This window comes from Aeromonas sp. R2-4, assembly GCF_040908365.1.
GTDB classification, from domain to species: Bacteria; Pseudomonadota; Gammaproteobacteria; order Enterobacterales; family Aeromonadaceae; genus Aeromonas; species Aeromonas veronii.
On the sequence record NZ_JBFODO010000013.1, the window covers coordinates 341,965 to 398,993 of the forward strand.

Below are 57,029 nucleotides of genomic sequence, written 5' to 3' on the forward strand. Positions count from 1 at the left end.
GCTGCTGCGGCGTTGAGGGTTTCTCTATGCGACCAAGCACCTGCAAGCCATAAGCGGTACTCATACGCAATACGGCTTCTACCACATCCCCCTCAAGCGCGCTGGAGAGGATAATGCCGCCCTGAAAACCACCCAGCGACAGGCGGCGCAACAGCGCCATGCCATCCATTCCGGGCATTCGCAGATCACAAAACAGGATATCGACGTTGTGTTGCTGGCTAAGCGCCAACGCCTCGACACCATCAACCGCTTCCAGCAGATTCTGGTAACCCAGGCTGCGGATCTGGTGCAGCAGCGCCTTGCGCTGAAATCCATGGTCTTCCACGACCATGATGACCAACTCATGTTGTGCTTTTTTCATCGAGCCATAATCCAATGTCGTGGGTAATCGCCGTCATCAGCCTCTGCACTGTGCTGACCAGATCGTCGAGTTCGTCGAGCCGCTTCAATCGCGCTGCCGATTCCAGCATGGCGGCCTGACTGGCAAGCTCCTCCAACCCGACCATTCGGGCAGCCCCCTTGATCCGGTGGGCGGTCTCTACCAAGGCGCTGGCATCATGACAAATCAGTGCTGCCATCATGGCCTCGCCATCCTGCCGGTTGGAATCGAGATACTCCACCGCCATGGCTCGCGCGGTCAGCTCGTCACCAAACAGCGCTAACCAGCGTTCAGCCTGCATGCCTGTAGCCCCATCAACGGGCGCACCCGCGCTTCTGGTTGGCGTCCTCTCTGCCAGCCAATGGGCCAGCATCTGGCGCAAGATATCCAGCGGGTAGGGCTTCAGTAGCATGTCACTCATGCCGGCCTCTACCATACGAGCACTCGCCTCTTCCGACGTATCTGCCGTTACCCCTATGATGGGGGCCGTCACTCCCGCAGCCCGCAGCGCCTTGGTCAGGGCATAACCATCCATCACCGGCATATGGCAATCAGTCAACAGCAGAGAGAATTGCTGTCCCTGCCAGGCCCGCAGAGCCTTCTCGCCATCTTCCACGACCTGAGCCTCGATACCAAGAATGGCCAACTGCCGTGCCAGCAAGGCACGATTGACCGGATGATCATCGGCCACCAATACTTTGCCACCCAGCTTCTCTGCAAGCGCAGGGAGGATTGGTGTGACCCGCTCCTGTAGCAATTCGTGGCAGCTCTCCAGCAGAAGATCCGGATAGAGAGGAGATAGACCCAGGCGCCACCATTTCTGTTCACCAATCCGACCCCGTAACGCCTCATCGGGTGACGCTATGATCCCCTTCAGCGCAGAGTGTTGCAGCCAGCTTTGCCATTCCCCCCCAAGCGCTTGCTCAAGCCACCGTTGATCGGCCAACAGCAACCCGTCCAGTGAGCGACTGAGCTCATTGGCCCCCAAGTACCTGAGCTTGGCCCCCTGCCGTACCATGGCCGCTTCGAGGTTGGTGTCATCGCTGAAAAACCACCATTCTGTGTCAGCCAGAGCAGGGGGATCCCACTGCGGATTGGTAAGCGGTACGGTAAAGCGGAAGCTGGAGCCCTCTCCTGCCTTGCTGGTCAGTGTCAGTGCCCCCCCCATTTTGCACACCAGCTGCTCACAGATTGCCAACCCCAGTCCGGTGCCACCAAAACGACGGTTGATATCTGACTCCACCTGCTCAAAAGGCGTGAACAGCAGCGCCTGCTTCTCTGCGGCGATCCCGATACCGGTGTCACTGACACTGATGGTCAGTTGCTCGCTCAGGTAGCTGACCCGAATCGTAATCCCCCCTTGTTCGGTAAACTTCACCGCATTGTTGAGCAGGTTGGAGATGACCTGACCGATACGCACCCCGTCGATGTCGGCCCAATCCGGCACATGATGCTCCCACTCCAGCACCACGTTGAGCCCCTTGTTATGAGCCAGTGCCGCGTGGCCACGAATGGCATCGCAGATCACCGTTTGCAACCGGCTGCTCTGGTAATTCAACTGCAACTGACCCGCTTCTATCTTGGAGAAATCGAGGATGTCATTGACCAGATAGAGCAGGTTATTGGTCGAGGTGACCACATTGCGCACCATAAAACGCTGGTCGTCGTTGAGCTCGCTCATTTGCAGCAATTCGAGCATGCCATGCATGCCTGAGATGGGAGTGCGCAGCTCATGGCTCATCGTTGCCAAAAAGCGGCTGCGAGCCTGCATCGCCTGCTCGGCATAGGCGCGAGCTTCGCGCAGCTCATATTCCTGTTGCTTGAGGGCAGTGATGTCCTGAATCACCCCGTTGAGGATCAGTGCCTGCTGCTCCTGTCTGACAAAGTTGCCACGCACTTGCAGATAGCGATCTCCATCAGGCCGCTCCACCCTGACCTCCAGATCGAGGGGGGCCAGGGTCTCGGCATGGTTGGCCACCTTGCTGACAAACTCCTGCAGGGCCTGTTCGGTAAAGCCAAATACCTCACCACCCGATTCAGCGTTAAATAAATCCTGGTGAGATACCCCCAGAATCTCGTTGGCCCCCTGAGAGGCATAAAGAAAGCGCCCCTTGCCCGGCCCTTGCCACAAATACTGATAGACCACCCCAGGCATGCTGTCGGTAATCTGGGTAAGGCGATTTTCAGCCTGACGGGCGCGCTCCTCCGCCTCCTTGATCCGGCTGACATCGGTCAGTACTGTCAACACCCCTAGCATATTGCCATCGGGATCGCGATAAGGGCGTTTGGCATAGATAACATGGCAGGGCGTACCATCAGCTCGCAGGTTACTGCCTGCCCCCTCCAGATCCTGTCCTGTCTGCCACACCAAACGCTCTTCTTCCAACACACTGTTTCTGAGTGTCTCGGGCATGTTTTGCAGCTCCTCACTGCTACTGCCAGCACCAAGGAAAGCATCGCGATAGGCCTGATTGCACAAGGTGATCCGCTGCTCGCTATCACGTAGCGCCACCATGGTTGGCAGTGAGTTGAGTAAGGTCTGCACAAACAGCAACTGTTCATTCAGCTTGTCCTCTGCGATTTTCCGCTGCGCAATCTGGCGACGCAAACTGCGAGCCCAGAACATCACCAGCAAACCGCTGACGAGCAAGGCGCCCCCCCCTATGGCCAACCATTTGTAAATCAGGGTGTAATCGGATTCGATATTGACCGACACATTGAGCCAGCGTCGCTCAAGCCGTTGCCACTCCTCATCCGTGATGGTCAGCAGCAACTTGTCCATGATTCGGAGCAACTCGGGCTGAGCATTGTTGACAGCCATACTGATAGGTACGGAAAATTCGGGGGAGCTCAGCACTACCTGATACTTATCATTGAAACCCTTCATCGCCTGCTGTCCCAGATTGGTCATGGTCAACAGCACATATTCGGCTCGCCCAGTATCAAGCAAGGTCAGTAAATCGGCATCTTTGCCTACTTCGATAATATTGGCGCCCAGCGCGTGAATGAGAGAGGCTTCGTAAGAACCCGTCACACCACCAATCAGACGCCCTTTCAGCTCGACCAGCGACTTCAGCGGGCGAGCACCGTGTCTGGCTACGACATAGCTGTCGAACTTCAGATAGGAGGAGGTAAAAGAGGCAAAGGACTGACGATCCTTGAGCGGTGTCATCAAGGGAATAAGGTCCACTTTGTGCTCTTTCAGCAGTTTAAGTGACTCCTGCCAGGTATTTGTCGACGCCAGCTCAAAGCGGATCCCGGAGCGCAGACTCAATAACTTCATCAGGTCTGCCGTATAGCCATGCAATTCACCTTCGTCATCGATTTCGCTGATGCCGGCAAATCCGGGGGCAACGGCGAACTTGATGACCCTGTTTCTCTGCTTCAGCCAACTAGCCTCATCTGGTTCCAGCAACAGACCAGCGTTGGCGCGCTCATCTTCCTGATGCAACCGTAGTCGTGAGTCTGCAACGGGTATCCGTTGATATGCCTGCCAAAGCTTCTCGCTCAGCTCTGGCTGGCGGGAGCTGGTCGCCATCGTCAGCGTGCTGCCAGAAAGCCACCCAGGAGCGACAACCCCCATTGATGCAGGCATTCTCTCCATCTTAAGGGAAACAATGGGTTCCAAATCAAGATATGCATCGACAGCGCCCAGCTTGACCATATAGGTCGCCTCAGTGCGGCTCTCCAGCTCAGTTACACCAGAGATCCCCAAACGATCCAACTCAGTGCAACTGCCAAACCCGCGAATACAGACCCAGCGTAACTTGCGCGCCTGCTCCAGGGTCAATCGCTGATCCGGGGTATGCATTAAAATGGAGCGAGCATAAGAACCGATACTGCCAATAGGGTTTATCCCCTTCAATTCAAGAGCATTACGTTCGACCCCGATTAATGCATCGATCTGGCCGCCTTGGAGAGCAATCTGGGCATCCACGTAGGAGTTATAGGGGATATAACGCAATGACACGCCCATTTCGGCTGCAATACGCGAGGCCAGCTCCTTGAGCGGACCGGCATAACGCTGGTTGGGGAGTTGATAGATGAAAGGGGGATAACCACCACGGGGAACCCCGACCAGCAGCTCCTTTTGTGCAGAAATTTCGTTACTTGTGCTCTCATCTTGCGGTTGGGGAGCCGCAACAGCCAACATGCCTGAAAACAACAGCAAAATGGGAAGAAAAAGCTGACGAAGGAGTGGCATAAGGTCTTGTCCTGATGAGTAAAACAGATAGGGCTGCCACCTCTAATCTTGCAGACCCTGACGACGCAAGGCGAGAAAACAATCGCAGCTGTTACAAAGAGGGCGGAGAGGATAATACTGAGTCACCAACATGTGAACCTGGAATCACCCATAAGATGGAAAAATGGCAGGCATGCAGCCTGCCATTTCAATAGCGAGGGGGATCTTATTCTCCCCCTCGCGATCAGGTTATTCGATTCCCGAGGCGGAAGCCGGTTTGATACTCCCGCTCGCGAACGAGGGCGATTTGACCCTGATATCCTTCCAGCCCGATATCCCTGAGCAGGGCGGGTGACAAATTGACCTGCACGAGACGACGCTCGACCCGGGCAATCCTTCTCTGGACCAGGGATTCAACACTGCGCAGTAAAACCAGTTCGATAGACATGACATTCTCCAGTTGAACATGCGGTTCTCCCGGAGAAAGTGGATATCACCCTGCGGGACGAACCGCGGGTGATAAAAAGACAGGGGTTACCTGTTTACGCCACGCGGTAAAAGAGCACGAGATTTCACGCCGCACGCAGTGCCGCGAGAGAATGCAATATTGAGCATCAGATGTTGCATTTTCGTCTCCTTACCGGATAAAAGTTGAACAGGTTGCAGAAGTCTAAAAAATATCCGAATTTAAAACAAGCCTCTTGCGACTCCTTTTTAAACGTTTTTACGGCATTTTATGCTGCCCGAAGGGGAGCTTGGGGCATCAGATCCCCGAGAGTAGCCGGTACTCCTCCAGCACGTAGGTATCCGTCATGCCGCTGACGTAATCGAGCAGCAGCCGCACCCGGTAATACCACTCCTGCTCGTTCTGGCAGGCAAAGCGCGGATCCGGAGTGGCGATCGCCAATCGATAGGCCTTGAGATGGCGGGCCGAGAGGCGGTGATAGAGGCGGCGCGCAAAGAAAAGCGTCTGACTCCCCTCCCCGGCCAGCAGACGGGCAAACTGTGGCGCTGGCAGCGACAACAGGCAGGCATAACTGGTCAGCACCCCGCGCAGCGCCGCATACCCCTCCAGCTCAAGCGCTTCCACCTCGGGGCGCATAAAGACCAGCTCGCGGGCCACCCGTTTGAGGATATCGAGCACCCGCGCCGCCGGCGCCTGACCGTGCAGCAGCGCTTGCGGATAGGATCCCTGCAAAATGGCCTGATGTTCGCTGACATAGCTTTGTGCCGCCAGCGCAACCAGATCCCGGGTCAGTTGCTGGCGAAAATGGGGGAAAAAGCCCCGACCACTGGCAAGCGCGTCATCCAGCAAGGTGCCCATGTAGTCACTCTGGTCAGCAGCTCGCAGCGCCGCCAGCAGTTCACCCTGAGTCAGGATCCTCCGATCTACCGCATCTTCCAGATCGGCGATGCAGTAGGAGATGTCATCGGCCGCCTCCATGATGTAAACCAGCGGATGACGGCAGCCGGGGGCCAATCCCAGGCTCTGACCGAGGGCCCGGTAGAGCGGCTGCTCGCTAAAGAAGATACCCCGCTTGCTGCTCCAGCCATGATGTTGGCCATAGCTCACCCCGGGTTGCGGCTGCTGCGGGTATTTGCAGAGCGCCGCCAGTTGCCCGAGCGTCAGATTGAGCTCGTGCAGACTGTGCACCAGCCGCAAGCTCTGGGCGTTGCCATCAAACAGTTGCAGATCCTGACGCAGCTCAGCCCACTGGGTCGAGGGGGGCTGCGCCAGCGCCTGCTGATAGAGGGGATCAAGCATCTCGCCGAGCCACTGGCTCATCACCTGCTCGCCAAAGTGGCCAAACGGCGGGTTGCCCACGTCATGAAGCAGGCAGGACATCTCTACCAGATTGATAAAAGCCCCTTCACAGACCATCCCGGCAGGCAAGGCAGCCAGAATGCGGCGGCTGATCTGGCGGCCGGTCTCCTGCACCTCCAGCGAGTGGGTGAGGCGACTGCGTACCGAGGCCTTCACATCGAGCGGAAAGACCTGGGTCTTCTGCTGCAACCGGCGCACCGGCGCGGCCTGCACGATACGGGAGCGATCCTGCTCGGTCGCCTCCAGCAGCTCCTCATCCCCCCAGGGGTGGATGCGCGCGGGGGTAATCAAACGGCTATACATCTCGCAGCTCCTTGCCAGCAACTTCCATCAGACTCAAGACAACCTCCAGCATCAAGACAGCAACCAGCGCCGCAGACGGGCGATATCGCCGGGATATTCGCGGCGCAGCGTCTCAATCCAGTCTTCCACGTTTTCCCACCAGGCGGGGTGATCCGGGCTCTGGATCAGCTGAGCCGTCTGCTGCAAACGGCGCAGGCCAATGGAGCCTGCCGCCCCTTTTATCTTGTGCGCCTCTTCCACCACCCCAGCTTGATCCTTGGCAATCATGTTGGAGTCGAGCACTGCCATGTAGTCCGGCATCATCTTCTCGAACAGATCGACGCTGGAGAGCAGCACCGGCTTGCCCACGGTATCGGCGTAATCGGTGAGGAAGGGGATATCCAGCAGGGCATCCTGATTGCCCGCATCCGCCTGCTCGTCCGCTTCATCCTCGGCCAGATCGGCAAACAGGTGACCAATCACCTCCCGCACCGCTTTGGAGCCAAGCGGCTTGTTGATCACATCCTGCATGCCGTGATCCCGGTAGTACTGGCGATCGCCGGTGGAGTTGGCGGTGAGCGCCACCATGGGTGGCAGGCTGTCGCCATAACGCTCCAGCAGGGTTTTCGCCACATCGAAGCCGGTCATGTCCGGCAGCTGGATATCGAGCAAAATGAGGTCGAAATCATCCGGGTTGGCCATCGCCAACGCCTGGGTGCCGTCCCGTGCCACCTGCACCTGATGACCCAGCTTGCCCAGCAGGGCGCAGGCCACCGTCACGTTAAGCTCCACATCCTCCACCAGCAGGATATCGAGGGGGGGCATCTCCTCCTCCTGCTCTGGCAACACAGGCTCGGCGCAAGCTACCTCCAGCTCGGCGGTAAAGCAGGAACCTTCGCCCGGATCGCTGTCCACATAGAGCTGCCCGCCCATCGCCTGCACCAGCTGACGGGAGACCGCGAGGCCAATGCCGGTGCCGGTGGCGTGTTTCTTGCCCTGCACCTGATAGTACATGGCGAAGATCTTCTCCTGCTGGGCGCGAGGGATACCGATACCGGTATCCTCCACCTCGAAGTGCAGGGCCAGCTTGCCCGGCACGTCGGCGGGATGGGAGAGGCAACGCACGGTGACGCCCCCCTCATCGGTAAACTTGACCGCATTGCCTACCAGATTCCACAGCACCTGGCGCAGGCGGGTGCCATCAGCCATCACGAATTGCGGCATGTCGCCATCGCGATCGAAATGGAGATAGAGCCCCTTCTGCTCCGCCTGAATGCGCGACAGGGTCTCCAGCTCATCGAGGAAGGCGGGCAGATCGATGCGGGTAGGCGCAATTTCGAGGCGACGGCGATCCAGTTTGTCCAAGTCGATGATGTCGTTGAAGATATTGCCAAGGGTTACCGCACTCAGGTGAATGGTCTTGAGCTGCTGATGCTGCTTGGGATCGAGGGGGGTATCCATCAGCATCCGGCTTAAGCCCACGATGCCATTGAGCGGGGTGCGCAACTCGTGGCTGATGGTGGAGATGAAGGTGGTCTTGTCGCGGCTCGCCTTCTCCAGCTTGTCCTGATACTGCTTGCGCTCGGTGATGTCACGGCCAAAGCCGAGCAGACCGAGTCGTTTGCCGAAGCGGTCGAAGAAGGGCACCTTGCGCAGCTCGAAGTAGGCCTTGCGGCCATCGGGATACTCCAGCCACTGCTCGTAGGTGAGCGGCTCGTTGCTGGCAAAGACCTGCTTGTCGGTCTCCACCACCTTGTTGGCGATCTCCTGCTTGTAGACATCGAACGGGGTCAGACCGATCAGCTCGGCCTCCACCTTGCCGGTCAGCTCTTCCATGGCGCGGTTGCAGCCGGAGAACTGCTCATCCTCGTTGCGGTAGTAGACCAGATCGGGGGAGCAGTCGATAAAGGAGCGCAGCAGGGCGGTACGCTCCCCCAGATGAAGCTGGGCTTTCTCTCGCTGGAACACCTCGTTCTCGAGATCCTCAATGGCCTGAAGGCGCAAGCTCTCGGCCCGGTTGGTCTCGGCAATCTGGGCGTTGAGGCGGCTGATGTTCTCCTGCAGCTGGGTATTGAGCTCCAGATCCCGCTCGCGCATATCTTGCAGCTTGCGCACCATCCGGCTCAGTCGCTGACGGGAATCCTCCAGCTGATCCACCACGATGGAGAGAAAATAGACCGCCCAGGGGGTCACCAGCAGGCCAAAAAACACCGAGCGAACGAAGTCGATCACATCGATATTGCCGCGCAGGAACAGGGTCACCCCCATCTGGATGGCGACCGCCAGCACGATAATGCCCGCCGCCAGGAACATGCTGAAGCGCACCAGTCCCAGCTTGGTCATCAGATCGACATAATATTGCGCCCAGGATTTAATCTGTTTCATCTTATTGTTTTCCCCCGATATTCGCGGTACAGAATACCAGCACAACCGAGTGAACTCTTCTTAATCTCGCACAATTAATTAACGATTCGCCGAATGAAATGAGTGGGTTAGGATAATTGGCAATATTGAGTCAGTTGCCATTAAGGTTTTTTCTTTATACTCACCGGCCGAAAAAATTCACCACCATTTAATTTAGGAGTTATCCGATGCGCAATACCACCTTGCTGGGCCTGGGCCTGCTGGTCGCAAATAGTGCTTATGCTGATTTGGGTGAAATTCCCAAGGAGTCTGGCTGGTCCGGTTTCCTGCTTGGCGGGGTCAGTGTCATCAATTACGAATCGAATTTTTATAGCGGTGATGATGAAAACCGCCGCCTGAGCGGACTGGGCAGTGCCGAGAGCAGCTCCGCCGTTGCCCCGCTGCTCAACGCCGATATCCGCTACACCTTTGCCGATACCCGCACCCAGGTCTTCCTCGGTAACCTGATCCAGGATGCCATCCGTTTCGACTTCACCCAGCAGCTCGGTATCCGTCAGGAAATGAGCGACAAGGGCATCGTAGCTGGCTCCGTGGTCTTTAATGCCATGCCGACCGAGCAATGGAGCGATCCCTTCGCGGTGGGTGTCGACCGTCAGTCGACCGATATCAAGTCAAAAGGGGTTCGCTTCGCCTGGGACAGCATCTGGGGTAGCAACTTCAATGGCAGCCTAACCACCCGCAACATCGAGGTAGATGAGGAGCGCAGCGGCCAGCAATACGATAAGGATAACCAGACAAACTATGCAGCCAAGCTGGATCGCAACGGCAAGATCCACGCCCTCGACCTCTCCTACAAATGGCAGCTGGCACCCGGTCAGATGCTGGAGCCAGCCTTTATCTACCGCCAAGCCGATCTGGATGGCAGCGCCCAAAGCTACAAGAGCAACGGCCTGCAGTTGACCTACGGCATGCGCGCTTCCCAGTGGTCTTTCGTCAGCAACGCCTATCTGGGCCAGACCAAATATGATGAGGCCAACCCGATCTTTGGCCAAAACGCCGACTCCGACGAGTTTGCCCTGACCGGTACCTTCTTCTGGCACCGCCTGTTCGGTATTGCTCCGCTCTCCGCAACCTTTACCGCTGGCTATGCCAAGTCCGATTCCGACATCAACTTCTACGATTCTGAATCAGTGATGTTCAACACCGGCCTGCTCTACAACTTCTAACAACGGTTGTGCGCACCGATACAACAAGGCCACCCGAAGGTGGCCTTGTTGCTATCCGGCATTTGCCTCAGATACCCAAAGAGTCGAGCAGATCGTCGTGATCGTTGGCAACCGGAGCTGCCGCCTGAGCCGGCTTGGCGGCATCCTGCTTGGCCTGGGCGATCAGCGCATCGGGATCCAGCTCCTCGTGCTCCATCCCCTCATTGTGGATGCGGATGAACTCGGTTTTGTCCATCGCCAGCTCCAGATAGAAGATGTTGTTGCGGGCGGTGAAGAAGGTGACGCGGCGGGACTCCGGGCTGTCGAGATTGGTATCGACGCTCAGCATCACCTGCTTGTTAAGGGCCAGCATCTTCGGCTGGTTCTGGGTGATGTGGGTCTGCAGATCCCGGCCCACCTTGACGGTAAAGCTGCCGACGATCTGGTTCATCAGCTCGCCCATCACGTTGCTCACCTCGTCAGAGGTGTGGGAGATGGCGAGATCCTCTTTGGAGAGCCCCATGCTCAGCATGTAGCTCTCGTACAGCTCCATGGCGGCGGCGGCGGAGAAGTTGATCACCACCAGACCGGAAAAACCGCCATCGAACAGCACGAAGCAACCGATATCCGGCTTGAGGCAGGTCTTGCTGATCCGCTGCACCATGCCGGAAAACCGCACCTGACTCATGGTTGCGGCACTCAAAACGTCCGTCACCGAGTTGCACAGGCTGAGCAGCACATCCTCTGTGGTCAATACGGCATCGTCATCGGATCTTGTCACTATCATGGGACCTTCCTGAACATCGAAAATGGGCTTATCTATACCATAACTCTAACAGATGGCGCGGCCCGGAGACTGAAATAGCGACACGCCTCTCAGTTGACTCCGTTATCAGCAGCCACAGGGATGAAACCGCTCAGCTTGGCGAGCCGGGCACGCCATATATCGGCCTGCTGCGCCAAAACTTGTGGCTCGTAAGGCACGACCGGATGAGCGCCCCAGATGGGGCCTGGCCAAGCACGATCCGCCGCAAAGCGGGCTACATGGTGAAGATGGAGTTGCGGCACCAGATTGCCGAGCGCGCCGATGTTGATCTTATCCGGGCTGAGGGCCTGTTCCATCAGGTTGGCGACGGCGCAGGACTCCTGCATCAGCTGTTGCTGCTGCTCCGGCGCCAGATGGTGAATTTCCCGCAGGTTGGCTACTCGCGGTACCAGGATCAGCCAGGGATACTGGCTGTCTTTGGCCAGCAAGACACGGCAGAGGGGCAGATCCCCGAGCCACCGGGTATCTGCCTGCAGGCGTGAATGCAATTCAAACATGAAAACCTCGTTGAGTACGATGAACAGAGCGCCTGAAAAAGGAGTGTCCACGTTACTGCAACGGGCAGAAAACTTAAAGCTGTGGCACGGCCCAACCGATAAAGCGCTTGCGCAGAGCCGGATCTGCCTGGAGGAACAGCTGCTGCAACTGCCCTTCCAGCTCGCTGGCTGCCACAACGGGTTGCCCCCCACCGGATAGCGTAGCCGTTGGCTGCGTAGCAACGGCGCCAGCCGCCAGCGCCGCCTTGCCGCCGCTGCGGTTGTATTCAGCCAGTTTGCCGTTCCAATCCACCCCAAGCAGCATGCCGCTGGTCACCAGCGCGTCCTGCTGGATGGCAAGCCCGCGGCCATTCTCCTGCAACGCCACCACAGGAGCCTTGGCATACGCCTGCATCCCCCGCTCGTCTCCCGGTACGCTGGCCGTCAGCTGCAAATGCTGATTGCTGCCCTGATAGCGCACCACCTGCGGCTCGGAGCGTACCTGCCGATCATTCTCGCTGCTGCTGCGACTGGGGATCACCCCCTCGAAGCGCACCAACAGTTGCTGTTCGCCATCCGCCAGGGTGGCATGCTGCTCATCTTGCAAGGTGCCGTTGCTCACCGCGAGGATGCGGAAATTCTCCGGCACCTTCACTTCCACCATGGCCTGTACACTGCCGGCCCCCAAGACTGCACAGAGCAGTACAAAACCGGTCAACCCTCTATTGCTCTTCATTCCCGCTGATCTTCCTGATGCCGATGATGGGCGCAGGGTAGCAGCCGAAGATGACAGAATAATAACGCCACTCAGAGCAGGTAGTGGGGTCGCTCGGCAAACCACTGGGCCAGCACCTGCTTGAACAGCCGGATCTTGCGCGGCACCCGCCGCTGCTGGGCATGCAGTACATGAAGCTGATGCAGACCACTCTGCCACTCGTCGAGCACGGTCACCAGCTCCCCTGCCGTCAGCAGCGACTCCACCAGCATCAGCGGGCACTTGGCATAGCCCATACCGGCACGCGCCAATTGCAACACGGTACTGTAATGGTTGGCCCGCACCTTGCCCTGCACCAGAATGTGGGCCTCCTCCCCCTCACGGATAAAGTGCCACTGCTCCCAAGCCGGATTGTGCCCCTGCAACAGGCAGCTGCGCCCGCTCAGCTCATAGGGGGTGGCAGGACGCCCCTCTCGCGCCACCAGCGCGGGGCTGGCCACCACCACATCCTTGAGCCGCCCCAGCGGCAGGGCCACCAGATTGTCCGGCACCTCGCTCATGGCGCGCAGGGCGATGTCGTTTTCTCCCTGACTCATGTCGACCATCTGGTTGGTGAAATTGAGTTCCACCTCCACTCCCGGGCAAAGCGCGGCAAAGCTGGTCAGCAGTTCGCTCACCATGCGGTCGCCGGTGCTGACCGGGCAGGTAAAGCGCAGTCGTCCGCTATCCTCTTCGGTCAGCGCCTGAATATCCTGCTCCGCCTGCCGTGCCAGCGCGAAGATCTCCCCCGCCTGCTGATAGAGGGTCTTGCCCGCCTCGGTCAGGCTGAGGCGGCGGGTGGTGCGCTGCAACAGTTGTGCATTGAGGGAGGACTCCAGCGCGCTGACGTGGCGGCTCAGCATCCCCTTGCTCACTCCCAGCGTATCGGCCGCAGCCGAGAAACTGCCGCGCAGCACCACTTCGTAAAAGCTGGCCAGATGGGCGATATCCATCATTAGCTCCAATATGGAAACAATGGGTTTATTTTACGCGCTTTTTCGCATTTTCTGTTGCGCTAGAATCGATACATCCCAACCAGGAGTGATGCAGATGAAAATTGTGATTGTGGGTGCCTCCGGCACCGTCGGCTCCGCTGTCAGTGAACTGCTTGCCAAAGATCATCAGGTGATCCGGATCGGCCACAGCCGTGGTGATGCCACGGTCGACATGCGCGATCACGCCTCCATCAAGGCGCTGTTTGCCCAAGTAGGCCAGTTTGATGCGCTGGTGGTGGCCAGCGGCAGTGTAGCCTTCAACGGCCTGACCGAGATGACCGACGAACAGTGGCAGGTGGGACTGGAGAGCAAGCTGATGGGCCAGATCAACCTGACCCGCGCCGCCATCCCCTATCTGACTGACAAGGGTTCCATCACTTTGATCAGCGGTATTCTGAGCGAGGAGCCGATCAACTGGGGGGTGAGCGCCAGCACAGTCAACGGCGCCATCGATCACTTTGTGAAAGCGGCCGCCTGCGAGCTGCCCCGCGGCCTGCGCATCAACGTGGTAAGCCCGACCGTGCTGGCTGAGTCGATGGACAAATACGCCGACTTCTTCCCGGGCTTCGTGCCGGTGCCCGCCGCCAAGGTGGCGCAGGCTTACAAGAAGTCGGTGCTGGGCATCCAGACAGGTCAGGTGTTCAGGGTCAACGGCTGATCGCCGCTCGCTTGCCGCCAGACCAGCAATAAAAACGGGCCCCATAGCGGGGCCCGTCTGTTTCTCTGCCTCTCTCCATCGCCACTGGCAAACGTTTGTTTCTAGGCGACAAAAAAGAGCGCAACCCTTAGTCGATCAGACCGTACTGATCGCGCAGCACCTCGATGATCTCCTGCTTGGGATTGGCAGAACGCGCCAGCTTGTGGCCGATGATCTTCTCGGCGATCCCGACATAGGTGTTGGAGATATCCATCATCACTTCGGTCGGCAGCTTGTTGTCGCGGGCCAGGGCAAAACGTTCCGGCATGCGATTCTTGTTGAGCAGGATGTCCGGATCCGGGAAGTGGTTGAGCAGCCACTGACGGAAACCCTCTTTGGACTTCTCGACGATCTGGCCGTCGCGCAGGGCCGCGCCATCCCAGATACGGGAGCTGTCGGGGGTGCCCACTTCGTCCATGTAGATCAGCTTCTCGTTGCCGGCGGCATCGTGGACGTAACCAAACTCGAACTTGGTATCGACGAAGATCTGATCCAGCCCGGCCAGCGCGTCGCTGATGACGTTGAAGCCCTCTTTGAGCAGCACTTCGTAGCGGTCGATGTCGGCCGGTTTGCTGAAGTTGAAGCCCTTATAATGGCGCTCGATATCGGCACGGGAGACGTTGACGTCATCGGCTTCCGGCACGCCATCCAGCCCTTTCAGCACGCCCTTGGTGGACGGGGTGATGAGGATCTCCGGCAGTTTCTGATCCTTTTTGAGCCCTTCCGGCAGGGTGATGCCGCAGAACTCGCGCTCGCCATCCTTGTAGGCACGCCACATGGAGCCGGTGATGTACTGGCGGGCAATCGCCTCGATCATCACCGGACGGGCTTTTTGCACGATCCAGACGAAGGGGTGCGGAATATCCAGAATGTGGCTGTCAGCCAGTCCCTTCTCCTTGAACAGCTTGAACCAGTGGCTGGAGATGGCGTTGAGCGCAGCCCCTTTGCCCGGTACGCCGTTCAGGCCATCCACACCTTGCCAGATGCAATCGAAGGCCGAGATGCGATCGCTGATCACCATGAGGGCGAGGGGCGCATCGGCCGGCACATCATAGCCTTTCTCTTTTATGAGCCGGGCACTGTCTTCGGGGGTCAACCAGTAGACACTGCGCACTTTGCCGGAATGGACAGGTTTATCGGTACGGATCGGCAAATCGTCATTCACCGCCAATACTTGATCTGCAAGACTCATGGCTAATAACACTTCCTGTTTGTGGGGGGTAAACATCGCGAGTCCCTCACCTGCGCGCTCTGTTTGCAACGGGCTGGCAAGGGGGCTCGTATCATCGAAAACCGCTCGGAATCCCCGCGTTTTCAGGGGGATTTTGATAACAAAACAGGGGCACAAGGCCCCTGTATTTATTCTGCTTTTGCTGCTGCCTGATCGGCCAGCCCCTTGGCGAACGCCTCGGACAGGCTGATATACATCTGGGAGATAACCCCGGACGATACCGGCTTCTTGTCCTTGTCGAACAGGGTGATGGAGGTCTTGCCTCCCGCCATTTCGCCAAGCTGGAAGCGGTATTTCTCCTCCTCCAGTTTGAACGGCTCGCTCCCTTTCGCCTTCCAGAACTCGGCACCCGGCTCTTCGTACTCGACGTCGATCCAGCCCAGTGACTGCTGGGTATCCTTGATGGTGAAACCGTAAGCGGGCAGTACCTGGTTGAGGCGACGCCACACCTGATCAAAGGAGCCTTCGGCAATCCAGGCGCTCAGTTCGTTGTTGTCCAGACCCAGTTGCAGACCCATGCCATCGTTGGACTTGTGCTGCTCGCGGGCTTTCAGCTGGCTGTCGTAATAGAGAGAGAACTGGTTCAGCACCCGCGCGGCATAGCGCTGGGCATCGGCAGGGGTCAGCTTGTTGCTGGTCTCGCCGTCGATGGTCTCTTCGTGATCCAGCACCCGGACCGACATGTTGACGGCGTGGCGCTGGGCATCGTTGCGCACGGTGAACTGGTAACGCTGACGGATTTTGAAGTCTTCGTCATCTTCACCCCAGCCATCGAGGGCGACTGTGTTGTCAAACCAGCCGGTCTGCAATACGCCATCCTGCTGATCCAGCTTCTCGGTGGTGACCTTGTATTTGGCCAGGAAGTTCATCAGGAACGACCAGGTATCGCGCTCCACGCTCTGGCTGGTGCTCAGGGCATAGAAGGCAACGGTCGGTTCGGTTGCGCTCTGCACCACCTGGCTGCCCGGTACCACGGTCAGCAGCTGGGCTGGCGGGCGCACATCGACCTGGGCGCCGAGGGCACCTTCACGGCTGCTCTCGGGAAGCGGCGGGATATCGTACTGGCTGTTGAAGGTGGGGGCACTCAATCCTGCGGGGATCAAGAACGCGCGGCCCTCGAGGCGGGCATCTTCATAACCGAAGTCGCGGTTGGCCATTTTGCGATCCTGGGGGGTGCTGCAACCGGCCAAGACGGCCACAGTCGCAACGCTCAGCACCAGACGGGCTCTATTTCCCTTTCCATTAGATTTAAACACTCGCCATCAACTCCGCTGTGGTCAGTGCTCGCGCCATCAGCTGCTCGCCCTCGGGGGTGAGGTCAACCAGCGGCAGGCGCAAGGTGGCTGTTGCAATCAACCCCAGTTGGGCACAGGCCCATTTCACCGGGGTGGGGCTCGGTTCGCAGAACAGAGTCTTGTGCAACGGCATCAAGAGATTGTTGATGTCATGCGCCTGCCCGGCATCACCGGCCAGCGCAGCACGACACATGTCGGCCATCTGGGCCGCTGCAATATTGGTGGTGACCGAAATCACGCCATCGCCACCTTGCAGCATAAAATCACAACCAGTGGCATCGTCGCCACTGTAGAGAGCAAACTCCGGCCCGCACAGCTCGCGCAGCAGCGGGGTGCGGCTCAAATCGCCGGTTGCCTCTTTCAAACCGATAATGCCGGGAACCTTGGCCAGACGGGCCACGGTCTCCGGTTTGAGATCGCAACAGGTGCGACCGGGCACATTATAAAGAATTTGGGGCAGACCACTAGCCTCGGCGATCGCACAATAGTGGCGATAGAGACCTTCCTGAGTGGGCTTGTTGTAGTAAGGAGTCACCGAGAGGCCCGCCACCACGCCGGTTTTGGCCAGTCGCTTTGCCAATTCAATGGCATGGGCGGTATTGTTGGAGCCGCAACCGGCGATGACGGGAATACGTCCGGCGGCATACTCAACGGTCTTTTCAACGACGGCGATATGCTCCTGCTCGCTCAGGGTCACCGATTCCCCCGTGGTACCCACCGCAACAATGGCGCTGGTCCCGGCGCTGACATGATAGTCGACCAGCTTGGCCAGACTGGCCCAATCGACTTCACCTGAAGCCAGCATGGGGGTAACGAGCGCAACAATACTACCGCGTAACATGGACTTTTCTCCCGATTTTCAGGGGCGTAATGGTAAAGCTGACCCCTTTGAAAAACAAGGGAGAGAGGGGGCAAGCCGTGATACCATCCGGAACAAAAAGCAATGGACGAAAGTCGGCAGCGTCCCTCAGGGAGTGGTCATCAGGGCCGGAGGGTTGGCTTGCCAGCGCGGCTTTCGCAACGAAATAACGGACGAGAGAAGATTTATGACTCACTACCTGGTCGTAACGGCCATCGGCACGGACAGGCCTGGCATCGTCAATGAAGTGACCCGCCACGTCAGTGGCTGTGGTTGCAACATTGTGGACAGCCGCCTTGGCATCTTCGGCAATGAATTTACCTTTATCATGCTGCTCTCGGGCGACTGGAACAGCATGATGCAACTCGAAATCAGCCTGCCCCTGCGTAGCCAGGAGTGGGATCTCATCACCATGATGAAACGCACCGAACGCCACCAGTCCCTGCAGTATGACGTCCGCGCCAGTGCCGACCTGTTGATCCGCGACGAGCCCGGCATCGTAAGCCAGTGCACCCAGTTCTTCAGCGAACATGGCTGGAACATTCAGGCGATGCAATCCATGACCCTGGAGCAGCAGCCGTTCAACCTGCTGAAGATCAGTTTTCAGCTCAATCTGGCCAGAGAGGGTGAAGTGGAAGGTTCGCAAACCGCCTTCGCCGAATTCTGTCGTCAACTGGGTGCCGAATCGTTCGAGTTTATCGTCAATCGCAAACACGCCTGAGGGCGTTTTACCCGAGGAGACCCCATGCAACCACTACAAGCTGGCAGCCCCGCCCCCGATTTCTCCCTGCCCGACCAGAATGGCAATCAGGTCAGCCTCGCTGGCCTGCGCGGCAAGAAGGTGCTGGTCTATTTCTACCCCAAGGCGATGACCCCCGGCTGCACCACCCAGGCCTGCAGCCTGCGCGATGTGAACGCCGAGTTGGCCGCCCTCAATGTGGTGGTGCTTGGCATCAGCCCTGATCCGGCCAAACGGCTGAAAAAGTTCGAAGAGCGGGACCAGCTCAACTTCACCCTGCTGGCCGATGAGGACCACGCCGTCGCCGATGCCTTTGGCGTCTGGGGCCCGAAGAAGTTCATGGGCAAAGAGTATGACGGCATTCACCGTCAGAGCTTCCTGATCGACGAAGAGGGCAAGATTGCCCACCACTTCGACAAGTTCAAAACCAGCGATCATCATCAGGTGGTACTGGATTTCCTCAAGGGGTAACCCTCCCCTGCGTCATTGAAAGGCCTGCCATGCAGGCCTTTTTTGTCTGGTCAACCGCCCCTTGCCAACGGATTTTTCTCACCAACTCCCCCGCCCAGATCAAAAAATTCATTTTATATATGGGTTAACGTGACCCCAGAATCATCTTCCAGCGAGATATCCCATGAACATGAGCAACACTGAGCGTTTGATCCTGAGCAACCAGTACGAAATTCTGGCGAAACTCAATCCGGAGAAAGCGGACGTCTACCAGCGCGCCAGCACCATCATCGAGCGCGGCTACTGCCTGCAGATCCTCGAGCTGGAGAAGAGCTTCGGCCATCTGGATCTGGCGACCTGCCAGGAGGTGATCGATACCCTGGAGCTGCACCACGCACTGGCCATCTCATGGGGCAATCTGGATGGGGCCGATCAGAGCGAGATCAATGCCAGCCGGCTGGAGTTCAATGGCTACAGCCGCAGTCAGGAGCGGGAGCTGGCTGACTATGTCTGCTTCCTGCTGGAGGTGGACAAGCGCTTCCCCGAGCTCAAGTGCCCGTGCGACGAGCTCTCCAGCGACATCGCCATGCGCGACAAATACCAGCGGATGCTGACTGTATGGCGTCAGTGCCCTCGTCAGTACAAGCTCTCCATCCAGGAGATCCGCAAGGTACTGGCAGCGTGATCCGCACACCGACCGCAACAAAAAAGGCGCCACTGGCGCCTTTTTGCATCTGAAACGGGTTATTCGTAGAGAAAGGATTTATCGAGCTGCTGGAAGGCGGCCTTGAGGGTATCGGCCAGCTCTTCATAGCGCGGCTGAGACACCAGCTGACGACGGCCACCCTGCTCGTTCATCTTGCCGTTGATCTCCCGATACCAGCTCGCCAGCGACGGGGGTAAACGGGTGTCGGCACGCTGGCCGAGCCAGTAGTAGCCCTGCAGCGGCAAGCTGAGCAGAAACAGCACCGAGGTGATAACGGAGGGCCAGTAATGCAGCTCGCCAAACTGGAACTGCAGCATCACGCTCAGCACCGCCAGCGCGGGGATCACCTTGAGGGCGAACTCGGTGGCCTTGATCACCCGATTTTCAGGAAACATCGAATTGAGCTCGGGACGGCGCGGCCAAAGCGTCATATAATGGCGGCCTTGCTGTAACTTAGTTCCAAAAATGTTCATGCTCATACTACCTCCGAGCGCTTTTTGAACGTACTAACGGCAAAACCTCGACAAAATTTGATGCAAAGTAACAAAGGTTGAGGATGACTTTGTTATTTTTCAACAATCGGGTTATCCTTTGTACGCCCATTTTTGCGTCAAAAGCTTCTTGCTATTGACCTGTCAGGGACGTCTGGATTTCGGGTCTTGTATCACTATACAAGGGGCAAGCAACAGATTGCCAACCCTCATAAGGATAAGTTGAAAGTTTTTGGCCGCACCGCGTCCAACGCATCCGCCTACACAACCCAATCTGCGATAGGATTTATTCATGAGTAAGCTGGTTCTTGTTCTTAACTGTGGCAGCTCTTCCCTGAAGTTTGCCGTCATTGACGCAACCACCGGTGATGACCTGCTGTCCGGCCTGGCCGAGTGCTTCAACCTCGACGACGCCCGCATCAAGTGGAAACTGAATGGCGAGAAAGGCAGTGCCGATCTGGGCGCGGGTGCCGCTCACCAGGAAGCGCTGGACTTCATCGTCAACAAGATCCTGCCGCTCAATCCGGAACTGTCCAAGAACCTGATCGCCATCGGTCACCGTGTTGTTCACGGTGGCGAGCGCTTCACCTCTTCCGTTGTCATCTGCGAAGACGTGATCGCCGGCATCGAAGCTGCTGTTCCGTACGCACCGCTGCACAACCCGGCTCACCTGATCGGTATCCGTGAAGCTCGCCGCGTATTCCCGGCGCTGGCTGACAAGAACGTGGCCGTATTCGATACCGCGTTCCACCAGACCATGCCGGAAGAAGCCTTCCTGTACGCCCTGCCGTACAAACTCTACAAAGAGAACGGCATCCGTCGCTACGGCGCTCACGGCACCAGCCACTACTACATCAGCCTGGAAGCTGCCAAGCAGCTGAACAAGCCGGTTGAAGAGCTGAACATCATCAACTGCCACCTGGGCAACGGCGGTTCCGTCTGCGCCATCAAGAACGGCAAATCCGTTGATACCTCCATGGGTCTGACCCCGCTGGAAGGTCTGGTGATGGGTACCCGCTCCGGCGATCTGGACCCGGCCATCATCTTCTTCCTGCACGACAAGCTGGGCATGAGCGTTGCCGATATCAACACCATGCTGACCAAAGAGTCCGGCCTGCAGGGTCTGACCGAAGTGACCTCCGACTGCCGTTTCGTTGAAGACAACTACGACAGCAAAGAAGAAGCCAAGCGTGCTATGGACGTTTACTGCTATCGCCTGGCCAAGTACATCGGCGCCTACGCTGCCGCCATGGACGGTCGTCTGGACGCCGTTGTTTTCACCGGTGGTATCGGTGAAAACTCCGCCCCGATCCGTGAAATCACCCTGAACAAGCTGGGTCTGCTGGGCTTTGACGTCGATCACGACGCCAACCTGAAGGCTCGTTTCGGCAAGGGTGGCGAGATCACCAAGGCTGGTTCTACCAAGGCCCTGGTTATCCCGACCAACGAAGAGTGGGTTATCGCCCACGACGCGCTGGAACTGGTCGGCGCTTAATTGACGCAGTAACTCGAGGCCGCCCACAGGGCGGCCTTTTCCTGATCCCAAAAAATGAACAAGGGGTATAAAGTGGCACGCACTATTATGCTTATCCCGGTCGGCACTGGTGTCGGCGTAACTTCCGTGAGTCTGGGCGTTGTTCGCGCCATGGAGCGTCACGGTGTCAATGTCAGCTTCTTCAAACCGGTTGCCCAGCCGCGTCCGGGTGAAACCGGTGCCGAGCGCTCAACCGCCGTTATCCGCGCTGCTGCCAACATCAATCCGCCCGAGCCCTTCACCCTCTCCTACGCCGAGAACATGATCAGCTCCAGCAACACCGATATCCTGCTGGAAGAGATCGTTGCCCGCTTCGAAGAGCACGTGAAATCCAGTGGTGCCGAAGTGCTGGTTGTCGAAGGTATGGTGCCGACCGACAAGCAGCCCTTTGCCAACAAGCTGAACTACGACGTGGCCAAGGCGCTGGATGCTGATATGGTATTCGTGACCCACCCGGGCCATGACTCCAGCCAGAAGCTGAAAGAGCGCATCGAACTGGCCTGCTCCAACTTCGGTGGTGTCAACAACCCCCGTATCGTTGGCTGCGTGATCAACAAGGTTGGCGCGCCGGTTGACGAGCATGGCGTAACCCGCCCTGACCTGACCGAGATGTTCGAAGCCCATCACCACGCTTCTGACGCGGCTCACAACCTGGAAGTACTGCAAGTGTTCGGCAAGAGCCCGCTGCGCATCCTGGGTTGTATCCCCTGGAACACCCAGCTGATCGCCCCGCGCGCCAAGGATCTCGCCAAGCATCTGGCCGCCAAGATCCTGCACAAGGGTGAGCTGGACAGCCGTCGCCTGCAGACCGTGACCTTCTGTGCCCGCTCCATCCACAACATGGTCGAGCACTTCCGTCCGGGCAGCCTGCTGGTCACCTCCGGCGACCGCTCTGACGTCATCGTCTCCGCCTGCCTCTCTGCCATGAACGGCGTCAAGCTGGGCGCCCTGCTGCTGACCGGTAACTATCATCCGGAGCCGCAGGTCATGGCGCTGTGCCAACAGGCTATGGCCACCGGCCTGCCGATCATGATGACCGGTACCAACACCTGGCAGACCGCCGTCAGCCTGCAGAACTTCAACGTCGATATTCCGGAAGATGACCGCGAGCGTATCGAGCTGGTGCAGGACTACGTCGCTGGCCACATCGACAAGCACTGGATCGAGTCGCTGACCGTCAGCTCTACCCGTTCCCGTCGTCTCAGCCCGCCGGCATTCCGTTATCAGCTGACCGAGCTGGCCCGTCAGGCCAACAAGCGTGTCGTGCTGCCAGAAGGCGACGAGCCGCGCACCATCAAGGCTGCCGCCATCTGTGCCGAGCGTGGCATTGCCCGTCCGGTACTGCTGGGTAACCCGGAAGAGATCCGTCGTGTTGCCGAGCAGCAGGGTGTAGTTCTGACCGATCGCGTCGAAATCATCGATCCGGCCGTTGTGCGCGAGCGCTATGTGCCGCGTCTGGTCGAGCTGCGCAAGAACAAGGGCATGACCGAAGTGGTTGCCCGCGAGCAGCTGGAAGACAACGTGGTACTGGGTACCATGATGCTGGAACGCAACGAAGTTGACGGCCTGGTATCCGGCGCGGTGCACACCACGGCCAACACCATCCGTCCGCCGATGCAGATCATCAAGACCGCACCGGGCTCTTCCCTGATCTCCTCCATCTTCTTCATGCTGCTGCCTGACCAGGTTCTGGTCTACGGTGACTGCGCGATCAACCCGGATCCCACCGCCGAGCAGCTGGCCGAGATCGCCATCCAGTCCGCCGACTCCGCCGCCGCTTTCGGCATCGAGCCGCGCGTAGCCATGATCTCCTACTCTACCGGCACCTCTGGCGCCGGTGCCGATGTAGAGAAAGTGCGTGAAGCGACCGAGCTGGCCAAGGCCAAGCGCCCCGACCTCATCATCGACGGCCCGCTGCAGTACGACGCGGCCATCATGGAGAACGTGGCCAAGTCCAAGGCACCGAACTCACCGGTTGCCGGTAAAGCTACCGTGTTCGTCTTCCCTGACCTGAATACCGGTAACACCACTTACAAAGCGGTGCAGCGTTCCGCTGACCTGGTCTCCATCGGCCCCATGCTGCAAGGCATGCGCAAGCCGGTCAACGACCTCTCCCGTGGCGCCCTGGTTGACGACATCGTCTACACCATCGCCCTGACCGGTATCCAGGCTGCCCAGGCTGACGAACAAGCCTAATCAGTGCCTGTCTGAAAAAACCGATCACAAAGGCTGCTCACCACAGGTGAGCAGCCTTTTTTATTGGTTCTCTTTTGAAGACCAGTGAAACATGCCATCAGCGCAGTGTTGCACAGAACAATGCCATGTGATGTGCCAGAAATTTCTCGAGCGTAGCGCCGTGGGAAAGCGTGCCCGCCACCTTAAAGATGTATCTAAAATAGATTCAAGATCATACGGTTGGATTTATGAGGGCATTCATAGTGAAGCGCTTATAGCAAATATTTCGCCATCGGCATGAGGATTTGACCTGTTAGAAATAACAGTGAAAAAGACCCGTTCGATACGCTATTCATCAATGTGCCACTCGGCAATATCCACATCATGGAGGAATGGAAATGCTGATGAAGAAGCTCTCTGCAATCATGCTGCTGGCCTGCTTGCCACTGTTCAGCCAACCCGTGCTGGCCGCAGATAAGGCAGCATCCAAGCAAACAACCACAGCCGAGGTCACCAAGGAGACCGGCAAGCTGAACATCAATACGGCCACCCTTGCCGAACTCACCAGCCTGAAAGGGATTGGCGACAAGAAGGCACAAGCCATCGTCGACTATCGGGAAAAACAGGGAAAGTTCACCTCGGTCGATCAGCTGGCGGATGTCAATGGCATTGGCCCGGCCACGCTGGAAGCCAACAGAGACATGATAATAGTCAAATAAAGTCGAATGGATCAGTTGCAAATGGGGCAGCCTGTGGCTGCCCCATTTTTCTTGGGGTATGATTGCCGCACTTTAATCCCGCTGGATAGTTTTCCATGAAAAAGACTCCTCTTGTTGTTCGTAAGGCCGTGCTCCCGGTAGCCGGTCTGGGTACCCGTATGCTGCCAGCCACTAAGGCCATCCCGAAAGAGATGTTGCCGGTGGTCGACAAACCGCTGATCCAGTACGTAGTGCGCGAAGCTATCGCCGCCGGGATCAAGGAGATCATTCTGGTCACCCACTCGAGCAAGAACTCCATCGAAAACCACTTCGACAAGAGTTTCGAACTGGAAGCGACCCTCGAGAAGCGAGTCAAGCGTCAGTTGCTGGAAGAGGTACAACAGATCTGCCCGAAAGACGTCACCATCATGCACGTCCGTCAGGGTGAGGCCAAAGGTCTGGGCCACGCTGTGTTGTGCGCCCGCCCGCTGATCGGTGACAACCCGTTTGCCGTGCTGCTGCCGGATGTGCTGATCGACGACGTTGCCAGCAACCCCAAGCAGGACAACCTGGCCGAGATGGTGCACATGTACGAAGAGAACCAGATCAGCCAGATCATGGTGGAAGCGGTTCCCGAGAGCGAAGTGGACAAGTACGGCATCGCCGACATCAAGGGCGAGGCCCTGAGCGAGGGGATGTCCCTGCCGATGCAGGCCATTGTCGAGAAGCCGCCCCGTGACGAAGCCCCCTCCAATCTGGCGGTGGTGGGTCGTTACGTCCTCTCCTCCAATATCTGGCCGCTGCTGGAGAAGACACCGGCCGGTGCCGGTGACGAGATCCAGCTGACTGACGCCATCGCCATGCTGATGGAGCAGGAGCAGGTCAACGCCTACTTCATGAAGGGCAAGAGCCACGATTGCGGCAGCAAGCTCGGTTACATGAAAGCCAATGTGGAATATGCCGTGCGCCATCACGAGCTGAATGGTGAATTTATCGGTTGGCTGAAGCAGTTCGTCAAGCAGTTGTAATCGCTGATAAATCTGTTTTTTATAGACGTATTTAAGGGGCATCAAATGATGCTCCTTTTTCATTTTTGCAACAAAAAATCAATCAAGAGTAAATAAACTCTCAGCAAATCATAATGTTGTAATTTATTCACACATGCTCTATAAGGATTGAGGCGTGTTTCTCGCCCTTGCATAAAAAACTCAAAAAAATATAAGACACAGGTGGAAGTTCCAATGAATAACCCGTCAAAAGGGACCTTTTTAGGTCACCCTAAAGGGCTTTTTTTGCTCTTTAGTACCGAACTGTGGGAGAGATTCTCCTATTACGGCATGCGTGCCGTACTGGTGCTCTATCTGACCGACCTGACTGCCAACGGCGGTCTGGGCTGGAGTCAGGCAGATGCCCTCAAACTCTACGGTATCTATACCGGCCTGGTTTATATCACTCCGCTGATCGGCGGCTGGCTGGCAGACACCTTCCTGGGTCAACGTCGCGCCATCCTGATCGGTGCCGTGCTGATGGCCGCAGGTCAGTTCACTCTGGCACTGCCCCACGCCATGTTCCCGGATATGGTCAACACCATGTTCTACGCGGGCCTCGCGCTGCTGATCGTGGGTAACGGCCTGTTCAAACCGAACATCTCCACCATGGTGGGTGACCTCTATGAAGAGGGCGATCACCGCCGTGATGGTGCTTTCACCATCTTCTACATGGGTATCAACCTGGGTTCCCTGCTGGCAGGCGTGATCTGTGGTGCTGCCGCTACGGCCTACGGCTGGCAAGCAGCCTTCGTCGGCGCCGGTATCGGTATGCTGCTCTCTCTGGTGATCCAGGCCACCATGGCCCAGCGTTTCCTGGGTGACATCGGTCGTGTGACTGCCGCCCAACGCGCAGCCGCCCTGCGTACTACCGAGCAGAAAGCACCGCTAACCAAGCAGGAAGTGGATCGCATCAAGGTTATTCTGGTTCTGGGTCTGTTCACCATCATCTTCTGGGCTGGTTTCGAACAGGCCGGTGGTCTGATGAACCTCTACACCCAGGAGTATACCGACCGCATGATCGGCAGCTTCGAAGTGCCGACCGCCTGGTTCCAGTCCCTGAACCCCTTCTTCATTATCACCCTAGCACCGGTCGTTGCGGCCATCTGGATCAAGCTCGGCAAGAAAGAGCCGAACTCTCCGGTGAAATTCGCCATGGGTCTGCTGTTCCTGGCTATCGGCTTCCTGTTCATGGTCGGTGCCGTGCTGCAGCAGGGTGGTGACAACACCGTCAAGACCTCCATGTTCTGGCTGGTAGGTGCTTACCTGTTCCACACCCTGGGCGAGCTCTGCCTCTCCCCGATCGGCCTCTCCATGGTGACCAAACTGGCTCCGCTGCGTCTGGCTTCCCTGATGATGGGTGCCTGGTTTGGCTTCGTTGCCCTGGCCAACTACGCTGCGGGCTTTATCGGCTCCTTCGTGGGTGAAGCCGGCCCGATCGCCATCTTCGGTGGCATCGCCCTGGCGGCGGTACTGAGCGCACTGATCCTGTTGACCATGGCCAACCGCCTGGTTTACTGGATGCACGGTGCCGAAGGCCCGGCCAAAGAGCCGCAGGCTCAAGAGAAAAAAATGCACTCCGCCACCGTCTAAACGGTCTGGATTGTAAACAACAAACAGGGCGCCCATCGGCGCCCTGTTTGTTTTGGCCTGTTTATCAGGCGGCATCAGTGATGACGAACCTGCACATCCAGCGAGCCGCCGCTGTCGCTGCGAAACTGCAGGGCGAACGGTTCATGCCAGCTGCGTTTGTGCAGGGCGTAGTGGCTACTGCGCATCAGGCCAAGGGGCAAGCCGCCGGAGCGCATCAGCCAGTGGGGAGAGGTGAGCCCTGCGTTGGCAAACACCAGCCCATCATGCTGATCAAACAGCAGCGCCGCCATGGCAAAAGAGTGGCGAAGCCCGGACGCCATCAACTGATGGTTAAGGTAGTCGAGCAACCGGTGCGGCTGGCTCAGCAACCGGCTCTCGTTCTGCTGAAACTGGCGGTAGGGGACGTTCATCAAGGATCGCACCAGCGCACCACAAAATGCCGCATCCGTCCCCATGATCGGCAGCTCCATCACCAGCACCAGCAGCTTGTCTTCCACCTTGAAGGTATCGGGAATAAACAACTGACCCAGCCCCTTGAACGTGACCTGCCAGGGGCCCCACTCCTGCAAGCCCGGCGGCTTGAGCCCCGCCAGCAGGCGGCTGGCCGCCTTGTCGTGGGCACTGAAATAGTCGATGTGATCCATCAGCTCAAGCTGCTGCGCCCGATTGGCGCTGCCGTTGAGACACTGTTCGATACTGCGCTCGACCAGCGCATAATCCTCGAGGGGTTTGAGCAGATAATCCCGCGCACCGGCACGCAAGGCGCTGGCGACTGCCTCCATGGTGCTCTGGGCCGAAATGACGATAACCGGAATATGGGGATAGCGCGCAGAGAGGCAGGCGATCACCTCGTGGCCATCCATATTGGGCATATTGAGATCGCACAACACCACATCGGGATAGTAGAGGGCCGCCGCCGATAGCCCCTCAATACCATCTTCGGCCTGAAAGACCGTTGCCCCGTCCCGTGCGAGGTAACTCACTAACGAGTGGCGAAAAACGGCCTCGTCCTCCACCACCAGGATCCGTAGCCCGGCTTTTGACATCTTGATAAAGCTCTTATTAGTCAATTGGTTATTTAGGTATTAAGACTAGCTCAAAAGTGCGGTCAGCGCGGAAACCCTGCGTCAAAAGTAGACCTCGATCATACGAAGGCATCAGGAGAACCCCATCCGTCCGCGCAGCTCTATTCACTCGGGAGGCCCCACGACTACGACCGCCATCCGAATTGTGCAAGTGGGCGCCATAAGGGATAATGCCCCCCACTCCAGCTCGTGAAGAAGACCATGACCCCAGCCGAATACAGCGCCCTTGCCCACCCAAGATTGTCCCATCCGGCTCGCAGTCTCTATACCCTGCAGCTGCGCCGACTGGTGCTGGAAAATCAGGCTGCCCGGCTCAACTATCCCGAGCTGGGTCGGGCGCTGGCAGTGGTCGATCCGGGAGATCCCTGCGGCTTTTCGTTTCAGGTCAATGCCCGCCAGCTCACCGAGCTGTTCGATGAACTGATGGAGGCGGGCCTGCTGCAGGTCGAGGCTCAGCCCGAGAGTGAGCACTACCATCAGTGCCCGTTCCAGTTGCCACTGCTGACCCAGAAATTGCGCAGCCCGCTGCCGGAGCGCCCCTTCCAGATGCATCTGCAATGGCGTCCGGACGAAGAGCTGCCCGCCCTCGCCCGTCTGTGCGGGGTGATCGATGCCAGCTATAGCGAAGAGGATCTGGGGGAGTTTATCGCCTACTGGCTGGGGCGCCCCGAGGTGTTCGACTCCCAGCATCAATGGATGCTCAAGTTCATTCGCGCCCTCAAGACCCGCCGCTATACCCGTCGCAAACCGATGGAGGTGCAGGGCTACCAGCAGGTGACGCCGGCCCCGGCAGAGTCGGGCCCCAGCAAACGGGCCCAACAGATGATTGAAGAGGCCAAGCGACTGGCCCAACAGCAGACGCAAGAACCCGCAGCGCAGCAGGAGCCGGATAATGATTGATAGCGGCCCCCGCCTGCAGGCAGAATCAACCCCTTGTCTACCCATCCCTGATCGAGCAGAAGGAGCATTCCATGACTGACCCGCAAGATCCCCTGCGCCAGGAGCTGGAAGAGATCGAAGCCAAGCGCCAGAAGATCGCCAAGGCCAAGCAGGATCACCGTATTCACGACCCGGAATTGAGCCGCCATGTGGGTGGCCTGCTGGAGCGCATTCGTCGCCTGCAACAAGAGACCGGTGGCGGCCAGTATAACTACGAGACTCTGCGCAAGGAGTATGACGCCAAGGCCAACGCCGAGGTGCGCGAGCTGCAGAAGGCGGCCCGTCAGGAGCGGATCCAGAAGCTGATCGCCCAGGCCGACCTCAACCCCGACTGGGTGTTTGACAAGATGGATGCCGGTGACCCGGCGCTGCAATACCCTATCGAAACAGCCCGTTACTTTATCAGCGGCTTCGAGCACTGGGAGAAGAGCGGTGGCGGCTGCATGCTGATCTACGGCGACTACGGCACCGGCAAGTCGACCCTGGCGGGAGCGGTGGCGCATGAGCTGATCGCCCGTCACCAGAAATCGGTGATCTTCCAGCAGTGGGCCTCCATCGTCGATCGGCTGTTCTTCAACGTGATCCCCGACCAGGATGAGCGCAACCAGTACCGCCGCGCACTGGAAGAGGTGGATCTGCTGATCATCGACGAGGTATCGGCCAACCGCGCCAAAATGGCGGAGAGCCAGTCCAGCTTCCTCGGCCACCTGCTGCGCCGCCGTCGCAACCTGTCAAAGAGCGTCATCATCATCACCAACCACACACCACAGACCCTGCATCAGGCGATCGGTGATTTCAGCTATGAGGCGATCAAGGCGTTCAATCCGGTGGATATCCACCTGAGCGGCCCCAGCCGTCGCCCCAGCATCGGCAACTACAACGGCTGATCCCCTCTCAAAGAGTGCGAGTCGCTGGCGGCTCGCACTCTCTCCTCCCTGCCAGCTCACAAATAGAAACAACTCTCATTTACAGCAAGCGAACAAGCCACTAGGCTAGCCCCTTTTGCCAAGGGAGCTCATCTATGCCAACCACACTGATTTTCGGAGCCAGCCGCGGGCTGGGCCGCGCCTTTACTCACCACGCCCTGAGCCAAGGGCACCGGGTCGTTGCGCTGGTGCGCAGCCCCGAGATGGCTACGGAACTGGAGACGCTGGGAGCTGAGGTGATCGAGGGGGATGCGCTTGATCCGGCTGCGGTGCAGCAGGCATGTGCCCGTGCGGGGCAAGATGCCCAGGTTGTCTCCACCCTCGGCAGCTTCCGTCAGGCAGCTCCAGTGGACTATCAGGGCAACCGTCATGTGATCGATGCCATGGAGCAGGCAGGTCTGAAACGGCTACTGCTGGTCACCTCTCTCGGCTGCGGCGACAGCTGGCAATATCTGCCGCAGCGGGCCCGCGCCGCCTTCGGCCACGAGGTGCGCCTCAAGAGTCTAGCGGAGAGCTGGCTACAGACCAGCTCCCTCGCGTGGACCATTCTGCGCCCGGCGGGCCTGCAGGATGGCGACGCTACCGGTCGTGCCGAACTGAGTCAGGGCAAGGAGGTTCATGGACTGGTACGCCGCACCGATGTGGCCACCCAAGGGCTGCGCCTGCTGGCGGATGAGACGGCGGTGGGGCAGATCTACGCCATCGGCGATCCCGAACTCCAGCGCGGCTAAAGCAGCAGTACAACCGCTTAACCCCACCACATTGCAAAACGGTCAGCCCAAGGGCTGACCGTTTTCGCCTTACCACACACGCCATCTTGCTCGCGCTTGCACCATCCCGCTTAACCGGCGGTTGTTTCACCCTGCACGACTGACGGACGAGCAACCGACAACGACTGCTGCCGCTGGCGCAGCAGCAGGCAGGCCAGCACGCCGTAGAGCAGCGCCAGTCCCCACAGCTGCCACCAGTAACGGGAGACCTGCGCAAAGTCGGCCCCCATCTGGTTGAGGCGCAGAAAACCCTCGATGGCGGGGATAGTGGGCACCCACTGAGCCAGCCAGTTGAGAGGCGCCGGGATCAGCTCGAGCGGCCAGATAAAGCCCGCCAGAAAGACCAGCGGCAGGGAGGAGATCAGCACCACCTGAGTCGGCAGATCCCGCCGGGTAAATATCGCGCCGAGCACCACGCCAAACCAGCAGGTCGCCAGCAGGAATGGCAGGGCGAACAGCCACAGCTCCAGCGGATCGGCATGACGAGCGATGTTGTAGTGATCGAAGCAGAAGCCGAGGAAGTAGCTCACCGGCAGCAGGAACAACCCCGCCAGCACCAGGGTTCTGGCCAGCAGCAGCGGCAACACCGGCGCGCTTTGCCAGTAACCATGCTCGCCGCGGCAACAGCGCTGGTTCTGGGTCGCCCCCAGGATCCCCGCCCCCATCAGCAACACCTGATGGAGGATCAGCACGAACACCGCCGGCACCACGTAGTTCACATAGCCCATGGTGGGGTTGAACACCGGCACCACGTTGAGGGCCACCGCATTCCAGCCCATGGCCGCTTGTGGCAGCGCCTCGCCGTGGCTCAACAGCCGCACCACCTTCACCTGCGCGGCGAGAGTGCCACCGGCCTGCGCCAACCCCTCGGCAATGGTGCCGTAGACCAGAAAGTAGGAGGCATCACCGGCATAGCTCAGGGTGACGCTCTTGCCCAGCATCAGATCCCGATAGAAGTGGTTGGGAATATGCAGGAACCCGCTCGCCTTCCCGGCCATCATCAGCTGCCGCGCTTCATCCAGCGAATTGGCCCGCGCTACCAGCTTCACCTGCGGCGTGGCATCGGCCATAAACTCCAGCTGACGGGACAACTGACTGCCATCCTCGTTGACCACCACCACCGCCTCTTCCCGCGGCAGCTGATGCAGATAGGGCTGGGGATAGAGAAACGAGTAGAAGATCACCCCGCCAAACAGGGTCAGCATGATGGCGCGATCCGCCAGCAGGGTGCGCAGCTCTAGGCGCAACAGATCGACAAATCCCAGCATCACTCAGGCTCCTTTTCGGCGCTCGCCACTGCGGCTGATTGACGGGCCAGCTCGGCCTGCTGCTTGTAACGGCGTACCACCAGCAGCAGGGGGAGCAGAAACAGCAGCAGCGCCCCCAGTTGCGGCAACGCCGATGCGAGAGGCAGACCGTAGTTGCTCTGACCAATCTGCAGCTCCACATAGTGAGAGACCGGCAACAGGCTGCGCCAGAAGCGGGCGAAATCTCCCATGGCACTCACCGGAAAGGTGACCCCCATAAAGGCGAAACCGGGCGCCGTGTAAGCCCCCGCCAGCGACAGGGCGCGCGCCGGATCCCGGATGATGCCGTAGAAAAAGGCCCCCATGGTGACGCAGGCTGCCGAGGCGAGCCCCAGACCCACCACCAGCACCAGCCATCTGCCGTGCATGGGGTAGGAGAAGCCCTTGAACAGCAGCAGCGTCCAGACAATCCCCCACACCCAGCCAATCAGCACGTGGGGCAGCAGGGTGCGCCAGAGACCAAACCAGACCCCGCGAGTAGTCCAGTCCAGCCCCAGCCGATCGGTACGGGCCAGTGCATTGAGGCCAAACAGCACCACCAGGATCTGCCATACGGCAGGCAGAATGGCGCTCAACAGAAACTGGGCGTAGCTGGAGTTGAGGTTATAGAGCGCAGTGACCTGACTGCTGATAGGCACCGACTGCCCGAGCGCGCCGGGCAATGCCTTGCCGTCGGCCATCGCCTCCAGCACACCGACCTGACCGTTGAGAGTGCCTACCACCTGCGCCAGCGCCGAGTTGACCAGCTTGGCGATGAGGATGAACTGGCCGTTGTTGAACACAGTCACCTGCGGCTGGGTGCCCTGACGAGCATCTCGCTCCAGATGGTTGGGGATCACCACCAGCGCATAGATATCGCCACCGCGCAGGGCGCGCGCCCCGGCATCGATGGAGTCGAACTGTTGCGCCACCTTGAGCCCGGCCGAGCCATTCAGCGAGAAGGCGAGCTGGCGCGACAGCACGCTGTGGTCGAGATCCACCAGCCCCACCTTGAGGTCGCGGGCCAATCCTGCCGAGAAGATCCAGCAGAGGATCCCCATCAGCAGCAGCGGCACCCAGCTCATCAGGGCACGACTGAATGGATCCTGCCACAGCAGCCGAAATTCACGTCCCATCAGAGTTCAACCAGCACACTCATGCCAACCCGCAGCCCCTCAACCGGTTGCAGCGGGCGAGCCTCCACCTGGAAGCTCTTCATATCGAAACCCTGACGGGTATCGGTGGCGCGCCAGGTGGCGAAATCACCCATCACGGCCACATGGGTCACCTTGAAGCGCACGGTCTGATCGCCAAGGCCCGGGATGCGGGCATCAAACTCGGTACCGACCGGGAAACGGGGCAGCAGATCCTCGCGAACGTGGAACTGGGCCCAGGCATCACTCATATCGAGCAGAGTCACCACGGGGAAGCCTTGCGGCGCCAGCTCGCCGCTACGCAGCAGCACCTGACTCACTTCACCATTGTGGGGACTGGTGATGCGGGTGTCGGCCAGATAGGCCTCAACCTCGGCAACAGAACCCGCCGCCATCTTGGCCTTCTCGCGAGCGGCGATCTTGGTCTCTTCCCTCGCCCCTTCCAACGCCATCTGGTACTGCTGCCACGCCATCCCTTCGCTGTAGCGGGCGGCTTGCCAGGCCGTCCACGCCTCGTCGCGTTTTTGCAGCGGCATTACGCCGTCGCGGTGCAGGCTGGCGACCCGATCATAGGTCTTGCCACGCAGTTGGGCGGCAGCCTTGGCTTTTTGCCACTGATCCTTGGCGGCAGCGATCTGTTGGGCTCGGGCCCCTTTCTCTGCCTCTTGCGCCAGCGCCCCCGCAGCGGCCTCACCGGCCTTGGCCTGGCTCAGCTTGGCTTCAATCTCGGGGCTCGCCAGAGTAAAGACCAGCTGATCCTTGGTCAGCTGATCACCCTTTTTCACCAGCACCTCGTCGATGCGGCCCGGCACCTTGGAGGAGACCGAATACTGCTGTGCCTCAATCTGCCCTTGCAGATGCACCGGCTCCGGCTGATAAGCGAGCCAGAAGCGCCAGCCGAGCCAGACCACCAGGATCACCAGGATCACCAGCGCCAGCGGCAACAACAGCGGTTTACCCTGGCTCATCTTCTTTTTGATGGGGGGATGGCTCATCACTTCACCTCGACAAACGGGCGACCCTTGGCGGTCGAAACAGAGATAGAAAAAGGAACGGACTGGAGTGCGATCATGAGTTCACCTCGATCACCTGACCGTGCTGATATTGATTGAAACTGTTCATCTGGCCGGAGAGCGCCAGCAGGCGAGCCAGCGACACCACATATTGATAAGCCGCCGCCGCACGTTGGGTCTTGACTCCTGCCAGCTGGTTCTGGGCATCCACCACATCGAGGGAGGTCGAGAGCCCCTGCCCGAAGGCCTTGTCCCGCAGTAGTACGTTCTCCTCGGCCAGCGCCTGGGTGGAAGAGAGGGATTGATACTCCTCCAGCCCCTGCGCCGCTTCGCGCCAGGTCTTCTCTACCAGCAACTCCAGATCCTGGCGGGTCTTGGCTTGCAGCAGATTGACCTGCAGCTCGGCGCTCTTGGCGGCCTGCACCGTCTCGGAACGGCCATCGCGGCTCACCAGCGGCATGCTGACACCCACCCCCACCAGCCAGTCCGGCGCAGTCTTGGAAGCGAGCGAATCATCTTCATAGAGGTTGTAGTTGCCGAACAGGAACACCTCGGGGGCATATTTGCCCTGCTCGACCCGGATCAGCCCCTTGGCCTGCTCCTTCTTGGCAGTGAGCAGCTTGAGACCGGGGTGCACCTCCAGGGTCTGGCTCACCAACCCCTCAAGGCGCGGCAGCTCCTTGTTGACGAACAGGCCGCTGCCCGGCTGGGCATTTGGCAACTTCAGCATGCGGCCGAGGGCCAGTTCGGCGATCTCGAGGCTGCGGCGCGCCTTCTGGGTATCGATGCGCGCTCTGTCATAGGCCGACTGGGCGGAGAGGCGCTCCACCCTGGCGATCTGGCCCTGCGCTTCGAGCTTCTTGGCGTGATCCAGATGGTGGGCGAGCCCCTCTTCGATCTCCTGTTTGGTCTGCACCACCTGAGCAGCCAGCACCACGCCGAAATAGGTCTGGGAGAGGCTCTCGAAGGTGGATTGCTGCTTGAGCACCAGCAGCTGCTGCGCCTCGCTCACCTGCGCTTGGCGGATATCCTGCGCCGCATCGATGCGACCACCGGCAAACAGCGGCCAGAGCATCTTGACCGAGCTGGTCACCACATTCTGTTTGGTCAGGGGGGTGACAAATGCGTTGGCCCCGACCCCGAACAGGCTGCCGAGCGCCAGGATCAGATCTTTTTGCTTGGCCAGCGGATTGAGATCGAGGGCATCAAGTTCAATCGGCTGATCAAGATGGGTATAGCTGGCCCCCAGATCCACCTTGGGCAGATACATGTCCTTGGCCGCCTCGCGCAGCTGCTTGGCCCGATCGACCCCGGCCTGCTCGGCAGCCAGCCCTTCATCCTGCTGGATGACCCGGGTCCAGGCTTCGCCAAAACTGATGGTTTGCGCCTGCGCCGACCCCAGCACGGCCCCCATCAGACACGGCCAGAGTGATTTAATGAACCTTGACGTCATAGATCCCCAATCCGCTTTTGTTGCATAAATGTTTGGAGCATTTGCTCGATTTAAGCCCGCTATCATAACGCAAAGCGGGCCTGCAAGTGGACTGACAATTATGCAGGCGTCCGACCCGAATGGTACAGCGCTCACTCTCCGGCAATCTGGCCGTTTTTCAATAACTCCAGAATTTGCAAGCCTTGGCGCGACGTTTTTTTCAGAAAAAAATGGCTGACGCTCAAATACTAACCTTTTCTCCTGCCTAAAAAATGCGTAATATACGCCGCCCTAAGCCGATGGTAACCGTGGAATGCAGATAGGTCCCCACACGCTTGAAACTCCCTTGATTGTGGCTCCCATGGCCGGTGTAACTGACCGACCATTCCGTGAACTTTGTTTGCGATTGGGGGCTGGCATGGCCGTTTCCGAGATGCTGCTGGCCAACCCGGATGTCTGGGATACCCAGAAAACCCGGATGAGGATGGATCACTCTGCAGAAGGCGGATTGCGATCGGTCCAGATTGCCGGAGCCGACCCCGAGATGATGGCGTTTGCTGCCCGCTACAACGTGGAGCAGGGCGCACAGATCGTCGACATCAACATGGGATGTCCGGCAAAAAAAGTGAATAAGAAGTTGGCAGGTTCTGCCCTGCTGCGTGCCCCCGATCAGGTCAAAGCAATTTGCCGGGCCGTGGTGGATGCAGTGGAGGTGCCTGTCACCTTGAAGATCCGCACAGGATGGGATCCGGATAACCGCAATGGCGTGGAGATCGCCCGAATCGCCGAAGATTGCGGTATCGCGGCCCTTGCCGTGCATGGTCGTACCCGTGCCTGCCTCTACAAGGGCGAAGCGGAGTACGACACGATCAGGGCGATTAAGCAGGCCGTATCGATTCCTGTTGTCGCCAATGGTGACATCAACAGCCCGGAGAAAGCCCGGTATGTCCTCGACTATACCGGCGTTGACGCCGTGATGATCGGCCGAGCTGCGCAAGGACGACCCTGGATTTTCCGGGAAATCCGTCATTTTCTTGAGACGGGCACCAAGCTGCCGCCTCCCGAGAGGGAAGAGGTTCGCACCCTGATGAACGAGCATGTAACCAACCTGCACCGGTTTTATGGTGCATATCTGGGAGCGCGCATAGCCCGTAAACACGTGGGCTGGTATCTGGATGAAGAAGAGACGGGCCGAGAATTCCGTAAGCACTTCAATGCCTTGGATTGCGCAGACGCGCAACTTGAGGCACTCGAAGCGTATTTCGATGGATTAGGTTAACAAGATAACTAAAGAGCCGACCGAATATGTTCGAACAAACCCTGACTTCTGATGCATTGGTAACAACTACTCACAATCACGCTGCCGAGCCGACCCAGCGCCCCCTGCGTGACTCTGTGCAACAGGCCCTGCGTAACTACCTGGCCCAGTTGAACGGTCAGGAAGTGATTGATCTGTACGATATGGTTCTCTCCGAAGTCGAAGCGCCGATGCTGGACGTGATCATGCAGTACACCCGTGGTAACCAGACTCGCGCTGCCGTGATGATGGGTATCAACCGTGGCACCCTGCGCAAGAAGCTCAAGCGTTACGGCATGAACTGATTGCTGGCCGCGAGCCGCGACGGCGGTTCAAGGCTGATGCGAAAGGCGCCAGGTAGCAATACCTGGCGCCTTTCCTTTATGCTCTCCCATCCATTTCACCATGACGACCCCGATGAACCGCACTCCCCTGCTGCTGATGGTACTGGTCACCCTGCTGGCCGCCGCCGGCTGGCTCTTCTCGAAAGAGGCGATCCGCGAACTGCCCCCTGCCGCCTTTATCGGCAGCCGCTTCCTGCTGGCCGCCCTGCTGTTGCTCCCCCTCGCCTGGCTGCGCGAACCGCCGCCGACTCGCGCCCAACTGGTGCGCGCCGCCGGTTGCGGCACATTGCTCGGTGCCAGCCTGCTGCTGTGGGTCACCGCCATCAGCCAGAGCGATGCGCTGGGCAGCGGCGCCTTTATCATGAGCGTCGCCACCCTGATGGCCCCGCTGGCCGCATGGGGAGCCTTTCGGGCCAAGCCCGGCCGCCACTACTGGCTCACCCTGCCCATCGCCATCGCCGGTTTGCTGCTGCTCTCCAGCAGTACCCACTGGGGCGTGTCGCTCTCGCTGTTCTGGTTTCTGGCGGCGGCCACCACCCTCGGTATCCAGCTTGCCGTCCATCGCCACTTCGCCCAATCCATTGCCCCCACCTGGCTCACCTGCATCCAGCTGGCGATGACCGGCCTGTTCGGCACCCTGCTCTCCCTGCTGACCGAACAGTGGCCCGAGGCTGGAGTCAGTAACGGCATCTGGGGCTGGTTTGCGGCGAGCGTCTTGATCGCCACCACCCTACGCTACTGGCTGCTCACCCATGCGTTGAGCAAGATGACTACCGCCCACGCCGCCCTGATGATGCTGCTGGAACCGGTCTGGACTCTGCTGCTGAGCACCCTCTTCTACAACGAACCCCTCGGCGGCGCCAAACTGGCCGGAGCCGGACTGGTACTCGGCGCCCTGGTGCTTTACCAACTGCCCCTGCTATTGCGCAGTCACATGCTGAAACCGGCACGCTAGATGCCCACTGCAAACACCTCAGAGCAGATGAAACAACCAACAAAAAGGGGCCTGCAGTTGCAAGCCCCTTTTGTTGCATTGCCACAGCGAACTGCTTGGGCCATGTTCTCGGCTCGACCTCATGCGTCTGATCCCTTCTTGAACATCCCCTGGCCGCCAGTTAGCGACTGGAAAGCGCGAGCTTGAGCCCGAGTCCGACAAACAGGGTGCCGATGCCCCGGTTGAGCCAGCGACCGAGACGCTGTGACAAGCGTACCTTGTGGCTGGCATAGACGGTGGTAAAGACCAGCAGGTGACACCAGATGATACCGCCCAGATTGAAGATGCAGCCGAGCAGAATAAAGGCGAGCGCCTTGTCGGGGGCATCCGGGGCGATGAACTGGGGCACAAAGGCGAGGAAAAAGAGCGCCACCTTGGGGTTGAGCACATTGGTCAGCACTCCCTGCCGGTAAATCTGGCCATAGGAGAGAGCTGGCAGGGTGGCCCCTCTCTCCATGGCACCCGTAGCCTGCTGGCGCAGCAGGGAGAACCCCAGATAGATGAGGTAGATGGCGCCAGCCAGCTTGATAAGGGCAAACAGTTCGGCCGACGCGCTGAGCAGGGCCGACAGACCGAGGGCCGCCGCCAGCACATGCACCATGACACCGGTGCCGATGCCCAACGTCGCGACCGAACCGGCACGCCACCCTTGCGAGCCACTGCGCAACATGACCAGCAGGGAGTCGGGTCCCGGCATGATATTGAGCAGCAACCCCGAGACCATAAACAGTGCAAGATCATGAATACCGAACATCCCCCCTCCCCTCGTAAAGCAAAACCAAACAAAAAGGGCTCCGCAGAGCCCTCTTTTCTTTCACTCTGCGGCAGCTGACGTGTCATCAGCTGTCCCGCCAGCCATCAGGGCCGCAGCGCCTTGTCCGCCCGCGAGATGCCGCAGACGCCGGAGCGCACCACTTCGATGATCTCGTTGGTCTGGGCGGCAGTCTTGATAAAGGCATCCAGCTTCTCGCTGGTGCCCACCAGCTGTACCGTGTACTGCTCGGGGGTGACATCGACGATCTGGCCACGGAAGATATCCGCCAGCCGTTTCAGCTCGTCACGGGCGCCACCGGCGGCGCGCGCCTTGACCAGCGCGATCTCCCGCTCGATATGCTCCCCTTCGCTCAAGTCACACACCTTGAGCACATCCACCAGCTTGTGCAGTTGCTTCTGGATCTGCTCCAGCACCCGCTCGTCACCCATGGTGACGATAGTCATGCGCGACAGGGTGGGATCCTCGGTCGGCGCCACCGTCAGGGTCTCGATGTTGTAGCCGCGCTGGGAGAAGAGACCCACCACGCGGCTCAGGGCGCCGGATTCGTTCTCCAGCAGTACTGAAATGATGTGTCTCATCAGGTTCTCTCCGTCTTGCTCAGCCACATCTCATCCATGGCGCCAAACTTGATCTGCATCGGATAGACGTGCTCATCCGGGTCGACCGAGATATCCATGAACACCAGCCGATCCTTCATGGCGAAGGCTTTCTCCATGGCGCTCTCCAGCTCAGCCGGATCACTCACCGCGATGCCGACGTGGCCGTAGGCTTCCGCCAGTTTGACGAAGTCCGGCAGGGACTCCATGTAGGAGTGGCTGTGACGGCCGCCGTAGAACATCTTCTGCCACTGCTTGACCATGCCCAGCGCACGGTTGTTGATGGAGATGATCTTGATGGGCACCCCGTACTGCATGCAGGTCGAGAGCTCCTGAATGTTCATCTGCACCGAGCCATCGCCGGTGACGCAGCAGACCACCGCATCCGGGTTGGCAAACTGGGCCCCCATGGCGGCCGGAATGCCGAAGCCCATGGTGCCGAGGCCCCCTGAGTTGATCCACTGGCGCGGTTTGGCAAACGGGTAGTAGAGGGCAGCAAACATCTGGTGCTGGCCGACGTCGGAGGCAACGAACGCCTGACCCTGAGTCACCTTGTAGAGGGTCTCGATAACCTGTTGCGGCTTGATCTGGGTGGCCGACTTTTCGTAGGCCAGACAGTGACGGGAGCGCCACTGGTTGATCTGGCTCCACCAGTCCGCCAGCGCCTCCTTGTCGTTATCGAAGCCACACTCGCGGATCACTTCCAGCATCTGCTCCAGCACGGTTTCCACCGAGCCGACGATGGGCACATGGGCCTGCACCGTTTTGGAGATAGAGGTGGGGTCGATATCGATATGAACCACGGTCGCATTGGGGCAGAACTTGGCCACGTTGTTGGTGACGCGGTCATCGAAGCGGGCTCCCACGGCGAAGATGAGATCCGCGTTGTGCATGGTTTTGTTGGCTTCGAAGGTGCCGTGCATCCCCAGCATGCCGATAAATTGCGGATGGACGCCGGAGAAAGCCCCCAGTCCCATCAGGGTGGTGGTCACCGGCAGATTCAGCAGCTCCGCCAGCTTGGTCACCAGATGGTCCGCATTGGCGTTGATGGCGCCGCCGCCCACGTACATCACTGGGCGCTGGGCATCCACCAGCAGCTTGGCTGCCCGCTTGATCTGCCCTTTATGGCCAGACTTGGTCGGGTTGTAGGAGCGCAGGGAGACCGTCTCGGGATACTGGTAGGGGAATTTTTCTTTCGGGTTCTGCACATCTTTGGGCAGATCCACCACCACCGGCCCCGGGCGGCCGCTGGCGGCAATGTAGTAGGCCTTCTTGATGGCCTCGGGAATATCGCTCGCCTTCTTGCACAGGAAGCTGTGCTTCACCACCGGGCGGGAGATACCGATCATGTCGGTCTCCTGGAACGCATCCTCACCGATCATGCTGGTCGGCACCTGGCCGGAGAGGATCACCAGCGGAATGGAATCCATATAGGCGGTGGCAATACCGGTAATGCAGTTGGTCGCTCCCGGGCCTGACGTTACCAGCACAGTCCCCACCTTGCCGGTGGAACGGGCGTAACCGTCAGCCATGTGAACCGCGGCTTGCTCGTGCCGCACCAAGACATGCTCCATCTTGCCGTTTTCGAAGAGAGCGTCATAGATGTCGAGCACTGAGCCACCAGGGTAGCCGAAGACGTGCTCAACTCCCTGATCTTCCAGCGCTCTAACCACCATCTGGGCGCCTGATAACATCTCCATGATAAAGCCCTCCAGGCTTTGCTCCGTTTAGCGAATCCCGCCGACGATGCCGTGCTTCCCGGCACGGCCCGATCCGTTTCTTGTTGTTATCTGAATGCAGATCGGCCCAATTCAGCCCCGTCGACAGTAGAAAAAAAGGATTTTTCCGTCATTCACCCGAAAATAGGGTGAAAAACCAACTTAACCCGCTTCATAACGCTTGTCCACGGCTTTATCTGACCAGAACAGTCATACATTTCAACCGGCTATTAACATTCAATGACTTGCCGTAGCGACCATGAGACAAAAAGGAAGGAAGTCGGGGAATGGCCAGCGGATCATTCCGCAGAGGGGAAAAACAGCCACAAAAAAGCCCACCGCTCAGCGGTAGGCTTGATGCCGAATGATGACTCAGTTCTCCTGATCCGGCTCCGCCAGCCAGATCTGCTGATCCGGATCGGTCTCTTCACTGACCGAGATGCTGACACCCATATCGAGCAACTCGTGCAGGGTGAGATTATCAGCCAGGTTCATGACTTCTCCGTTTTCATTGGTAAAGCGCATTTGCTCCGTCCTCTCCTTGGTGGGATCGCCTTTCAGTCTAGTCAACAACGCTCACTTGCGATAACCAGCAACTGGATAAACAGTCGCCCCCATCCAGCTCGCTCAGGCTATCACTCACCTCCTCCGGAAACAGAGTGCGAGCCCAGAGCCGCCGCGACAGAGAGGCCACGCTCTCGTCAGCGCCCGCCGCCAGCCAGCGGGCCAGCTCCCCCGCTACATCGGGGTAACAGACCGCCCCGGGCGAGGCGATGTCGAGCCAGGTGCGCACCAGATTGGCATCGAGCACATCCATCAGAGTTGCCAGCCCCATCATCTCTAGAGTCTTGCCATTGGTCAGCTGCTCGAACTGGCCGCCGAGGGGCTTGACCAACAGCTTCTTGCCGAGGGTGAGCGCCTCGGAAGCCAGCTCGAAACCCGCGTTGGATATCACGCCGCGACAACCGGCCAGTACGGCGATAAACCCGTGCCGCGACGGCGGCTCGAAGCGCAGGTTGCGCCATTGGCTGGGGGTGCGAATGGCGGGGTGAAAGCAGACGAAGCGTTGCTGACCAAATCGCGACAACAGGGCGGCGATCGCCTCGGTCTGCTCGAACGGCAGATAGACCAGGATCTCGCCGTTATCCGGCGCAGCGGCGATAGGGTCGATCACCGGCGGCAACAAGGGGTGACCGAAGTGAAACCAGTGCAGCCCGAGCGGCTGATCCACAGGAGCAAAGTGGCGCATCAGCTGGCGGCTGACCCCATCCTCCCCCCAACGCGGGATGGGCCAGTTGAAGCTGGCCTGATGACTGACGGTGAGGCTCGGCTTGCCATAGCGGCGGGCAGCGTGGGCGGTCAGCGGCTCAAAATCGCTCACCACCAGATCGTATTCGCTGCAATCGAGAGACCGCAGATCCCGCCAGAAGGTGAGCGGCGAGGCGGCTTGCAGGGTGCGCCAAGGAGAAACTCGCCCCTCGTGGCTGACAAAAGTGAGGCCGGGAAAGGCGCGGTAGGCGCCAAACTCCTCCATGTCGAAGTAGCGGTCTGCGGGGCGACCGCTGAAGAGATAATCCACCTCGACCCCTGCCGTGCGCAGCGCTCGGGCCAGGGTGCGACTGCGACTGATATGACCGTTGCCGGTGCCTTGCACCCCAAACAGTATCCTCATGAGTGGCTCCAGCCGAGCGCCAGCACGGCGCAACCGCCACCCAGCAGGGCACCGGCCACCAGATCACTCAGGTAGTGTACCCCGAGCAGCAACCGGGATGCTCCCACCAGCGCCGCCCAGCCAAACAACAAGGGTGCCCAGAGCGGAAAGCCGGTGGCTAAAATGGTGGCCATCAGAAAAGCGGCGGCGGTGTGGCCGGAAGGGAGGCTGTAGCGATCGGAAGGAGTGATAAAGACTGGCAAGCCGACCGGCCGTTGCCGTTTCAGGCTGTTTTTCAGCAGCAGATAGAGGGGCAGTTCGATGGCGAAGGCAAGCAGCGCCAGTCGCACCAGCTCCCGCTCTGCCTCCCCCTGCCACCAGAGCAGGGCGGCCAGCACAGCGTAAAGCGGGCCATCGCCGGTGCGGGAAATGAGACGACTCACCCTCGCCTGCTGCCGGTTGTAGCCGTGAAGCAGGCAGACCCGGCACACCTGCAGGTCCCATTGCTGGATCTTGTTCATATCCCCTCCTTCCCTGAATTCTGCTTGCAGAGTAAGAAAGCGGGATGACGTTACGTTGAACAAGGGATAACAGATTTATGAAAAAAGGGCCGAATGGCCCCTTTTAATCTCGATGTTGCGGCAAAATCAGTGGCTGCCGCGCAGACCGGTCTCCATCAGACGGCAGTTGTGGTCCGCCAGACGGGCCATGAAGTGCTCATCCACTTTCAGGCCAAACACCTGCTCGTAGAGATCTTTCATCACGAACGGCTGCCACATCATGCTGAGGAAGGAGATCTTCAGCATGTCGGGATCCAGGTTGTCACCCAGCTCGCCGTTAGACTTCATGGTTTCCAGCAGGGCATCGAACTGCGGCAGCTGACGCTCCAGCAGGCGGTTCAGCACAAAATCCCGGCCCGGGCTTTTCTCGGTCGACAATGCGCTGGAGATGGCAGAGGTCAGCTCGCTGTTGGGCGCCATCACCTGATAGTAGGTGTTGAGCAGCTCGTTGAGGCTGTGATTGCTGTGTTCATCTTGCCAGGCATGGTCGAGGGGCTCGGCGACATCGCCCAACACCGCTTTGTAAAGACCCTCTTTACTGCCGAAGTAGTAGTGGATCATTGCCAGATTGGAGCCAGCAAGCTCCGCGATTTCGCGTGTAGTCACCTTGCTATAGGGAGTATTGAGAAAACGCTCACGGGCGGCAGCAAGCAACTTGTCACGAATGTCAGAACGTCCGACCGGACGACCAGGTCTACGTTTTTCCATTTAACACCTCAGATAATTCAGCCAATGCTGATAAGTCGATCTGGTTGTGCAGAGAATAGAGCACAGCAGGAATGACCAGATAATCGGTCATGGGCCGAATATGGGACAAGGAAATTTGCAATCCTTTACAATCCGATTAAATACGTCAGCAGATTGCCCCTGACCTTCCGTGTTGACACAGCATAAAAATCTCGATATTGGTAAAAGCGTTATCGACTGGAAGGAATAACAACGTCATGCGTATCGCCACCCCGCTACTAATCTCCCTAATCGCGTTAACTCGCGCGGGATCCTTGTAGCCGGGCTAAGGCATAGCCGGAATTTACAAAAACCCGTGCACCCTGCACGGGTTTTTTTATGCCGCCGCAGGATGCACGTTACCGAACTTAGGAAGAGGGAAGTCACATGTCAGATCGGGTCATCATATTCGACACCACCTTGCGTGATGGTGAGCAGGCCCTGGCGGCCAGTTTGACAGTCAAGGAGAAGCTGCAGATCGCCCAGGCACTGGAACGGCTCGGTGTCGACGTCATGGAGGTGGGCTTCCCGGTCTCTTCTCCCGGCGATTTTCAATCGGTGCAGACCATCGCCCGCCACATCAAGAACAGCCGGGTCTGCGCCCTCGCCCGCGCCCTGCCCAAGGATATCGACGCCGCAGGCGAAGCCTTGCGGGTCGCCGAGGCGTTTCGCATCCATACCTTCATCTCCACCTCCTCCATCCATGTGGAGAGCAAGCTGAAAAAGAGCTTCGAGGATGTGCTGGAGATGGGGGTCGGCGCCATCAAGCACGCCCTGCGCTACACCGATGATGTGGAGTTCTCTTGCGAGGATGCGGGCCGCACGCCGATCGATAATCTCTGCCGCATGGTGGAGGCCGCCATCAAGGCGGGGGCCCGCACCATCAATATCCCGGATACCGTGGGCTATACGGTACCGACCGAGTTCTCCGGCATCATCCACACCCTGTTCAACCGGGTGCCCAACATCGACAAGGCCATCATCTCGGTCCACTGCCACGACGATCTGGGGCTCTCGGTGGCTAACTCCATCGGCGCGGTGCAGATGGGGGCACGCCAGATCGAGTGCACCATCAACGGCATCGGCGAACGGGCGGGCAACTGCTCGCTGGAAGAGGTGGCGATGATCCTCAAAACCCGCGCCGACCTGCTCGGGGTACAAACCAATATCCGCCACAGCGAAATTCATCGCACCAGCACCCTCGTCAGCCAGCTCTGCAACATGCCGGTGCAGCCCAACAAGGCGATCGTCGGGGCCAACGCTTTCTCCCACAGCTCCGGCATCCATCAGGATGGGGTGCTCAAGGCGAAAAATACCTACGAAATCATCACTCCCGAGAGCATCGGCCTGACCCAGAACAACCTCAACATGACCTCCCGCTCCGGCCGCCACGTTATCAAGCACCGGATGGAGTCCATGGGTTACGCCGAGAGCAGCTACGACCTCGACCACCTCTACGGCAAGTTCCTGACCCTGGCCGACAAGAAGGGGCAGGTATTCGACTACGACCTCGAAGCGCTGGCCTTCTTCAGCCAGATCCACGAAGAGCCGGAGCACTTCAAGCTGGAGTACCTCGGGGTCCAGAGCGGCAGCTCGGTGCTGGCCACCGCCTCGGTCAAATTGAAGGTGGGACAGGATCTGATCTGTGAAGCGGCCACCGGCAATGGCCCGGTGGATGCGGTCTACCAGTGCATCAACCGCATCACCGGCTATGAGATCCGCATCGACAAATATGCCCTCAAGAGCAAGGGCGAAGGGGAAGATGCCCTCGGTCAGGTCGATATCGTCGCCGAGTACAAGGGGCGCAAATTCCACGGCATGGGGCTGGCTACCGACATCATCGAATCCTCGGCCCATGCCCTGCTCCATGTGATCAACAGCATCTGGCGCGCCGATCAGGTAGCCGAGCAGATGGAACGCAATAACAGCATCAAATCAGAAACCGTCTGAGCAGGACTCGCAGCCACACAGACGGCATGGAATGACAACATCGGGACGGGGAACGTCTGAACCGGGAACCGCGCGCAGATTAGCGAAAACCGGACAGAGGGATCTCAAAGACAATATCAGGATGGAGAGTGTATGAGCAGTTATCGGATCGCAGTATTGCCGGGTGACGGCATTGGCCCTGAAGTGATGGCCGAGGCCATCAAGGTGCTGGAGAAGGTGCAGGCCCGGTTCGGCCTCGCCTTCGAGTATGATCACCACGACGTGGGCGGCATCGCTATCGACAACCACGGCACCCCGCTGCCGCAAAGCACCATCAAAGGTTGTGAAGCAGCCGATGCCGTGCTGTTTGGCTCGGTGGGCGGCCCGAAATGGGAACATCTGCCCCCCAACGATCAACCGGAACGTGGCGCCCTGCTGCCCCTGCGCGCCCACTTCAAGCTGTTCTGCAACCTGCGTCCGGCCCGTATCTACACCGGCCTCGAGCAGTTCTCCCCGCTGCGCGCCGACATCTCCGATCGCGGTTTTGACATCGCCTGCGTGCGCGAGCTGACCGGCGGCATCTACTTCGGCCAGCCCAAGGGGCGTGAGGGAGAGGGGGCGAACGAGAAGGCATTCGACACCGAGGTGTACCATCGCTTCGAGATTGAGCGCATCGCCAAGATTGCCTTTGAGTCGGCTCACGTGCGCCGTGGCAAGGTCACCTCCATCGACAAGGCCAACGTACTCGCCTCTTCCATTCTGTGGCGCGAGGTGGTGACGCAAGTCGCCAAGTCCTATCCGGACGTAACCCTCAACCATATGTACATCGATAACGCCACCATGCAGCTCATCAAGGATCCGTCCCAGTTCGATGTGCTGCTCTGCTCCAACCTGTTCGGTGACATCCTCTCCGACGAGTGCGCCATGATCACCGGCTCCATGGGACTACTCCCCTCCGCCAGCCTCAACGAATCAGGTTTCGGCCTGTTCGAACCGGCCGGTGGTTCGGCCCCGGATATCGCCGGCAAAGGGATTGCCAACCCCATCGCCCAGATCCTCTCCGCCGCCCTGATGCTGCGTTACAGCTTAGGGATGGAAGCTGCCGCCCAGGCCATCGAGCAGGCCGTGGCCCAGACCCTGGCCGAGGGTTACTTCACCGCCGACCTGCATCAGGCCAGCGCCCGCCACCCGGTGCAGAGCACGTCCGAGATGGGTAGCCAGATCGCCGCCCGGATCTGAGCCGCATAACAGAGAACAAGGAAGAGAGAAGCAATGGCCAAGACCCTCTATCAGAAAGTATTCGACGCCCACGTGGTACGGGAAGTGGAAGGGGAGACCCCCCTCATCTACATCGACCGCCATCTGGTGCATGAAGTGACCAGCCCACAGGCATTCGACGGCCTGCGCGCCATGAACCGCCAGCTGCGCCGCCCGGATCTGACTTGGGCTACCATGGATCACAACGTCTCCACCACCACCAAGGACATCGCCGCCTCCGGCGAGATGGCCCGCATCCAGATGGAGACGCTCGCCGAAAACTGCAAGGAGTTCGGGGTTCGTCTCTACGATCTCAACCACAAATATCAGGGGATCGTCCATGTGATGGGCCCCGAGCTCGGCATCACCTTGCCCGGCACCACCATCGTCTGCGGCGACTCTCACACCGCCACCCACGGCGCCTTCGGCTCACTGGCGTTCGGCATCGGCACTTCCGAAGTGGAACATGTGATGGCGACCCAGACCCTGAAACAGGGTCGCGCCAGGACCATGCGCATTTCGGTCAACGGCAAGCTGGCCGAGGGTATCAGTGCCAAGGACGTAGTGCTGGCCATCATCGGTCAGGTTGGCCATGCCGGTGGTACCGGCTACGTGGTGGAATTCGCTGGCGAGGCCATTGCGGGCCTCTCAATGGAAGGGCGGATGACGGTGTGCAACATGGCCATCGAGCTGGGTGCCAAGGCGGGGATGATTGCCCCCGACCAGACCACCATCGACTACATCCGTGGCAAGGAGTTCGCCCCCAAAGGCGAGGCGCTGGAGCAGGCCATCGCCTACTGGCAGAGCCTCAAGAGCGATGAAGGAGCCCGTTTCGATGCCGAAGTAGTGCTGGATGCCGCCGATATCGCCCCGCAGGTCACCTGGGGGACCAACCCGGGCCAGGTGATTGCCGTCAATGATCCGATTCCGGCACCGGAATCCTTCAGCGATCTGATGGAGCAGCAGTCCGCCCGCAAGGCGCTCGCCTACATGGATTTGCAACCGGGCCAGAAGCTCTCAGACGTTGCCATCGACAAGGTGTTTATCGGGTCGTGCACCAACAGCCGCATTGAGGATCTGCGCGCTGCCGCCGCCATCGCGCGCGGTCGCAAGGTAGCCGCTGGCGTGCAGGCGCTGGTGGTGCCGGGCTCCGAGCAGGTGAAGGCGCAGGCCGAAGCCGAGGGGCTGGACAAGATCTTCATCGAGGCCGGCTTTGAGTGGCGCCTGCCGGGCTGCTCCATGTGTCTGGCGATGAACAACGATCGGCTGCAACCGGGGGAGCGCTGCGCCTCCACCAGCAACCGCAACTTCGAAGGGCGTCAGGGTCGCGCAGGCCGCACCCATCTGGTCAGCCCGGCCATGGCCGCCGCTGCCGCCGTCACCGGCCGCTTCGCCGACATTCGCGCACTGTAAGAGGAAAGAGCGATGACAGGATTCAAACAGCATAAAGGGATCGTCGTCCCCCTCGACAGCGCCAACGTCGACACCGACGCCATCATTCCCAAACAATTTTTGCAAAAAGTAAACCGCATCGGTTTTGGCAAGCACCTGTTCCACGACTGGCGCTTTCTGGACGATGCCGGCCAACAGCCCAACCCCGAGTTTGTACTGAACCAGCCGCAATTCGCCGGTGCCAGCATTCTGCTGGCCCGCGAGAACTTCGGCTGCGGGTCTAGTCGCGAGCACGCCCCCTGGGCGCTGGCGGACTACGGCTTCAAGACCATCATTGCCCCGAGCTTTGCCGACATCTTCTACGGCAACGCCATCAACAATGGCATGGTGCCGGTGCGCCTGAAGGAGGAGGAGGTTGACGCCCTGTTCCAGCTGGTCGCCGCCAAGCCGGGCATCGAGATCGAGGTGGATCTGGAAGCCAATCAGGTGCGCGCAGGTGAGCTCAGCTTCGGTTTCGAGATCGACGAGTTCCGCCGTTACTGCCTGCTCAACGGCTTGGATGCCATCGGTCTGACCCTGCAGCACGAGGCCGCCATCAGCGCCTTTGAGGCGAAGCAGCCGAGCTGGATTTAACGCGCCAGTTGCAAAAAAACGAGTAGAATCAACAGGGAGCTTCGGCTCCCTGTTTTACTGTCCGCGACGCTTCCCACTTTGGGCCACCGGAACTGGCCCGTGCTACAGGAAAGGATGATGAAGAGACCGACGGCAATTCCTCTGCTCTGTGCCCTGCTGCTTGCCCTGCCTGCGGGGGCCAGCCAAACCAGCTTCAACAACAGCCTCGGCCAGATCAGCGTCGGCTGGCAAGATAGCGAAGGCAAACCCCAGCAGCTCACCTACCGGCTCGAACAGGGCAAGTTGCCGCCCCTTATCGCCTATCGCCCGGCCAGAATGCAGGAGGAGGTGTTGCAGGTGTTGCTGCGGGAGGTGCGCCAGAACTACCCCGAGGTGCAGTTCACCCTCGCCCGTCCCTCGCTGGAGCTGCATCTGAAAAGCCGCAATCAGGACAAGGCGCGCGAGGCGATGGCCTTTCTGCAGTCCAAGCGGAGCAAAGAGGAGCAGGCCTGGCTGACCAAACACTACTTCCAGTACTTCAACACCCCGGACGGGCAACTGGCGGTGAAGCAGGATCATGTGCGCATCGCGCTGGAGAGTCGCAGCGGGCTGGCGCCGCTGGCGGATCAACTCAAGCAGCAGGGCAGCACCGAAACGGAAGCGCGCCAGAAGACCGTGGCCCACATGCTCACCTTTATCCAGAGCATCCCCTATCAGCAGCTCGACAGCCTGAACGGCAGGCAGGGCAAGGGCTTTCTCCCGCCCCGTCAGGTGCTGGAGCAGAACCGGGGTGATTGCGACAGCAAGGTAACCCTGATGGCCGCCATGCTGGCCCAGCTCTTTCCCGAACTGAAACAGGCCATGGTGTTCGTCCCCGGCCATGCCCTGCTGGCCGTTGACCTGCCCGCCAAGCCGGGAGATGTGACCCTCAACTGGCAGGGGCAGAACTACCTGCTGCTCGAACCTACCGGTCCAGCCACCTTGCCTGCGGGCCAAATAGCATCGACCAGCAAAACGCTGGTCGATAGCAAGCAGTTGAGTGTGCAGCCGGTTCAGGAGAAGGGCTAATCCCCTCCCTCTGCCGATGGGGAGAGAGGATTAACCCTGAGGCAGAAACTCTACCGCCAGCAGCAACCCGCTCTCCTCCTCCAGCACCCGGATAATACGGGCATGGGCTTCAAAGGGAGGCAACAGATTGTTGTTGGTGGCAAGACTGATCCGGATGGGCTGATTGATGTCGAGCTGGTGTTCAGAGACCGCAATCCCCATGCCGTTAGCACTGAGATCCCGGCAGATCCCCTCCAGCACCAGCTGCTGCTGATAGACGGTGACCGGAGCATTGATGACCATGCGCGCAAAGGCACGCCTTTCCTTGGTATTGGTAAGCACGCGAACATCCTCTGTTGGGTGGGCGTCATCTCATGGGTATTGCACAATTGTGCTGGTCTACCCAAAAGAACGTTAATACAATGCGGTTCGTTTCTCAAACGGGGTGCGGTTTACCGCTGAGATTATACCCGTGTACCTGATCCAGATAATGCTGGCGGAGGAATTTGAGGCATGGCGCTCATTTTTTGCGCCCTCACCCGCTGGCACCTCGTTATTAACAAGTAATAGGGAGTGCCACCCATGAAGACCCTGCTGCTGGTCACCACCGGCCTGCTGTCGGCCAATGTGTTCGCCGCCGACACCCTCACCGTCTACACCTACAGCTCCTTCACTGCAGAATGGGGGCCGGGGCCCAAGATCAAACAGGCCTTCGAGAAAGAGTGCGACTGCACCCTCAATCTGGTTCCCCTCGAAGATGGGGTCGCCATCCTCAACCGGCTGCGGCTGGAGGGCAACCACAGCAAGGCCGATCTGGTGCTGGGGCTTGACGATGCCCTCATCAGCGAAGCCAAACAGAGCGGCCTGTTCGCCCCCCATCCCGCCAAGCTGGATGGCATCAAGGTGCCGGGTGGCTGGCAGGATGACACCTTCGTCCCCTACGACTACGGCTACTTTGCCTTTGTTTATGACAAGGACAAACTCAAGCAACCACCCAAGAGCCTGAAAGAGCTGGTGGAGCGTCCCGACCTCAAGGTGATCTATCAGGATCCCCGCACCTCCACCCCGGGGCAGGGGCTGATGCTGTGGATGAAGTCTGTCTACGGCGACAAGGCGCCTGCCGCCTGGGCCGAGCTTGCCAAAAAAACGGTCACCGTCACCAAGGGGTGGTCAGAGGCTTATGGCATGTTCCTCGATGGCGAAGCGGACATGGTGCTCTCCTACACCACCTCTCCGGCCTATCACCTGATTGCCGAGAACAAGCCCCAGTATCAGGCTGCCGCCTTCGAAGAGGGTCACTACCGTCAGGTAGAAGTGGCTGCCAAGCTGAAGAGCGCCAAACAGGAGAAGCTGGCTGACCAGTTCCTGCAATTTATGGTGAGCCCCGCCTTCCAGAACGAGATCCCGACCGGCAACTGGATGTATCCCGTTATCGACACACCGCTGCCCAAGGGCTTCGAGCAGATGATCACCGTAGCCAAGCCGCTCGCCTTCAGCAGCGATGAGGTGGCCGCCAATCGCAAAGGGTGGATCCGCGAGTGGCTGCAAGCCGTCACCCAGTGAACCGTTATCTGAAACCACAGGCTCGTCCCCTCTGGTGGTTGCCGGGCAGTGCCGCCACCCTGTTGATCCTGCTGTTATCCCTCGGGCCGCTCGCAGCCCTGCTGTGGCAGGCCGGTTCGCTGGCACCCCGCACCCTGCTCGCAGATCCTTATCTGCGCCATGTGCTGGGCTTCAGTCTGGGGCAGGCACTGCTCTCCACCCTGCTCAGTCTCGGGCTGGCCATTCCGGTGGCCCGCGCGCTGGCGCGGCGGCGATTCCTTGGCCGAACCCTGCTGATCAAGCTATTTGGTCTCTCGCTGGTACTGCCGGTCATCATCGCCATCTTCGGCATAGTAGCGGTACACGGCAAACAGGGGTGGCTGCCGCAACTGTTGCGCTCATTGGGGCTGGAGCCCGGCAACTACCTCTACGGTCTGTTTGGTATCCTGCTGGCCCACGTCTTCTTCAATATGCCGCTGGCGGCACGCCTGATGCTGCAGAGCATAGAGAGCATTCCCGAATCGAGCTGGCGCCTTGCCAGCCAGCTCGGCATGCGCTCATCCCATATCTTCCGGCTGCTGGAGTGGCCGCTTATTCGCGGCATATTGCCGGGACTGGCCAGCCTAATCTTTATGCTCTGCTTCACCAGCTTCACAACCGTGCTGGCGCTGGGGGGCGGGCCGAAATCCACCACGCTGGAGGTGGCTGTCTATCAGGCGCTGCGCTTTGACTTCGATCTCGCCACCGCGGGCGGATTGGCGCTGGTGCAGCTGATCCTGACCGCCGCCCTGCTCGCCCTGCAGCACAAGCTGCAGAGTACCCCAGCCAGCAGGGTGACACCCCGTCGTCCCTGCCTGCGGCCGGATCGCCATCAGCCAGGCTCGGCCGTGGTGGATCTCCTCTCGCTCAGCATCGGGCTCGCCATCTTTCTGCCACCGCTGCTGGCCATCGTGGTGGCGGGCCTTCACCCCGGCCTGCTCACCGCGCTCACTTCCAGCAAGCTGTGGCAGGCGAGCGGCCAGTCGCTGTTGATTGCGCTGGCGGCGGGCACCCTTGCCACCCTGCTTGGCAGCGGCCTGTTGCTCACCAGCCGTCACCTCAAGGTGCGCACCCGCCAGCGGCGCGCTGCGGCCCTGTGGGAGGCCAGCGGCTCGGTGATCCTGATGATCCCGGCTGTGGTGCTCTCTACCGGTCTCTTCATCCTGTTTATGCCGTTCGCCGATGTGTTCGCCCTCGGCCCCTGGCTGGTGGTGCTGGTCAACGCCCTGATGGCGCTACCCTACGTGCTGCGCACCCTCTCCGCCCCCATGCAGCTGGTGGTGCGCCAATACGACCGGCTGGCGGATAGCCTGGGGGTACGCGGCCTGCATCGCCTGCGACTGGTGGAGTGGCCACTGCTGCGCCGCCCGCTGGCACTGGCGATGGCATTGTCGATGATCCTCTCGCTGGGGGATCTCGGCGCCATCGCCATGTTTGGCAGTCAGGAGCTCACCACCCTGCCCTGGCTGCTCTACCAGCAGCTTGGCAGTTACCGGCTGACCGAGGCGGCCGCCACCGCTCTGCTGCTGCTTACGCTTTGTTTCTCCCTGTTCTGGCTGGTGGAACGGGGACTTGGAGGAAAAAATGGCGAGCAACATTGAGATACTAAACGCCTTGCGCCCCTGTGCCAGCGTTTCTGCGGCTGTTCCGGCTGGTGGAACGGACCCTTTGAGGAGGAAAACATGCTGAACATTGATACGCTGGTGACCAGCTACCCCGACTGGCGCGTCAGCTTCAGCGCGAAGCTGCCCAAGGGGGAGATCACCGCGCTGATTGGCCCAAGCGGCGCAGGCAAGTCGACCCTGCTCGGGATGATCGCCGGTTTCGTGCCGGTGGAGTCAGGCAGCCTCAGCTTCGATGGCGAAGATCTGCTGCCGCTGGGCCCGGCCGAGCGACCAGTCACCACCCTGTTTCAGGATCACAACCTGTTCCTCCACCTGTCGGTGTTCGACAATATCGCCATCGGCTTGCACCCGGGTCTGCGCCTGAGTGCCGCCCAACGGGCACAGGTGATCGATGCAGCCGAGCGGGTTGGTCTTGGCGAGATGCTAAACCGTCTGCCGGAGCAGCTCTCCGGCGGCCAGCAGCAGCGGGTCGGGCTGGCCCGTGCGCTGGTGCGGGGCAAACCGCTGCTGCTGCTGGATGAGCCCTTCTCTGCCCTCGATCCCGCCCTGCGCCGCGAGATGCTGGCCGAAGTGGTGCGCCTCGCCTGCGAACAGGGCATTACCGTACTGATGGTCTCCCACAATCCGGAAGATGCCCAGCTGATTGCCGATCAGGTGCTCTTTGTCGACGAGGGCCGCATCGCCCTGCAAGGCAAGCCGGATATTCTGCAAAATAGCGACCACCCGGGGCTGCTGCGCTACCTTGGCCAATAGCCCTTGGGAGTAAAGACTGCGCCATGATCAAAAAGGGAGGCCGATTGGCCTCCCTTTGTATCTGGAAATATTCAGTTTAATCAGAGGTTTTCCTCGGCGAATGAAGCCAGTCGGCTGCGCACCACGCCATTGAGGAAGATGTTGGCACTGCCGTCAAAATCCTTGAAACGCTCGACTATGTAGGTGAGACCCGAGGTCACCGGACTCAGGTAGTTGGAGTCGATCTGGGCCAGGTTACCGGAGCAGACGATCTTGGTGCCTTCGCCGCAGCGGGTGATGATGGTCTTGATCTGGGAAGCGGTCAGGTTCTGGCACTCATCCAGCAGCACGAAGGTGTTCTGGATGCTGCGCCCGCGCATGAAGTTGACCGATTTGAACTGGATATTGGCCTTCTCCATGATGTAGCTGAGCGAGCCACTCATGTTCTCGTCCTGCTTGTGCAGCACCTCCAGGGTGTCGGTCACCGCCGCCAACCAGGGCATCATCTTCTCCTCTTCGGTGCCGGGCAGGAAGCCGATGCTCTCGGCAATTTCCGGGGTATTCCGGGTGACGATCACCTTCTCGTAAATGCCCTTCTCAATCACCAACTCCAGCGCAGCAGCCATGGCCAGCAAGGTTTTGCCGCAACCGGCCGGGCCGGTCAGGATCACCAGATCGATGTGCGGATCGAGCAGTGCATCCAGCGCCATCCCCTGATAGACATTCTTGGGGTGTACACCCCACGCCTTGCGAGACATCAGTCGCTCGCGGCCCAGATCCTTGATGCGGATCTTGCAGCCATCGTGGCTGAGCACCCGGGCGGCGAAGAAATTCTCCTCATCCACCAGATACTGGTTTACGTGAACCCCCTCCAGCAGATTGGCATCGATCACATGGATGGTGTCGCGGCCATGGGTCTCGCTCTCGCACTCGCCGACGCGCTCCCAGAAGCTGCCGGGCACCACCTGAAAACCCTTGGCCAGCAGGCGGATATCGTCGATCAGCTGGTCGCTGCGGTAATCTTCAACGTGAGCAAGCCCGGCCCCCTTGGCCTTGAGGCGCATGTTGATGTCTTTGGTGACCAGCACCACCTGACGCTTCAACTCATGCTTTTGCAGATAGAGGGCCGCGTTGATGATGCGGTTGTCGGCCTCCTTGTCGGTAAAGACCTCGGCATCCTGCGGCAGATGGTGATCGCTGAAGATGCAGATATTGCCGCTCGCTTCGCCAGCCAGCGGCACGCCCTGGGTGATCTGATCCGGGGTTGCATCGCGGAACACATCTTCCAGCGCACGAATGGCCACCCGCGCGTCGCGGCTGACATCCTTGTTGCGATCCTTGATGTTATCGAGCTCTTCCAGCACCGTCATGGGGATGAGCACGTCGTGCTCTTTGAAGGAGTAGATAGCGAGGGGTTCGTGAAGCAGAACGTTGGTATCCAGGATAAACAGCTTTCGGTCCGTATTGTCCATAAGCATCCTCCTTGGCACTGAAGGGCCACGTGTGTGAATCTCAGATGTCATTGAAACCACACGGCCGTGACAGTTTTATTACCCTCAACGCTACGCCCGATTTTACTATCGCGCAACAAATCACTTGGCCGCCTGATTTGATTGCGCATAAAAACAGCAACAAAAAGACCGGCACTGTGGCCGGTCTTTTTTCTATCGTTCAACTACTTGGGCATGTCTGTCAGCCGCACTTGGAGTCGCCACAGTTGAGGCAGGTCATGCAGCCATCCTTCAGCACCAGCGCCTTGGTGTGGCACTTGTAGCAGAGCGCGGCATTGGCCGGAAAACCACTGCTCGCCTGCTGCTCTTCAGCCTCCTGAGCGGCTTTCAACTCGGCCTGCTTCTCGGCCAGAAATGCCTGCTGATGCTCGTCCAACCCCGGCGCCTTGAGCATGCCTATCTCGGTGAGATGGCTCTCGATCACGTTGCCAATTTCGGCGATCAGCGACGGCACATACTTGCCCTTGTTCCAGTAGCCGCCCTTGGGATCGAATACGGAACGCAGCTCCTCCACCAGGAAGGTGACATCCCCACCCTTGCGGAATACCGCCGAGATGATGCGGGTCAGCGCCACGATCCACTGATAGTGCTCCAGGCTCTTGGAGTTGATGAAAATCTCGAACGGACGGCGAGTTTCGTGAACCGTGCCCTCGTTGAGAATGATGTCGTTGATGGTGATGAACAGCGAGTGCTCGGAGACATGCTCCGGCGTCTTCAGCTTGTAGGTGGTGCCCATCAGTCGCTCTGGACGCAACACGGTTTCGTGCATGTGCACCACGTCATCCTGCGCAGAGAGATCTTCTTGCGGCTCATCCTTGGTACGCACCTTGTAGGCGACGATTTTTTTGTCGATCTTCTTGACCATAATGTCGTTCTCAGAATTTACCGTAATAGCCTTCTTTCAAGGCGTCGTAGAGGTTGGCGGCCGTATGCAGCTCACCATCGTATTCGATCTCTTCGTTCCCCTTGACGGAGATGACGGAGCCATCCTCTAGGGTGAAATCGTACAGGGTGTTCTCCAGATCCTTCTCCTTCACCAGCACGCCCTGGAAAGCCTCCGGATTGAAGCGGAAGGTGGTGCAGCCCTTGAGTCCAGAGTCCGAGGCATACATGTAGATGTCCTTGAACTGCTCGAACGGGAAATCGGTTGGCACGTTGGCAGTCTTGGAGATGGAGGAGTCAATCCAGCGCTGGGCCGCCGCCTGAATGTCCACATGCTGCGCCGGGGTGATGTCATCAGCAGTAATGAAGTAGTCCGGCAGACGGCTCGCCTC

Annotated in this window: 53 protein-coding genes and 1 riboswitch (2 of these 54 only partly in view); of the genes, 24 read left to right on the top strand and 29 right to left on the bottom strand. The window is 59.3% G+C overall.

Annotation, left to right across the window (positions count from 1 at the left end):
- The 5 genes from AB5Z05_RS06990 to arcB form a co-directional block, all read right to left on the bottom strand.
- Positions 1-361, bottom strand: the start of a protein-coding gene (locus AB5Z05_RS06990; protein WP_005339088.1) for an EAL domain-containing protein. Its footprint begins 851 nt before the window's first position; 361 of the gene's 1,212 nt are visible here — the first part of the coding sequence; it begins with the start codon at positions 359-361; the stop codon falls past the left edge of the window.
- Positions 342-4,583, bottom strand: a complete 4,242-nt coding sequence (locus AB5Z05_RS06995) for a transporter substrate-binding domain-containing protein (RefSeq protein WP_368150708.1) — start codon at positions 4,581-4,583, stop codon at positions 342-344. The genes AB5Z05_RS06990 and AB5Z05_RS06995 overlap by 20 nt, the downstream gene beginning before the upstream one ends.
- Positions 4,584-4,806: 223 nt before the next feature.
- On the bottom strand, positions 4,807-5,010 hold the full coding sequence (locus tag AB5Z05_RS07000) for a hypothetical protein (RefSeq protein WP_005349248.1): 204 nt from the start codon (positions 5,008-5,010) through the stop codon (positions 4,807-4,809).
- Positions 5,011-5,325: 315 nt separating this feature from the next.
- Positions 5,326-6,690 carry a dGTPase gene (gene dgt, locus AB5Z05_RS07005; protein WP_236367580.1) on the bottom strand — a complete coding sequence of 455 codons (1,365 nt, stop codon included), beginning with the start codon at positions 6,688-6,690 and terminating at the stop codon, positions 5,326-5,328.
- Between the two features lie 51 nt (positions 6,691-6,741).
- Positions 6,742-9,054: an aerobic respiration two-component sensor histidine kinase ArcB gene (gene arcB, locus AB5Z05_RS07010; RefSeq protein WP_213387409.1), complete on the bottom strand. Its 2,313-nt coding sequence runs from the start codon at positions 9,052-9,054 to the stop codon at positions 6,742-6,744.
- A gap of 206 nt (positions 9,055-9,260) precedes the next feature.
- Here arcB and AB5Z05_RS07015 point away from each other — a divergent pair, with 206 nt between their 5' ends.
- On the top strand, positions 9,261-10,259 hold the full coding sequence (locus AB5Z05_RS07015; protein ID WP_058059483.1) for a DUF2860 family protein: 999 nt from the start codon (positions 9,261-9,263) through the stop codon (positions 10,257-10,259).
- A 67-nt stretch (positions 10,260-10,326) separates the two neighbouring features.
- On the opposite strand, the gene AB5Z05_RS07020 is transcribed toward AB5Z05_RS07015, so the two are convergent.
- The 4 genes from AB5Z05_RS07020 to AB5Z05_RS07035 form a co-directional block, all read right to left on the bottom strand.
- The gene (locus AB5Z05_RS07020) at positions 10,327-11,025 is read right to left on the bottom strand and encodes a DUF3334 family protein (protein ID WP_005339098.1); all 699 of its coding nucleotides are present in this window, start codon (positions 11,023-11,025) and stop codon (positions 10,327-10,329) included.
- 89 nt (positions 11,026-11,114) lie between these two features.
- Positions 11,115-11,561 (bottom strand): HIT domain-containing protein, encoded by a 447-nt coding sequence (locus AB5Z05_RS07025; protein WP_157161375.1) that lies wholly within the window; start codon positions 11,559-11,561, stop codon positions 11,115-11,117.
- A gap of 73 nt (positions 11,562-11,634) precedes the next feature.
- Complete coding sequence (locus AB5Z05_RS07030) at positions 11,635-12,276, bottom strand: DUF2057 domain-containing protein (RefSeq protein ID WP_368150712.1); 642 nt, start codon at positions 12,274-12,276, stop codon at positions 11,635-11,637.
- A gap of 71 nt (positions 12,277-12,347) precedes the next feature.
- Positions 12,348-13,247: a LysR family transcriptional regulator gene (locus AB5Z05_RS07035; protein ID WP_368150775.1), complete on the bottom strand. Its 900-nt coding sequence runs from the start codon at positions 13,245-13,247 to the stop codon at positions 12,348-12,350.
- A gap of 97 nt (positions 13,248-13,344) precedes the next feature.
- Here AB5Z05_RS07035 and AB5Z05_RS07040 point away from each other — a divergent pair, with 97 nt between their 5' ends.
- On the top strand, positions 13,345-13,947 hold the full coding sequence (locus tag AB5Z05_RS07040) for a short chain dehydrogenase (protein WP_368150715.1): 603 nt from the start codon (positions 13,345-13,347) through the stop codon (positions 13,945-13,947).
- A gap of 127 nt (positions 13,948-14,074) precedes the next feature.
- Here AB5Z05_RS07040 and AB5Z05_RS07045 read toward each other — a convergent pair whose 3' ends face one another.
- From AB5Z05_RS07045 to dapA, 3 genes are all read right to left on the bottom strand, one after another.
- Positions 14,075-15,178 (bottom strand): phosphoribosylaminoimidazolesuccinocarboxamide synthase, encoded by a 1,104-nt coding sequence (locus tag AB5Z05_RS07045; RefSeq protein WP_040065098.1) that lies wholly within the window; start codon positions 15,176-15,178, stop codon positions 14,075-14,077.
- A 167-nt stretch (positions 15,179-15,345) separates the two neighbouring features.
- Positions 15,346-16,473, bottom strand: coding sequence for an outer membrane protein assembly factor BamC (gene bamC, locus AB5Z05_RS07050; protein WP_005349235.1), 1,128 nt, complete (start codon positions 16,471-16,473; stop codon positions 15,346-15,348).
- Entirely contained in the window at positions 16,466-17,353 is an 888-nt protein-coding gene (dapA, locus tag AB5Z05_RS07055) for a 4-hydroxy-tetrahydrodipicolinate synthase (RefSeq protein WP_005349232.1), read from the bottom strand. Before dapA ends, bamC begins: the two co-directional genes overlap by 8 nt.
- Positions 17,354-17,558: 205 nt before the next feature.
- Between dapA and AB5Z05_RS07060 the strand changes: the two genes are divergently transcribed.
- The 3 genes from AB5Z05_RS07060 (at position 17,559) to AB5Z05_RS07070 (ending at position 19,245) form a co-directional block, all read left to right on the top strand.
- Entirely contained in the window at positions 17,559-18,092 is a 534-nt protein-coding gene (locus AB5Z05_RS07060) for a glycine cleavage system protein R (RefSeq protein ID WP_005349229.1), read from the top strand.
- A 24-nt stretch (positions 18,093-18,116) separates the two neighbouring features.
- Complete coding sequence (gene bcp, locus AB5Z05_RS07065) at positions 18,117-18,581, top strand: thioredoxin-dependent thiol peroxidase (protein WP_005358255.1); 465 nt, start codon at positions 18,117-18,119, stop codon at positions 18,579-18,581.
- Positions 18,582-18,744: 163 nt separating this feature from the next.
- On the top strand, positions 18,745-19,245 hold the full coding sequence (locus tag AB5Z05_RS07070) for a YfbU family protein (protein ID WP_368150719.1): 501 nt from the start codon (positions 18,745-18,747) through the stop codon (positions 19,243-19,245).
- Positions 19,246-19,304: 59 nt separating this feature from the next.
- Here AB5Z05_RS07070 and yfbV read toward each other — a convergent pair whose 3' ends face one another.
- On the bottom strand, positions 19,305-19,745 hold the full coding sequence (gene yfbV / locus AB5Z05_RS07075) for a terminus macrodomain insulation protein YfbV (protein ID WP_005339116.1): 441 nt from the start codon (positions 19,743-19,745) through the stop codon (positions 19,305-19,307).
- 304 nt (positions 19,746-20,049) lie between these two features.
- Between yfbV and AB5Z05_RS07080 the strand changes: the two genes are divergently transcribed.
- The 5 genes from AB5Z05_RS07080 to AB5Z05_RS07100 all read left to right on the top strand — a co-directional run bounded on the left by AB5Z05_RS07080 (position 20,050) and on the right by AB5Z05_RS07100 (position 26,803).
- Positions 20,050-21,252: an acetate kinase gene (locus AB5Z05_RS07080; protein WP_005349210.1), complete on the top strand. Its 1,203-nt coding sequence runs from the start codon at positions 20,050-20,052 to the stop codon at positions 21,250-21,252.
- 54 nt (positions 21,253-21,306) lie between these two features.
- Positions 21,307-23,487: a phosphate acetyltransferase gene (pta, locus tag AB5Z05_RS07085; RefSeq protein WP_005339119.1), complete on the top strand. Its 2,181-nt coding sequence runs from the start codon at positions 21,307-21,309 to the stop codon at positions 23,485-23,487.
- A 377-nt stretch (positions 23,488-23,864) separates the two neighbouring features.
- On the top strand, positions 23,865-24,185 hold the full coding sequence (locus tag AB5Z05_RS07090) for a ComEA family DNA-binding protein (RefSeq protein WP_368150721.1): 321 nt from the start codon (positions 23,865-23,867) through the stop codon (positions 24,183-24,185).
- Positions 24,186-24,280: 95 nt separating this feature from the next.
- The gene (galU, locus tag AB5Z05_RS07095) at positions 24,281-25,192 is read left to right on the top strand and encodes a UTP--glucose-1-phosphate uridylyltransferase GalU (RefSeq protein ID WP_323876275.1); all 912 of its coding nucleotides are present in this window, start codon (positions 24,281-24,283) and stop codon (positions 25,190-25,192) included.
- A gap of 213 nt (positions 25,193-25,405) precedes the next feature.
- Positions 25,406-26,803, top strand: a complete 1,398-nt coding sequence (locus AB5Z05_RS07100) for a peptide MFS transporter (RefSeq protein WP_150997404.1) — start codon at positions 25,406-25,408, stop codon at positions 26,801-26,803.
- A gap of 74 nt (positions 26,804-26,877) precedes the next feature.
- Here AB5Z05_RS07100 and AB5Z05_RS07105 read toward each other — a convergent pair whose 3' ends face one another.
- Complete coding sequence (locus AB5Z05_RS07105; protein WP_368150728.1) at positions 26,878-27,849, bottom strand: response regulator; 972 nt, start codon at positions 27,847-27,849, stop codon at positions 26,878-26,880.
- A gap of 240 nt (positions 27,850-28,089) precedes the next feature.
- On the opposite strand from AB5Z05_RS07105, the gene AB5Z05_RS07110 reads away from it, so the two are divergent.
- From AB5Z05_RS07110 to AB5Z05_RS07120, 3 genes are all read left to right on the top strand, one after another.
- On the top strand, positions 28,090-28,788 hold the full coding sequence (locus AB5Z05_RS07110) for a DnaT-like ssDNA-binding domain-containing protein (RefSeq protein WP_005349201.1): 699 nt from the start codon (positions 28,090-28,092) through the stop codon (positions 28,786-28,788).
- 71 nt (positions 28,789-28,859) lie between these two features.
- Positions 28,860-29,714, top strand: coding sequence for a DnaA/Hda family protein (locus AB5Z05_RS07115; protein WP_151285939.1), 855 nt, complete (start codon positions 28,860-28,862; stop codon positions 29,712-29,714).
- A 134-nt stretch (positions 29,715-29,848) separates the two neighbouring features.
- Positions 29,849-30,484, top strand: coding sequence for an SDR family oxidoreductase (locus AB5Z05_RS07120; RefSeq protein ID WP_368150731.1), 636 nt, complete (start codon positions 29,849-29,851; stop codon positions 30,482-30,484).
- A 110-nt stretch (positions 30,485-30,594) separates the two neighbouring features.
- Here AB5Z05_RS07120 and AB5Z05_RS07125 read toward each other — a convergent pair whose 3' ends face one another.
- The 4 genes from AB5Z05_RS07125 to AB5Z05_RS07140 all read right to left on the bottom strand — a co-directional run bounded on the left by AB5Z05_RS07125 (position 30,595) and on the right by AB5Z05_RS07140 (position 35,429).
- Positions 30,595-31,791 (bottom strand): ABC transporter permease, encoded by a 1,197-nt coding sequence (locus tag AB5Z05_RS07125; RefSeq protein WP_368150733.1) that lies wholly within the window; start codon positions 31,789-31,791, stop codon positions 30,595-30,597.
- Complete coding sequence (locus AB5Z05_RS07130) at positions 31,791-32,945, bottom strand: ABC transporter permease (RefSeq protein ID WP_368150736.1); 1,155 nt, start codon at positions 32,943-32,945, stop codon at positions 31,791-31,793. Before AB5Z05_RS07130 ends, AB5Z05_RS07125 begins: the two co-directional genes overlap by 1 nt.
- On the bottom strand, positions 32,945-33,958 hold the full coding sequence (locus AB5Z05_RS07135; protein ID WP_368150738.1) for an HlyD family secretion protein: 1,014 nt from the start codon (positions 33,956-33,958) through the stop codon (positions 32,945-32,947). Before AB5Z05_RS07135 ends, AB5Z05_RS07130 begins: the two co-directional genes overlap by 1 nt.
- 73 nt (positions 33,959-34,031) lie before the next feature.
- The gene (locus AB5Z05_RS07140; RefSeq protein ID WP_042052508.1) at positions 34,032-35,429 is read right to left on the bottom strand and encodes a TolC family protein; all 1,398 of its coding nucleotides are present in this window, start codon (positions 35,427-35,429) and stop codon (positions 34,032-34,034) included.
- 292 nt (positions 35,430-35,721) lie between these two features.
- On the opposite strand from AB5Z05_RS07140, the gene dusB reads away from it, so the two are divergent.
- The 3 genes from dusB to AB5Z05_RS07155 all read left to right on the top strand — a co-directional run bounded on the left by dusB (position 35,722) and on the right by AB5Z05_RS07155 (position 38,004).
- Positions 35,722-36,687, top strand: coding sequence for a tRNA dihydrouridine synthase DusB (gene dusB, locus AB5Z05_RS07145; protein ID WP_019445016.1), 966 nt, complete (start codon positions 35,722-35,724; stop codon positions 36,685-36,687).
- A gap of 26 nt (positions 36,688-36,713) precedes the next feature.
- Positions 36,714-37,010, top strand: coding sequence for a DNA-binding transcriptional regulator Fis (fis, locus tag AB5Z05_RS07150; protein WP_005309538.1), 297 nt, complete (start codon positions 36,714-36,716; stop codon positions 37,008-37,010).
- A 112-nt stretch (positions 37,011-37,122) separates the two neighbouring features.
- Entirely contained in the window at positions 37,123-38,004 is an 882-nt protein-coding gene (locus AB5Z05_RS07155) for a DMT family transporter (RefSeq protein WP_368150742.1), read from the top strand.
- 160 nt (positions 38,005-38,164) lie between these two features.
- Here the strand turns inward: AB5Z05_RS07155 and AB5Z05_RS07160 are convergent, their stop codons facing one another.
- The 7 genes from AB5Z05_RS07160 to AB5Z05_RS07190 all read right to left on the bottom strand — a co-directional run bounded on the left by AB5Z05_RS07160 (position 38,165) and on the right by AB5Z05_RS07190 (position 44,051).
- A complete protein-coding gene (locus tag AB5Z05_RS07160) occupies positions 38,165-38,797 on the bottom strand; it encodes a LysE family translocator (RefSeq protein ID WP_368150744.1) in 633 nt (210 codons plus the stop codon).
- Positions 38,798-38,901: 104 nt separating this feature from the next.
- Complete coding sequence (ilvN, locus tag AB5Z05_RS07165) at positions 38,902-39,396, bottom strand: acetolactate synthase small subunit (protein ID WP_005311605.1); 495 nt, start codon at positions 39,394-39,396, stop codon at positions 38,902-38,904.
- On the bottom strand, positions 39,396-41,114 hold the full coding sequence (locus tag AB5Z05_RS07170) for an acetolactate synthase 3 large subunit (protein WP_043823044.1): 1,719 nt from the start codon (positions 41,112-41,114) through the stop codon (positions 39,396-39,398). Before AB5Z05_RS07170 ends, ilvN begins: the two co-directional genes overlap by 1 nt.
- Before the next feature lie 390 nt (positions 41,115-41,504).
- Positions 41,505-41,627, bottom strand: a complete 123-nt coding sequence (locus AB5Z05_RS07175; RefSeq protein ID WP_279467513.1) for a hypothetical protein — start codon at positions 41,625-41,627, stop codon at positions 41,505-41,507.
- Between the two features lie 67 nt (positions 41,628-41,694).
- Positions 41,695-42,804, bottom strand: coding sequence for an MJ1255/VC2487 family glycosyltransferase (locus tag AB5Z05_RS07180; RefSeq protein ID WP_368150747.1), 1,110 nt, complete (start codon positions 42,802-42,804; stop codon positions 41,695-41,697).
- Positions 42,801-43,304: a phosphatase PAP2 family protein gene (locus tag AB5Z05_RS07185; RefSeq protein WP_005339149.1), complete on the bottom strand. Its 504-nt coding sequence runs from the start codon at positions 43,302-43,304 to the stop codon at positions 42,801-42,803. The genes AB5Z05_RS07180 and AB5Z05_RS07185 overlap by 4 nt, the downstream gene beginning before the upstream one ends.
- 126 nt (positions 43,305-43,430) lie before the next feature.
- A complete protein-coding gene (locus AB5Z05_RS07190) occupies positions 43,431-44,051 on the bottom strand; it encodes a TetR/AcrR family transcriptional regulator (protein ID WP_005349170.1) in 621 nt (206 codons plus the stop codon).
- Positions 44,052-44,456: 405 nt separating this feature from the next.
- On the opposite strand from AB5Z05_RS07190, the gene leuA reads away from it, so the two are divergent.
- From leuA to AB5Z05_RS07215, 5 genes are all read left to right on the top strand, one after another.
- Positions 44,457-46,019, top strand: a complete 1,563-nt coding sequence (gene leuA / locus AB5Z05_RS07195) for a 2-isopropylmalate synthase (RefSeq protein WP_058057212.1) — start codon at positions 44,457-44,459, stop codon at positions 46,017-46,019.
- A gap of 132 nt (positions 46,020-46,151) precedes the next feature.
- Positions 46,152-47,237, top strand: a complete 1,086-nt coding sequence (gene leuB, locus AB5Z05_RS07200; protein WP_368150749.1) for a 3-isopropylmalate dehydrogenase — start codon at positions 46,152-46,154, stop codon at positions 47,235-47,237.
- A gap of 33 nt (positions 47,238-47,270) precedes the next feature.
- The gene (gene leuC / locus AB5Z05_RS07205) at positions 47,271-48,668 is read left to right on the top strand and encodes a 3-isopropylmalate dehydratase large subunit (RefSeq protein ID WP_368150751.1); all 1,398 of its coding nucleotides are present in this window, start codon (positions 47,271-47,273) and stop codon (positions 48,666-48,668) included.
- A gap of 12 nt (positions 48,669-48,680) precedes the next feature.
- Complete coding sequence (leuD, locus tag AB5Z05_RS07210) at positions 48,681-49,280, top strand: 3-isopropylmalate dehydratase small subunit (RefSeq protein ID WP_042031829.1); 600 nt, start codon at positions 48,681-48,683, stop codon at positions 49,278-49,280.
- Between the two features lie 117 nt (positions 49,281-49,397).
- Positions 49,398-50,327: a hypothetical protein gene (locus tag AB5Z05_RS07215; protein WP_005358183.1), complete on the top strand. Its 930-nt coding sequence runs from the start codon at positions 49,398-49,400 to the stop codon at positions 50,325-50,327.
- A 30-nt stretch (positions 50,328-50,357) separates the two neighbouring features.
- On the opposite strand, the gene AB5Z05_RS07220 is transcribed toward AB5Z05_RS07215, so the two are convergent.
- Positions 50,358-50,648, bottom strand: coding sequence for a PilZ domain-containing protein (locus AB5Z05_RS07220; RefSeq protein ID WP_005339160.1), 291 nt, complete (start codon positions 50,646-50,648; stop codon positions 50,358-50,360).
- Between the two features lie 89 nt (positions 50,649-50,737).
- Positions 50,738-50,828: riboswitch (TPP riboswitch) on the top strand.
- Positions 50,829-50,888: 60 nt separating this feature from the next.
- Here AB5Z05_RS07220 and thiB point away from each other — a divergent pair.
- The 3 genes from thiB to thiQ all read left to right on the top strand — a co-directional run bounded on the left by thiB (position 50,889) and on the right by thiQ (position 54,265).
- Complete coding sequence (thiB, locus tag AB5Z05_RS07225) at positions 50,889-51,869, top strand: thiamine ABC transporter substrate binding subunit (RefSeq protein ID WP_100654507.1); 981 nt, start codon at positions 50,889-50,891, stop codon at positions 51,867-51,869.
- Positions 51,866-53,488 carry a thiamine/thiamine pyrophosphate ABC transporter permease gene (gene thiP, locus AB5Z05_RS07230; RefSeq protein WP_368150754.1) on the top strand — a complete coding sequence of 541 codons (1,623 nt, stop codon included), beginning with the start codon at positions 51,866-51,868 and terminating at the stop codon, positions 53,486-53,488. The genes thiB and thiP overlap by 4 nt, the downstream gene beginning before the upstream one ends.
- A gap of 81 nt (positions 53,489-53,569) precedes the next feature.
- Positions 53,570-54,265 (top strand): thiamine ABC transporter ATP-binding protein, encoded by a 696-nt coding sequence (gene thiQ, locus AB5Z05_RS07235; protein ID WP_120414802.1) that lies wholly within the window; start codon positions 53,570-53,572, stop codon positions 54,263-54,265.
- Positions 54,266-54,345: 80 nt separating this feature from the next.
- Here thiQ and AB5Z05_RS07240 read toward each other — a convergent pair whose 3' ends face one another.
- The 3 genes from AB5Z05_RS07240 to AB5Z05_RS07250 all read right to left on the bottom strand — a co-directional run.
- Complete coding sequence (locus AB5Z05_RS07240) at positions 54,346-55,716, bottom strand: PhoH family protein (RefSeq protein ID WP_323918710.1); 1,371 nt, start codon at positions 55,714-55,716, stop codon at positions 54,346-54,348.
- Between the two features lie 220 nt (positions 55,717-55,936).
- Positions 55,937-56,620, bottom strand: coding sequence for an NrdJb (locus AB5Z05_RS07245; RefSeq protein WP_021231985.1), 684 nt, complete (start codon positions 56,618-56,620; stop codon positions 55,937-55,939).
- A gap of 10 nt (positions 56,621-56,630) precedes the next feature.
- Positions 56,631-57,029 carry the end of an adenosylcobalamin-dependent ribonucleoside-diphosphate reductase gene (locus AB5Z05_RS07250; RefSeq protein WP_368150759.1) on the bottom strand. The gene runs 1,749 nt beyond the window's last position, so 399 of the gene's 2,148 nt are visible here — the last part of the coding sequence; its start codon lies off the right edge, out of view; it ends in the stop codon at positions 56,631-56,633.

Coding starts and splice junctions, on each gene's coding strand:
- AB5Z05_RS06995 (WP_368150708.1), bottom strand. CDS start 4,583: ATGCCACTCCTTCGTCAGCTTTTTCTTCCCATTTTGCTGTTGTTTTCA.
- AB5Z05_RS07000 (WP_005349248.1), bottom strand. CDS start 5,010: ATGTCTATCGAACTGGTTTTACTGCGCAGTGTTGAATCCCTGGTCCAG.
- dgt (WP_236367580.1), bottom strand. CDS start 6,690: ATGTATAGCCGTTTGATTACCCCCGCGCGCATCCACCCCTGGGGGGAT.
- arcB (WP_213387409.1), bottom strand. CDS start 9,054: ATGAAACAGATTAAATCCTGGGCGCAATATTATGTCGATCTGATGACC.
- AB5Z05_RS07015 (WP_058059483.1), top strand. CDS start 9,261: ATGCGCAATACCACCTTGCTGGGCCTGGGCCTGCTGGTCGCAAATAGT.
- AB5Z05_RS07020 (WP_005339098.1), bottom strand. CDS start 11,025: ATGATAGTGACAAGATCCGATGACGATGCCGTATTGACCACAGAGGAT.
- AB5Z05_RS07025 (WP_157161375.1), bottom strand. CDS start 11,561: ATGTTTGAATTGCATTCACGCCTGCAGGCAGATACCCGGTGGCTCGGG.
- AB5Z05_RS07030 (WP_368150712.1), bottom strand. CDS start 12,276: ATGAAGAGCAATAGAGGGTTGACCGGTTTTGTACTGCTCTGTGCAGTC.
- AB5Z05_RS07035 (WP_368150775.1), bottom strand. CDS start 13,247: ATGGATATCGCCCATCTGGCCAGCTTTTACGAAGTGGTGCTGCGCGGC.
- AB5Z05_RS07040 (WP_368150715.1), top strand. CDS start 13,345: ATGAAAATTGTGATTGTGGGTGCCTCCGGCACCGTCGGCTCCGCTGTC.
- AB5Z05_RS07045 (WP_040065098.1), bottom strand. CDS start 15,178: ATGAGTCTTGCAGATCAAGTATTGGCGGTGAATGACGATTTGCCGATC.
- dapA (WP_005349232.1), bottom strand. CDS start 17,353: ATGTTACGCGGTAGTATTGTTGCGCTCGTTACCCCCATGCTGGCTTCA.
- AB5Z05_RS07060 (WP_005349229.1), top strand. CDS start 17,559: ATGACTCACTACCTGGTCGTAACGGCCATCGGCACGGACAGGCCTGGC.
- bcp (WP_005358255.1), top strand. CDS start 18,117: ATGCAACCACTACAAGCTGGCAGCCCCGCCCCCGATTTCTCCCTGCCC.
- AB5Z05_RS07070 (WP_368150719.1), top strand. CDS start 18,745: ATGAACATGAGCAACACTGAGCGTTTGATCCTGAGCAACCAGTACGAA.
- yfbV (WP_005339116.1), bottom strand. CDS start 19,745: ATGAGCATGAACATTTTTGGAACTAAGTTACAGCAAGGCCGCCATTAT.
- AB5Z05_RS07080 (WP_005349210.1), top strand. CDS start 20,050: ATGAGTAAGCTGGTTCTTGTTCTTAACTGTGGCAGCTCTTCCCTGAAG.
- pta (WP_005339119.1), top strand. CDS start 21,307: ATGAACAAGGGGTATAAAGTGGCACGCACTATTATGCTTATCCCGGTC.
- AB5Z05_RS07090 (WP_368150721.1), top strand. CDS start 23,865: ATGCTGATGAAGAAGCTCTCTGCAATCATGCTGCTGGCCTGCTTGCCA.
- galU (WP_323876275.1), top strand. CDS start 24,281: ATGAAAAAGACTCCTCTTGTTGTTCGTAAGGCCGTGCTCCCGGTAGCC.
- AB5Z05_RS07100 (WP_150997404.1), top strand. CDS start 25,406: ATGAATAACCCGTCAAAAGGGACCTTTTTAGGTCACCCTAAAGGGCTT.
- AB5Z05_RS07105 (WP_368150728.1), bottom strand. CDS start 27,849: ATGTCAAAAGCCGGGCTACGGATCCTGGTGGTGGAGGACGAGGCCGTT.
- AB5Z05_RS07110 (WP_005349201.1), top strand. CDS start 28,090: ATGACCCCAGCCGAATACAGCGCCCTTGCCCACCCAAGATTGTCCCAT.
- AB5Z05_RS07115 (WP_151285939.1), top strand. CDS start 28,860: ATGACTGACCCGCAAGATCCCCTGCGCCAGGAGCTGGAAGAGATCGAA.
- AB5Z05_RS07120 (WP_368150731.1), top strand. CDS start 29,849: ATGCCAACCACACTGATTTTCGGAGCCAGCCGCGGGCTGGGCCGCGCC.
- AB5Z05_RS07125 (WP_368150733.1), bottom strand. CDS start 31,791: ATGCTGGGATTTGTCGATCTGTTGCGCCTAGAGCTGCGCACCCTGCTG.
- AB5Z05_RS07130 (WP_368150736.1), bottom strand. CDS start 32,945: ATGGGACGTGAATTTCGGCTGCTGTGGCAGGATCCATTCAGTCGTGCC.
- AB5Z05_RS07135 (WP_368150738.1), bottom strand. CDS start 33,958: ATGAGCCATCCCCCCATCAAAAAGAAGATGAGCCAGGGTAAACCGCTG.
- AB5Z05_RS07140 (WP_042052508.1), bottom strand. CDS start 35,429: ATGACGTCAAGGTTCATTAAATCACTCTGGCCGTGTCTGATGGGGGCC.
- dusB (WP_019445016.1), top strand. CDS start 35,722: ATGCAGATAGGTCCCCACACGCTTGAAACTCCCTTGATTGTGGCTCCC.
- fis (WP_005309538.1), top strand. CDS start 36,714: ATGTTCGAACAAACCCTGACTTCTGATGCATTGGTAACAACTACTCAC.
- AB5Z05_RS07155 (WP_368150742.1), top strand. CDS start 37,123: ATGAACCGCACTCCCCTGCTGCTGATGGTACTGGTCACCCTGCTGGCC.
- AB5Z05_RS07160 (WP_368150744.1), bottom strand. CDS start 38,797: ATGTTCGGTATTCATGATCTTGCACTGTTTATGGTCTCGGGGTTGCTG.
- ilvN (WP_005311605.1), bottom strand. CDS start 39,396: ATGAGACACATCATTTCAGTACTGCTGGAGAACGAATCCGGCGCCCTG.
- AB5Z05_RS07170 (WP_043823044.1), bottom strand. CDS start 41,114: ATGGAGATGTTATCAGGCGCCCAGATGGTGGTTAGAGCGCTGGAAGAT.
- AB5Z05_RS07175 (WP_279467513.1), bottom strand. CDS start 41,627: ATGAACCTGGCTGATAATCTCACCCTGCACGAGTTGCTCGATATGGGT.
- AB5Z05_RS07180 (WP_368150747.1), bottom strand. CDS start 42,804: ATGAGGATACTGTTTGGGGTGCAAGGCACCGGCAACGGTCATATCAGT.
- AB5Z05_RS07185 (WP_005339149.1), bottom strand. CDS start 43,304: ATGAACAAGATCCAGCAATGGGACCTGCAGGTGTGCCGGGTCTGCCTG.
- AB5Z05_RS07190 (WP_005349170.1), bottom strand. CDS start 44,051: ATGGAAAAACGTAGACCTGGTCGTCCGGTCGGACGTTCTGACATTCGT.
- leuA (WP_058057212.1), top strand. CDS start 44,457: ATGTCAGATCGGGTCATCATATTCGACACCACCTTGCGTGATGGTGAG.
- leuB (WP_368150749.1), top strand. CDS start 46,152: ATGAGCAGTTATCGGATCGCAGTATTGCCGGGTGACGGCATTGGCCCT.
- leuC (WP_368150751.1), top strand. CDS start 47,271: ATGGCCAAGACCCTCTATCAGAAAGTATTCGACGCCCACGTGGTACGG.
- leuD (WP_042031829.1), top strand. CDS start 48,681: ATGACAGGATTCAAACAGCATAAAGGGATCGTCGTCCCCCTCGACAGC.
- AB5Z05_RS07215 (WP_005358183.1), top strand. CDS start 49,398: ATGAAGAGACCGACGGCAATTCCTCTGCTCTGTGCCCTGCTGCTTGCC.
- thiB (WP_100654507.1), top strand. CDS start 50,889: ATGAAGACCCTGCTGCTGGTCACCACCGGCCTGCTGTCGGCCAATGTG.
- thiQ (WP_120414802.1), top strand. CDS start 53,570: ATGCTGAACATTGATACGCTGGTGACCAGCTACCCCGACTGGCGCGTC.
- AB5Z05_RS07240 (WP_323918710.1), bottom strand. CDS start 55,716: ATGGACAATACGGACCGAAAGCTGTTTATCCTGGATACCAACGTTCTG.
- AB5Z05_RS07245 (WP_021231985.1), bottom strand. CDS start 56,620: ATGGTCAAGAAGATCGACAAAAAAATCGTCGCCTACAAGGTGCGTACC.